Here is a 57,671-nt window from a genome sequence, read left to right on the forward strand (position 1 = left end):
GGTTTTCGCCGACGCTGGTTGCCAGTTCATGCACCACACCGTTTTCGACGATCAACACGCGGCCCAGTGGCCACGGCAAACCTGTGTGCAAACCAGGGCCGAACACCTGCACCGGTTTACCAAAGCGTTCATAAATGCCACGACCCTGCAGCGGGATTTCATGGATGCCGGTAAGCAACCAACCTACCGCAGCGACGAATGCCAGCACTGGCAGAAACGCGCGACGCATGTAGCTGAACGCCCATATCTGGCGGAGATCGATGCCAAAACGGTTGTGCAGTTCATGCTGTAATGCGAGCAACGGTTGTGGCGGCCAGCGCAACATGTCGGCGACAAAACTGCGCGCCAGCAGCGTCGGTTCAAGCTGCTCGCGGCGGGGACTGAAGGTAGAAAGAACCGCGCGCAATAGCAGCTCGATCGCCACCAATCCCGGCAAGATGCCGATGAGTACCCCCACTCGGACCGGCCAAACCGCGTTTTCGCCAGCAAACAACAAACACAGTGCACCAAGCACCAGGCTGATGATCGCAACGCGAGTAAGTTGCGCCAGTGATCCCGCTTCTGGCCATTGCGCCGGGTTTTCTTGAGCGAGTTGGCGCTCCAGCACCAGCAAACCGAACGCCAGCAGTAATGCCAACGCGGCACCCACCGTGGCGGACAACCCAACTGCAGCGGCAGGCAATGACAGGTTCCACACCTGTTCAATACTCAGCGACACCAGTACGGCCCAACCGCCCAGCCACAGCGTCGCAGCACCGATCTGGCCGAGCACGTGCAAACCGCGCTGACTGAGTAGATCCAGGAGCCGCTCGTACCAACCTTCAGGCGCAGGCTGCTCATCTTCGGCAACCGTTGTCAGCGCGACAGGATCTATCGCCCGCGCCCGCCACTGCGTCACCCACCATGCCGATTGCAGTCCGGCGACCAGCACTAACAGCGCCGCGCTCAGATTGACAAGCAATGGCAACCACAACGACTGCGGCGCGAACAACCCGACAAAAAACGCCGACACCCAACCGGCACTCGCCAATCCGCCAAGGCCATAGGCCCAGCGCCGCAGCCGCCTGCCCTGTGTGGCCGCCTGTTGAAAGCGCGGCAGTCCGGTCACTTGCGCACCCTCTACCTCCAGATCAACTTGCATATCACCCCAATGTCTTCAGCTCGCTGTGCATAGCGTTACGATATAACGAAAAGCGTGAAATATTCGTACACAATCATGGGTATTCAAAGACGCTCAACCTGTCGCTTGCCTGAAGCCTTGACCGAAATGTCCGGGAACGCACATATTACGTTCGTAATTTTTATCGACAGCTACTTTTAGCGATCCGCATCCATCAATCAGGAGCAAGCGCATGAGCAACTATGACGTAGTGATTCTGGGCGGCGGCCCCGGTGGGTATAACGCGGCGATCCGCGCCGGCCAGTTGGGCCTCAAGGCCGCTTGCGTGGAGGGCCGGGCGACGCTCGGCGGCACCTGCCTGAACGTCGGTTGCATGCCGTCCAAAGCGTTGCTGCATGCCTCGGAGCTGTACGACGCGGCGATGGGTGCGGAATTCGCCAACCTCGGCATTGAGGTCAAGCCGACGCTGAACCTCGCGCAAATGATGAAACAGAAAGACGAAAGCGTGACCGGCCTGACCAAAGGCATCGAGTTTCTCTTTCGCAAGAACAAGGTCGACTGGATCAAGGGCTGGGGCCACATTGATGGACCGGGCAAAGTCACGGTGACCGATGCTCAAGGCAGCAAAGTCGAGCTGACTGCCAAGGACATCATCATCGCCACCGGCTCCGAGCCCACTCCCCTGCCCGGCGTCGAGATCGACAACCAACGTATCCTCGACTCCACCGGCGCGCTGTCGCTCAGTGAAGTGCCCAAGCATTTGGTGGTGATCGGTGCCGGCGTGATTGGCCTGGAGTTGGGCTCGGTATGGCGGCGACTCGGCGCACAGGTGACCGTGGTCGAATACCTCGACCGCATCTGTCCAGGCGTCGATGCCGAGGCCGGCAAAACCCTGCAACGCTCGCTGAGCAAACAGGGGATCGCCTTCAAGTTGAGTTCGAAAGTCACCAGCGCAACGACTTCGGCCAACGGCGTGCAGCTCAGCGTCGAGCCCTCGGCAGGCGGAACCGCCGAATTGCTCGAAGCGGATTACGTGCTGGTGGCCATCGGTCGGCGCCCGTACACCCAGGGTTTGGGCCTGGAGAACGTCGGCCTGAGCACCGACAAGCGCGGCATGCTTGCCAACAAACAGCATCGCACCGAAGCCGCCGGCGTCTGGGTGATCGGCGACGTGACGTCCGGGCCTATGCTCGCGCACAAGGCTGAAGATGAAGCCATGGCCTGCGTCGAGCAGATCCACGGCAAGGCCGGCGAGGTCAACTACGACCTGATCCCCAACGTGATCTACACCAAACCGGAGCTGGCCAGCGTCGGCAAAACCGAAGAGCAGCTCAAGGCCGAGGGTCGCGCCTATAAGGTCGGTAAATTTCCGTTCACCGCCAACAGCCGGGCGAAGATCAACCATGAAACCGAAGGCTTTGCCAAAGTTCTAGCGGATGAGCGCACGGATGAAGTGCTCGGCGTGCATCTTGTGGGGCCGAGCGTGAGCGAAATGATCGGTGAATATTGCGTGGCGATGGAATTCAGTGCGTCGGCGGAAGACATTGCGTTGACCTGTCACCCCCATCCGACCCGCTCGGAAGCGTTGCGCCAGGCAGCGATGAATGTCGAGGGGATGGCGACGCAGATGTAGAAAATCAAAAGATCCCAGCCTTCGGCAGCTCCTACACGAAATGCGCCCCTCTGTAGGAGCTGCCGAAGGCTGCGATCTTTGCTAGTCAGGCCGGAAGATGCCCAAGCGGCAACGCCCCCGGCGTCTTCACCGTATGAATCGCGAAGTTGCTGCGAATGTCGCTCACTCCCGGCAACTTCAACAGGCAGCCACTGAGAAAGCGGTCATAGGCGCGTAGATCCGGCACCACCACTTGCAGCAGAAAATCCGATTCACCCGACACCAGAAACGCTGAAATTACTTCCGGCAATGCCGTCACCGCTGCGTAAAACGCTTCGGCCTGTGCATCGTTATGGCGCTCGACCTTGACCCCGACAAACACCGTCAGCCCCAAGCCGACTTCGTCGCGATCCAGATTGGCCTGGTAGCCACGAATCACCCCCGCCTCTTCCAGCATCCGCACCCGGCGCAAACACGGCGACGCCGACAGGCCGATTTCATCCGCCAGCTCGACGTTGCTCAACCGTCCATTGCGTTGCAGTGCGGCGAGGATTTTGCGATCAAAGGCGTCGAGTTTCATGTTTGGCAGATTCCGATGGATATGACTTCCGAAACTCGAAGGTTATGCCAAATTCAGCAGGTGTTGAAGCTGACTACGCAAGCACCTGCGGCACCCTCCGACCCTAGACTGAGCGCACCGAATCGACAACGAAAGGAGCGCAATGTGGCAAGTCTCTGGCTGTTTTTTCTGGCGCTGGCGGTGGTGTTTCTGTTGCCCGGCCCAGACATGATCCTGTTGCTGCAAACCGGTGCCCGGCAGGGAAGAACCGCCGCGCTGGCAACGGCCATCGGCCTCGGGATTGCCCGGGGCTGTCATGTGGCGTTAGCGGCGTTGGGGTTGGCGGCGCTGTTCAAGGCTGCACCGTGGACGTTCGACGTGGTCAGGCTGGCCGGCGCGGCCTATCTGCTGTGGATCGGCATTCAATGCCTGCGCAGCACACTGTTGCCAGATCTGCAGGCCGGCCAAATGGCCGACAGTCACGGACAATGGCGCGAAGCAGTGCGCCGGGGTCTGCTGACTAATCTGCTCAATCCCAAAGCGTTGTTGTTCTGCTCGGTGTTGCTGCCGCAGTTCATCATCAATGACGGCGCGCCGGTCCTGAGCCAATTTGCCCTGCTCGGCGCGCTGCTGGTCGGTATCGGCCTGCTGTTCGATTGCGCCTACGCCTTGACCGGCGCCGCGTTGGGCCGTTGGCTGCAACACAGTCCAACGGCGCAACGGGTGCAGCAATGGCTGTTCGGCAGCCTGTTGATCGGCTTTGCGGTGCGCCTGACCTTCGTCCAGCAGGCTTAGCCTTTACGGGCCTTGCGCTGGCGACGCGTGATCAACAACAACGCCGCAGCGCTGACCAGCACAATCGCGCCGATCTGCACCGGCCACTTGTACGGCCGTAGCGATGAGCGCACGTCATCGGTGACCTGGGTGACGTAGCGCTTATCGGCATTTTCGAAATCCGGATACGGGCATTGATTGCCGAAATCCACCGCCCACGGCACGAACGGGCCTTCCTTGACGTAACGCTGGTACAGCGCACTTTGATCTTCCAGGCTGCTGTTCCAGCCCGCTGCGTTGCACAACACGGCGGCAAACGCCTGACTGGTGTGCGGCAGATTGTCGGCGGCGCGACTGGCCAGTTCGGTGGCGACAAAGCGATAGTGATAACGCTGATCCGGTTTCGCTGCGCTGGCCTGTTGACGTTTTACTTCGGCCTCAGAAACCAGCGGGCCGACTTTCAGCTCGGCGCTTTCCAGTGAATAGTTGCCGCCGAACGTGGCGTAGTCCGGCGCCATCTCGTATCCAAGAATGTCCATGCCCCACTCGCGCGCCGTCCACGCCGCGTTATACAGCGCACTCGCGCGTTTGGTCGGCCACCACGCCGAGTCGGCTTTCAAGCGTTGCTGGCCGTAGAGCCGAGCCTTGTTTTGCAGATCAGGATTGTCGAAGTAAGCGACCGCTTCGGCGTAATGCCCCTCACGCAGCAAGCGCCGACCGAGCAGGTTGCGCAGGCTGGCGGCGACCGGCAGCGGCACGTAGCTGTCGCGTTCCTGCTGAGTCAGCACGGGCGGCGCCGGCACATTGTCGTCGACGTACTGCTTGAGTTCGTCGACGGTCAATACGCGCTCGGCCACCGTCGCTGCATCGAACCAATAAGTGCTGTCGCTGCGATACAACTGCACAAACGCTTGCAGGTATTCGCCGCGCTGCAGGGCGAGAATTGCGCTTTCGCCCTCGACCCGGCATTTCGGCTGCAGGCTTTCGTAGGCCCAATCCGGCGTGCGGCGATAACCCCAATCTTCCTTTTGGGGGAAGGCTTGCGCGGCTTTCGAGTAGGCCGCAGCCGCAGCATTCTTATCGCCGTCACGCACCGCCAGCTTGGCCCGCAGCCACCACGCCAGCCCGCCGTCACCGGCGTTCTCGAGGAAGGCCTTGGCGCTGGCGTAATCGCCCTGTTGATAACTCATCGCCGCCAGACGATCAGCATTTTCCAGGCTGCCACGGGTGCTGTTTTGCAGCAGCTTCACCAGTTTCTTTTGGTTCGGCGGCTCGTCGCCAAACGACCAGCCCTGGCGGCTGACCAAGGATGCCGTGACCAGTTGCTGCACCGATTTATGCTGGAGCAACTCGGCCAGTTCGGCCTCGGGCAACTCCGCCAGTTCATTCATCAATTGTTTGAGCGAGGTGTAACCGACTGCTGAGCCGTGCAGATTCTGCGCCTCATACAATTCGATGGCGCCGTTCCAGTCGCCCGCCGTACGCAGCACCCGCGCCTCTTCGCCGAGACTGGCGACACCCAGTTCCAGCGGATCGCTGAAACCGTCGATGCTCAGCTGCCGGGCCTGACGGAACGCGTCACGGGACTGTTCCAGCGCCGTCACCGCAGCGCCAGCCTCGCTGCTCATGGCAAACCAGGTTCGCCCCAGCGAATACGCCGCCCAGGTGCTGCGCAACGGTCGTTGATCCGCCGACAGCGCCAGCAGCTTGTTGAAATACTCGACGGCGAGTGGATGATCGCCGGTGGCGAACGCCACCGCACCGGCCACGTACAAGCGGATTTCCGCCGGCAGACTGGCGCCCTGCACCTCGACCTGATGCGCATCGCTCAGCCCGCGCAGTTGCTTGACCAGCGCTTGCTGCTCGGCACTCAGACCCAGCTGTTCGGCCTTTTCCCGCGCCTCGGCAGCTGCATTTTCATCGCCGTACAGGTCGCTGGGATTGTGCGTCGCAGCAGTGACGTTCTTCAGTCCAGCGATGGCTTGGCCGAGGCGGCTGAGTTCGAAATTGAAGTTGCCCTCCGGCAGATCGGCCAAAGTCTGCGCACGGTTATCGAGCAGGCGCATCGGGAAGTCCGGGCCGCAGGCCAGCGCCGACCCCAACGGCAAGCAGAGGCTCAGGCAGAGCAGATGGCGGGGCCAGTTACGGGTCAACATGCGAACCTCCTTGATCAATATGTGCACAACGCGCCCAACCGATGGCGCGTTGTCCGCCCGCCGGCATTCGGCCGTCACGCAGGCGGGTGAAGGTAAGCAGATCCGGGCCTTGTTGCAATGCATAACCGGCGAGCGCATCGGCGCCTTCGCAGCCTTGCGCCTGCAGGGTGATGCGCGCTGGCCAGGCACGGTCGAGGTTGCCGGGGTTGTCGAGTCTGATGTCGTAGAGACCGTTGTGTTCGCTGAACGTCACGCCGAGCCGGCTGCTCAACGCATCGCCCCGTGCCACGGCGCGCAAGGTGGTCAGGCTCCAGGCGCGACGGTCATTGGCCAGCGGCAGGCGAAACCAGATCAACCCGGCCAGATGCTCTGGCGGGTCTTCGCGCAACACCTTGCCGAGTTGACGCAATTGCAGCGGATCGGCGAGCAGCTCCCGACGCGCGCCGCCCCGCTCAAGCTGCACTTCGCTTTCTACCAGCGGCGCCCCGCCGTCATCCGGCAACAGCGCGACACCGTAAGCCGGCAGCGCGAGATAAAACGGTTTATCGGTGATGCGCGCCCAAGCCTTGGCCCATTTCAACGCCTGATCAGCCTCGAACAGCCCCCGGCGTGGATCGCTGACGGCGTGGACTTGCAGCACGCTGCTGTCGACGGTTTGCAGAAGTGCAGGCAGTTGCGCACTGTCGAGCCAGGCCGGCAGTGCGGTGATGCTCAGCGGCAGGGTCGTTGGCAATGCCGAGCGCAGATGTTTGAGGAATTCAGCGTAAGCCGGCAAACGTGCGTTACCGGCATCGTGATCGATTTCGACGCCGCTCAGGGTCAGGCCTTGCGCTTGCCAGTCGTTGAGCAGCTGAAGGATTTGCGCGGTGACTTGATCCTGATCCAGCGACTTGAGCTGGCCGTCGAGACGGATCACCGCAATCAGCGGACGGCCATCGGCTTTCAACAGTGGCGCATCAATCAGCGCCCGGCTCCATCCGGCATTCGGGAAGGCTTGCAGCGCGAGCACGCGCAGTGTCGAGAAGTCATCGTGGCTGTCGCGCAACGCCGCCTCATGGGCCGGCGTCCATTGGCGTTGCCAGATATAGAGTTGTTGGTCGAGGGGCGGCGCGTCGTGTTGCTCGCAACCCGAGAGCAACAATCCCAAAAGCAGCCCGACAATAAAGCGCATACCTTCCTAATCCCTGACATCACAAGGCTGCAAGGTTACACAAAAACCCCGTAGGAGCTGTCGAGTGAAACGAGGCTGCGATCTTTTGATCTTGTTTTTAGAATCAAGATCAAAAGATCGCAGCGTGCCGCAGCTCCTACAGAGGTGTCGCGGGTTTACGGGCGATGATCACCTGGCTTTTCGCGACAACGGCATCCAGCGCCTGCTTGATCTGCGCGCCACGCGGCGAACTCAGCACCGCTTGCCAGGTATCGGCCCAGTGATTGAGCAGCGGGTGATCCGGGTTGCTGAAATCGACCTTGGCTTCCCAGAACAGCAGCATCCACATCGACCAGTAGAAACCGTACTGGCTGTGGCTGATGATCTCCAGCCCCGCCTCGCTGACCATCGCCTTGAACTGCTCTTCGCTGATGATGCGAATGTGGTTGGGCTTCTGGAAGTACTCGGCAGCGGCGATGTCTTTTTGCAGGTCTTCGGAGCTTGGGTGCGGCACGCTGAGCAAATACAGCGCGCCGGGTTTGCCCACGCGCACCAGCTCCGCGAGAAATTGCGCCGGATCATCGACGTGTTCGATGACTTCGGTGGAGACCACACGCGTCGCCGTGGCATCGGCAATCGGCAGCGGATTGCAGTCGGTGACGTGGCATTCGACCTCCCGCGCCGGCGTGTCGCTGAGCCGCTGGCGGGTTGCTTCGACCTTGGCGCCGTCGATGTCGGCGATGATGATCTTCGCCCCACGCATGCCGCAGAAATGCACATTGCCGCCGTCGCCGCAGCCGACATCGAGCAGCGTATCGTCGGCGCTCACCGGAAAGTCTTTGAACAGCTCGCCGGTTTCCTGGTTGAACCAGCCACTGAGCATCGCATCGTGCAGGCCGAGCATGTATGGATCGGTCTTCTCGGCAGTCGCGACAGGCTGCGCGGGGGCCGGTGCAGGCGTGCCCGCCGTGAGTTTCTTCAAAAGGCTCAGCATGAGGTGGCTCCAGAGGATGGGACGGCGGTTCGCGAAGTACCGAGGCGTTTGACCAGCGCGGCGCCGCGATTGCGCATGGGCATTTCGATGAAGCGATAATTCAGTTCACTGAGCAGCACGATCAAACCGAACGCCAGCAACAGCGTGAGGATCGGGTGCCCGGCCGGGCTCGGCAGGCCGGCGGTTTGCAAGCGGAAAATCAGTTCGCGCACCAGTTGATAGGCCGGAATATGGATCAGGTAGATGCCATAGGAGCGGCTGCCAATCCAGGCCAGCACACGCTGAACGCCACCGGCCGGCATCAGGTAATCGCGGTTGTACGAAGCAATCCACACCAGCAACGCGCTGAGCACGGCGATCACGCCGATGCGGTAATTGACGAAGGTAAAACGGTCGGTAGCCATGTAGCTCATGAATACGCCGATCACTACCAGCGCCGCAATCCCCGCCCACGGGCGTCGCAAGAACGTCGGCTGCCAGCGCTGATAGCTCGGCTGTGCGCTCCACATGGCGAGCAACACGCCGAGGGCCAGCGCATCGGTGCGCACCACCATCAGCAGCGGCGTGCGCAAGGTGAACAATTGCACCGCGACCAGCGCCAGCAGCGCCCAGACCAGATGCTTGCGGCACAGCACAATCAGTAGCGGGAACAGCAGGTAAAACTGCTCCTCCAGCGACAGGCTCCAATAGACGAAACTGCTGCCGTATTCGTAGTGAAAGAAGCTGTCGGCAAAGCGGAAGTTGGCGTACTGGAACACTCCCGCCAATGTCGCTTGCAGGTTGGCGGACAGCGTACCGAATGCCCCGGAACGATTGACGAACAGGCACGCCAGCAACATCAGCGCCAGCCACAACCACGCAGAAGGCAAGAGTCGAAAAGCCCTGCGCAGCCAGAAATTGCGCGTCTGCTGCCAGTATTCCTGCCGCGTGGTGCAGCCTTGCAGTGCCGGGATCAGGCTGCGAGCAATCACAAAACCGGAGATGGCGAAGAACAGATCGACGCCCCACCAGGGCTGCGCCCAGGCATGGATTTTTTCCAGCAAGGGCACCGCGTCAGTGAACAGGCTGCCCTGCAGGTGATGGAACAGCACGCCCAGTACCGCAATGGCGCGCAGGACTTCAATGTCCATGATCCGTCGGCTGTTCATGCTTGAGGTGTTTCCACGAGGGTCGCGTTGAGTTCGAGCAACTGCGCGAAGAACACCTGCAAACGCTGCTCGGCCACCGCTTGGCTGCAGAATCCTTGCAGGCTATGGACGGCTTGCGCCGACATCTGTGCGTAACGCTCAGGGTGATTTTTCGCCACGTCGTAACTGGCCTGATAGGCCTGGCACAACGACGCCCAGTTGGTCACATACCGTAAGGTACGGAAGGCCTTGCGCGGGTCGTGGGGCCAGGCGGTGAGTTCGTCGGTGGACTCGATCAGGAACGCGTTTTCGGCGCTCAGGTAATCGATCATCGCCGTAGTACGCGGAGCCACCGCCGGTTTGCCGCAGGACATGAACTCCATCAGCGGCAGGCACTGGCCTTCGCCGTAGGAAGTGTTCACCACGTAGCGGGTCGCTTGCACCAGTCGCTCGTAATCGGGGTCGGCGAGATAGCCGTAGATCAGCACGATGCGGCAGCGATAGGACTGGTTCTTGTACAGGTGATGGAGGATGTCACCGAGGGCTTCTTCGGCATCGTGATGGGTAAGCTTGAGCACCAGCGTAGCGTCGTCGACGTCGCGAAAACTCACGCAGAAGGCACTGAGCATGTCTTCCCAGTTCTTGCGCCCATCGCCGGGGTTGAACACCGAGGTGTACACCACACCGTCGAGCAGCAGTTCCTGTTCGGTGATCGGTGCGGCGAAATCGATGCCTTTGCCACAGCGCAGATGTTCCGGGCCGAACGCATTCAGGTCGAGGGTTCGGCTGTCGGCGACCAGCCCCTTGATCTTCAGGCGGAACGACTCGCCCGGCGCCTGCCCCTGCAACTGCGCGCCCCGTGCAGCGAAGCGATCCCACACTGGCGCAGGCACGGCGACGATCGGGTAATCAGCGCCCATCGCCTCACGCACGGCGTTGACGGTGTAGCTGGAATGAGTGATCGCCGCGCCACAGGCCCGCAGCACAGTACGCCAGTCATTGCGCGGTTCACCGGCGAAGGCTTCGTTGGGGATGGTGCTGAATTCCCAGGCAAACACCGGCAACGTCGGACAGGCCAGATGCACCGGGGTGCGATGCGGCGGCGAGAACGACAGAAACACGCAAGGCTCGCCCCGGCTCAGGCATTCCCGGTACAGCGCATCGACCTCGCGCTGCGGATCAACGACTTCCACCACCCGCCCGAGACGTTCGAGCACCGGCCGGTATTCCTTGAGCACGAAGTAATAGCTGTACTCCGAACGCCCGAGATTCTGCGCGATGGTGTGCTGGTTGGTTTCCGAATGGATGATGATCAGCATGAGGCGTTGTCCGTCACTGGCGCGGCATCGGTGGTGTTCGGTGCCAGCCCGAAAAAGTCCGACATGCGCGTTTGCACCGGAGCAAAGGCGCAGTAGTCGTGCATGCGCTGTACCGCGGCGGCCGACATCCGCTGGTAGTCCTGCGGTTGTGCCTTGGCCACCCGGTAGCTCTGCTCGTAGGCGTTTTTCAGCGAACCCCAGTCCGGACGGTAACGCAGGGTGCGGTAAACGATCCGCGTGTCCTGCGGCCAGATCGTCAGCTCCTCGCTGGACTTGACCACGAACGCCACCGACTCATCGATGTAGTCTTCCATCGCGGTGTGATCCGGTGCGATCACCGGTTTGCCGCTGGACATGAACTCCATCAACGGCAGACACAACCCTTCGCAGCGCGAAGCGTTGACATAGAAACTCGCGGCTTCATAGAGCTTCGCGTACTGCGCATCGTCGAGGTAACCGTGCATCACCACCACCCGGCAGGCGAACGGCGTGAGCTGCGCGAGCAACGTCATCATTTCGCTGTAGTAGGACGCCAGATCGTTCTGGGTGATTTTCAACACCAGTGTCGCGTCGGGGATTTCACGAAACGCCCAGCAGAATGCGGTGATCAATTGGTGCCAGTTCTTGCGGCCATCCTTGGGATTGAACACGGTGACGTAGATCACACCGTCGACCCGGGTTTCGACCACCGCGGTGGTGTCCGGCAGGTCCAGCGGCGGCGGTTCGATCACCGGCAGCGGTTGCGGACCGCAAATGGCCGGCAGGCGTTGTTCGAGCCAGCCGTGCAGGTTCTCCGAAAACAGATCGCGCAGGCCTTCCCAATACCAGTTGTGCAGAAACTTCACGCGCGGCACCGGCTCTGCCTGCTCACGCCCCAAGTCCAGCGCCCACAAGCGCAGGTAATGCCGGGCAATCACCAGACGTCGCTTGAATGTCAGCGGTGGCGGGCGCGCAGCTTCGAGTTCGGCCGCCAGCGCGGCCTCCTCTTCAGCCGTCAACGGCGGTGGGATCAACGCATCAGCCGACAGTCCCAGCGTGCGTGAATCAAAAATGCAGCCCTTGATCGCCAGCGTCGCGCCCGGGTTGATCGGCGCAGGTACATGCTGCTGACGAATGGCGGCGAAGTTCTCCCACAGCGGCGTCGGCAGCACCAACACCGGAAAGTCTTCGCCCATGGCGCGGCGAATGGCGCGGGCGGTGTGGCTCGACAGGGTGATCACGCGGCCCTGGCGGGCGAGCATCTGCGTCCAGTCCTGACGCGGATCGTTGTCCCACTGCTCATCGGGGATCGAATCGAACTCCCACGCCACCACGCAAATCGTCGGGCATTGCAGATCGAGCGGGGTTTTCTGCGGTGGCGTGAAGGACAGGAACACACTGTCTTCGCCGGCGGCGAGCAGTTGTTGGTAAAGCGCATCGACTTCGGCGGTGGACGCGACCACATGTACACGCCCAAGGCTTTCCAGCACCGGTCGATAGGCCTTGAGCACGAAGTAATAGCTGTATTCCGGACGCCCCAGGCTCTGGCTGATGGAGCTGTCGTTGACGTCCGAGTAGAGAATGAAATTCATGGCATCCCACGATGAAACTGCCGTCCTGGCAACTTCATGCTATGACGGTCAAGCCTCGGATCGAGTCGGCAGTGCCGTTCTCACCCTGGGTCCTGGAGCACGTCTTCGTTCTTGTTTTAGTGGTCGGTTTCACCCTGCGCCGCGCTCCCGTAATCAACCATCGGGGGATCGCGACGAGGGGCATTCTAAACACATCCGTTGAGGATTCGTGAACCGTCCGACGAGAAAAATCGGGCTACGCTGACGAGAACTGACCGGTCACGGTTGGACCTGTTGAAATTGCCGCGCAATTGGCACAGATTGGCAACCAAACAACTACAACAATGACTTCGCCTGCTGTCCTCCCGGTTTTTTCCACCGGTCTGACAGACTTCCCCTCAAAGCCTGTGGGAAAGTGGCGTAAGTTCAAGACCAAGGGGTCGCTGTTTGAAAAAGCGTCTGTTCGTCACGGGTCTCAGTGGATTCGTGGGACACCATATTCAGTCTCGTCTGGCGTCGCCTGATTCGTCGTGGGAGCTGCTGCCTGCCGCTACGCCCTACGACCTGACAGAGCCGGACAGCCTCATCAATGTGTGGCCGCAATTGCCCGATGCCGTCATTCATCTGGCCGGGCAGACCTTCGTCCCCGAAGCCTTTCGCGATCCGGCGCGGACCCTCGAGATCAATCTGCTCGGCACCCTCAATCTGTTGCAAGCGCTGAAGGCGCGTGGTTTTCAGGGCACCTTTCTCTACGTCAGCTCGGGCGACGTCTACGGCCAGGTCGGCGAAAATGACTTGCCGATCACCGAACAACAACCGCCCTGCCCGCGCAATCCTTACGCGGTGAGCAAACTGTCCGCCGAGTTTCTCAGCCTGCAATGGGGCTTGAGCGAAGGCTGGCCGGTGCTGGTCGCGCGACCGTTCAATCACATCGGTACTGGGCAGAAAGACAGCTTTGTCATCGCCAGCGCCGCACGCCAGATCAGCCGGATCAAGCAAGGTCTGCAAGCGCCGCAACTGGAAGTCGGTGACATCGACGTGACACGCGATTTTCTCGATGTCGGCGATGTCGTCTCAGCCTACTTCGCGCTGCTGGAAAAAGGCACGCCGGGACAGGTTTACAACATTTGCTCGGGCCGCGAGCAAAGCATCCGCAGCCTGATCGAACAGCTGGGCGATCTGGCCGAAGTCGAGATGCAACTGGTTCAGGATCCGGCACGCCTGCGTCGCGCCGATCAGCGCCGCGTTTGCGGCAGCCACGCAAGACTGGCGAAAACCACAGGATGGACGCCAGAAATCACCACACAACAATCCCTGCGGGCGATCCTGTCCGACTGGGAGATGCGAGTACGACAAGAATGACAAAAAGTGCACTGATCACAGGGATCACCGGCCAGGACGGCGCATATCTGGCCAAGTTGCTGCTCGACAAGGGCTACAAGGTCCACGGTCTGGTCGCACGGCGCAGCAGCGATTCGCGCTGGCGCCTGCGCGAGATGGGCGTCGAAGCCGACATCGTCTACCTCGACGGTGACATGGCCGATGCCTGCTCGGTGCAGCGCGCGGTCATCAAGTCAGCGCCGGACGAGGTGTATAACCTCGCCGCGCAAAGTTTCGTCGCCGCCTCCTGGGATCAACCGGTAACCACCGGCATCGTCGACGGTCTGGGCGTTACCCACCTGCTCGAAGCGATCCGCCAGTTCAGTCCGCACACGCGCTTTTATCAGGCCTCGACCAGCGAAATGTTCGGTTTGATCCAGGCCGAGCAACAGGACGAGAACACACCGTTCTACCCGCGCAGCCCTTACGGGGTGGCCAAGCTGTACGGTCACTGGATCACCGTCAACTACCGCGAAAGCTTCAACCTGCACGCCAGCAGCGGCATTCTTTTCAACCACGAATCGCCACTGCGCGGCATCGAGTTCGTGACCCGCAAGGTCACCGACGCCGCCGCCCGCATCAAGCAGGGCAAACAGCACGAACTGGCCCTGGGCAACATCGACGCCAAACGCGATTGGGGTTTTGCCGGCGATTACGTCGAAGCCATGTGGCTGATGCTGCAACAGGACAAGCCTGACGATTTCGTGGTCGCCACCGGCGTCACCACCACGGTGCGCGAAATGTGCCGCATCGCCTTCGATCACGTCGGCCTCAACTACCGCGATTACGTGAAGATCGACCCGGCGTTTTTCCGCCCGGCCGAAGTCGAAGTGCTGCTCGGCAATCCGGCCAAGGCCCAGCGCGTGCTGGGCTGGAAGCCGAAAACCGACCTGGATACCTTGATCCGCATGATGATGGATGCGGACATGAAACGCGTCGCCAAGGAGTAGGCCATGCTGATCCCCGTGATTCTGTCCGGCGGTGCCGGCACCCGTTTGTGGCCGGTGTCCCGCGAGGGCCATCCCAAGCCGTTCATGACCCTGCCCGACGGCCAGTCGCTGCTCGGCAAGACCTACCAGCGTGCCGCCGCGTTGCTCGACGGCTGGGGCGACATTGTCACGGTGACCAACCGCGAATATTACTTCCAGAGCAAGGATCACTATTGCGCCGCCCACGTGTCGCGCCATCGCGGGCACTTCCTGCTGGAGCCGACCGGACGCAACACCGCCCCGGCGATTGCTGCAGCGGCGTTGTCGCTGCAAGCGCTGCACGGTGATGACGCGATCATGGTGGTGATGCCCGCAGACCATTTGATCGTCAATCAGGACGCGCTGAAAACAGCGGTCGAGCACGCAGTCAACCTGGCGAAAGATGGTTACCTGGTGACCTTCGGGGTGATCCCGACCGCGCCGGAAACCGGCTTCGGCTACATCGAGACCGGCGCACCGCTCGACGCCAAAGGTGCGGCCAAGGTGCAGCGTTTCGTCGAGAAGCCTGACCTGCAAACCGCTACGCATTATCTGGAGAGCGGCAACTTCCTGTGGAATTCGGGGATGTTCTGCTTCACCACGGCGACCGTGATTGCCGAGCTGCAATTGCACGCGCCCGAACTGCTCGAACAGACCCGCGCCTGCATGCAAGCCAGCGCTCCGGTGGAAACCGTCGGTTGTCTGCAACAGGAACTGTCGCCGGCGCTGTTCGCGGAAATCACCGACATTTCCATCGACTACGCCTTGATGGAGCGCTCGGAAAAAGTCGTCGTGGTGCCCGCCGGATTCGATTGGAGCGACATCGGTTCGTGGGGTGCCGTTGCGGCGCTGGTGCCGGCCGATGCCGACAACAACCGCGCCAGCGGCGAAGCGATTTTCATCGACAGCCACAACAACTTCGTCCAGAGCGAAGGTCGTCTGGTGGCGACGGTAGGTGTGGATAACCTGATCGTGGTCGACACCGCCGACGCCGTGCTGGTGGCCCACGCCGACCGCGCCCAGGATGTGCGCCGGGTGGCCAAGCAACTCAAGGACAAATCCCACGAAGCCTATCGCCTGCACCGTACGGTCAGCCGGCCGTGGGGCACCTACACCGTTCTGGAAGAAGGCCCGCGCTTCAAGATCAAGCGCATCGTGGTCAAACCCGGCGGCAAGTTGTCCCTGCAAATGCACCATCACCGCAACGAACACTGGGTGGTGGTCGAAGGCATGGCCAAGGTCACCAACAACGGCACCGGTACGCACCTGGTGGCCAAGAACGAATCGACGTTCATCGCCGCCGGCCACAAGCATCGCCTGGAAAACCCCGGCGTGATCGATCTGGTGATCATCGAAGTGCAAAGCGGCGAATACCTGGGAGAGGACGATATCGTCCGCTTCGAAGATCATTACGGCAGGACGGTTTGAATGCTGCTTTCCCTGTATCGCTCGCTGCGCAGCTACCGTGGATTCATCCTCGGTAGCGTGCAACGAGAGTTTCAATCGCGTTATCGCAATTCGCTGTTCGGCGCCCTGTGGCCAATCTTCAATCCGCTGTCGATGATTGTTGTGTACACAGTGATTTTCTCGCACATCATGCGCGCACGCCTGCCGGGTGTGGACGACAGCATGGCTTACAGCGTTTACCTCTGCGCCGGCCTGCTGGCGTGGGGGCTGTTCTCCGAAATCACCCTGCGCAGCCAGACGATGTTTCTCGATAACGCGAATCTGCTGAAGAAAATCAGCTTCCCGCGGATCTGTCTGCCGGTGATCGTGCTGATCAACTCCGGGATCAACTTTGCGATCATCATCGCGCTGTTTCTGGGCTTCCTGCTGGTGACCGGACGCTGGCCGGGCATGGTCTTGCTGGCGCTGCTGCCGCTGGTCGCGCTGCAAATGATGTTTTGCGCCGGGCTGGGCATGGTGCTGGGTGTGCTGAATGTGTTCTTCCGCGATGTCGGCCAGCTTTTCGCGATCTGCCTGCAATTCTGGTTCTGGCTGACACCGATCGTTTACCCGATCACGATCCTGCCGGAATGGGTGCAACGTCTGTTGCAGCTCAATCCCCTGACCAACCTGTTCAGCAGTTATCAGAACCTGTTCCTCTACGGTCAGTGGCCGGTCTGGAGTTCGCTGCTGCCGATCTTCGTCACCGGCATCGTGTTCTGCCTGATCGGGCTGCGCCTGTTTCGTCAACGCGTCGGCGAAATGGTGGATGAACTCTGATGGGCCATATTCGTGTCACAGGGCTGAGCAAGGCCTATAAACAATACCCCAACCGCTGGGCCCGCCTGGCCGAGTGGCTGATTCCCTTTTCGCCCATTCGTCATCACCAGCACTGGGTGCTGCGCGATGTCGAGTTCGAAATCGCCCCCGGTGAAGCGGTGGGCATCGTCGGCGCCAACGGTGCCGGCAAAAGTACCTTGTTGAAGATGATCACCGGCACCACCCAGCCCACTGGCGGCAAGATCGAACTCGAAGGCCGAGTCGCGGCGCTGCTGGAGCTGGGCATGGGTTTTCATGCCGACTTCACCGGGCGCCAGAACGCAATCATGGCCGGGCAGTTGCTGGGCATGCAGCTCGAAGAAATCGAAGCGCTGATGCCCGAGATCGAACACTTCGCCGAAATCGGTGAAGCCATCGATCACCCGGTGCGCACCTATTCCAGCGGCATGCAGATGCGCCTGGCGTTCAGTGTGGCCACCGCGCGGCGCCCGGACATTCTGATCGTCGACGAAGCGCTGTCAGTGGGCGATGCCTATTTCCAGCACAAGAGCTTCGAGCGCATCCGCAGCTTCCGCAAGGCCGGCACCACCCTGTTGATCGTGTCCCATGACCGCTCGGCGATTCAGTCGATCTGCGATTCGGCGATCCTGCTCAAGGACGGCCGCATGGCCATGTACGGCAAACCCGAAGCCGTGCTCGATTACTACAACGCCCTGATGGCCGAGCGCGAAGGCCAGGTCGTGCGTCAGGAAATGCTCGCCGGGGGCGAAGTCCAGACTGTGTCCGGCACAGGCGAAGCGGCGATCCTCGGCGTGCGCATGCTCGACGAAAACGAGCGCAGCATCGACGCCGCCGAAGTTGGCCAATCAGTGGTCCTGGAGGTACAGGTTGAAGTGCGCAAGGACATCGAACGCCTGGTGCTGGGCTTCATCCTCAAGGATCGCCTGGGCCAGATGATGTACGGCATCAACACCCACCGACAGAACAAAGCCCTCACCGATCTGCACGCCGGCGAACGCTTTACCTACCGCTTCGCCTTCGTCATGGGCTTGGGCAAAGGCAACTATTCGGTGTCGCTGAGCCTGTCGCGTCTGGACTCGCATCTGGATCGCAACTTCGAGTGGCGCGACTACGGCATGGTGTTCCACGTCATCAACAATCGCCACGAGGATTTCGTCGGCTGCTCATGGCTCAACGCCCAGACAACGATCACGCGGCAAACCGATGTCACGCCTGTCGAGCGCACGCCATGACCCGCTTGCTGGTGGAATGCACGCATGTGTTCAAGCACCCAAAGGTCAACTCGGGCATCCAGCGCGTGGTGCGCAACGTCATCAAGCAATTACCTGCGAGTGCCGAAGGCGTCGAATGCATGCCGGTGATTCTGCTCAATGGGCAACTCTATCGCGTGCAGCGCCTGGCACCGTTGGACACCCCGTTGCTCAATGCCCTGGCGACGTTCAGCGAACGCCTGCAACGCTTGGCACATCGATTCTGGCAATGGCACCAGCGCCTCGACACCACGATCACCGTGAAACTGGCGCGGCGCGTTGTGTATGTCGCCTACCGCCTGATCTCGTTCGGCGTATTCGGTTTACCGCTGCGCTTGATGGGTGCCATCAATCACACTCAACTGCTTAAACGTTGCTCACCGCTGCAGCATCAGCCCGGCGATCAACTGGTGCTGCTGGATTCGTCCTGGCACTCGGATTTCTTTGCCCACGCCGAACAACTCAAACGCGACGGCGTCGGCCTGATTGCGGTGATCTACGACCTGATTCCGCTGACCCATCCGCAGTTCTACGACACACGGCTGGTGCAGGTTTTCAGCGAATGGTTCGACTGGATCACCCGCACCGCCGACGGCTACATGGCGATTTCCGCCACCGTGCGTGATCAGGTACGCGAGGAACTGCAACGGCGCATCGGTCCCGCACTGGCGGAAAAGCACTGGTTCGATTTCTTCCACCTCGGCTCCGAACTGGATCTGCACAACAGCGACGCCAGCGTCGAGCCGCGCCTGCGCCAACTGTTCGCAACGCCTGAGCCGGTGTTCCTGATGGTCAGCACCATCGAGCCGCGCAAGAATCACAGTTATCTGCTCGACGCCTTCGAACGCGCCTGGGCCGCCGGTTCGAACGCGCGGTTGTGCATCGCCGGGCGCATCGGCTGGAAGTGCGACGCCTTGCTTGAGCGGGTGCGCAACCACCCCGAGCTGAATCAACGCTTGTTCATGTTCAATGATCTAAGCGACACCAGCCTCGAACATGCTTATGCCCACGCCAGTGCACTGGTGTTTCCGTCGTTCGTCGAAGGCTTCGGCCTGCCACTGGTCGAAGCCATGCAACGTGGCTTGCCGGCGATGGGCAGCGACATCGCGGTGTTCCGCGAGATCGGCGGCGAATTCATGGCGTATTTCGATTTGCAGGATCCACAAAGCCTTGCCGATCTGATCAACGCTTTCGAAAACAGCGGCCAGTTCCCCGCCGCCCGCGATGTCGCGGACTGGGCCTGGATCGGCTGGCGCGAAGCCAGCGAGCAATTGGCCGAACGCAGTGTGCGTCATGTCCTTGAAGCGCCAGCGGCGCAAGCGAGGCAGCATGCGCATTGCCCTTAACGCCCGAATCCTGCTGGCGCCACGCACCGGCATCGGCCATTACGTCGCCGAACTGGTCAACGCGTTGCGCAGCGAAACCGATGTCGAGGTCACGCTGTTCCACGGCTGGGGCTGGAGTTCGGCGTTGCCGGAAGCGGCGATGCCCGGGTATTCGCGCCTGACCCCGCTGCTGCGGCAGATTCCTGGGGCCTATCAGGCACGACGTTGGCTGGAGCAAAGACGTTTCGATCAGGGCAGCGCACAAGGTATCGACCTCTATCACGAGCCGAGTCTGTGGCCGCTGGCCTTCAACGGCCCGACCGTGATTACCCTGCACGACCTGACGCACCTGCATTTCCCCGACACCCAGCCGCCGGCGCGGCTCAAGGAAATCGAGCGGCGCCTGGCCATCGGCGTAGAGCAGGCGCGGCTGATCCTGACTGACTCCCAAGCCATTGCCGACGAGGCGCAAGCCTATTTTGGTCTGCCTGCCGAGCGCTTTGTCGTGGCGCCGTTGGGCGTGGCGGAGCGCTTCCATCCGCGTGAACCGCAAACCATCGACGCGGTACTCAAGGCGCACGCCGTTGAGTTCCGGGAGTACTTTCTGTGTGTCGGCACCCTCGAACCGCGCAAGAATCTCGGCTTGGCCCTGCGTGCGCATGCCTTGTTGCCGGATGCCGTGCGCCAGCGCTTTCCTTTGTTGATCGTCGGTATGGCGGGCTGGGAGCGCGAACAGTTCAGCGAACCCTTGCGTCAGGCCTTGGCGAGCGGGCATGTGTGTCTGCTCGGTTATCTGCCGGACGAACAAGTGGCGCAACTGCTGGCCGGTGCCCGAGCGCTGATTTTCCCCTCGCTGTACGAAGGTTTTGGCCTGCCGGTGCTGGAGGCGATGGCCAGCGGCACGCCGGTGGTCATTACCCGCTCTTCAGCCATGCCGGAAGTGGCGGGGCCAGCGGGCAACTATATTGAAGCTGACGATGCAGACGGCTTGCGTGATGCGATGAGCCGGTTGATCGACGATCAAGCACATTGGCAGGCATGCCGAGAGGCCGGATTGCAGCAGGCACGGCTTTTTTCCTGGGAGCGTTGTGCACAGGCCACGGCCAGTGCCTACCGCCAGGCTATGGGAGGTTGAATGCGCGTACTTCATTTCTTCAAGACTTACCTGCCCGACTCGGTCGGCGGCATCGAACAAGTGATCTTCCAGCTGTGCGAGAGCGGCGCCAAACATGGCATCGACGGCCAAGTCCTGACCCTCAGCGCCGACCCGAACCCGGCTGTGGTGCAACTCGGTCACCACGAAGTGCACCGCGCCAAACTGGATATTCAGTTCGCTTCCACCGGATTTTCCTGGAGCGTGTTCAAGCAGTTTCGCGAGATGGCCGCTGAAGCCGACGTGGTCAACTACCACTTCCCGTGGCCGTTCATGGATCTGGTGCATTTCGCCAATGCCATGGGCAAACCGAGCGTGGTCACTTACCACTCGGACATCATTCGCCAGAAGCACCTGCTCAAACTCTATCGCCCCCTGATGAACCGCTTCCTCGCCAGCGCCGACCGCATCGTCGCGGCATCGCCGAACTACCTGCATACCAGCGATGTGTTGCAGCAGTTTCAGGACAAGACCCGGGTCATTCCGTATGGATTGAACAAGGCAGGTTATCCACAGGCCGATCGCGAGCGCATGAACCGTTGGCGGCAGCAGCTTGGGGATAAGTTTTTCCTGTTTGTCGGGGTGATGCGTTATTACAAGGGCCTGCACATTCTGCTCGATGCCTTGAAGGACGTGGACTACCCGGTGGTGATCGTCGGCGCCGGACCGCTTGAACAGGAACTGCATGCCCAGGCAGCAGCGCTGGGGCTGCGCAACATTCATTTCCTCGGACGACTGGGCGATGAAGACAAAGTCGCGCTGTTGCAACTGAGCTACGCGATTGTCTTCCCTTCGCACCTGCGTTCCGAAGCCTTCGGTATTTCGCTGCTTGAGGGCGCGATGTACGGCAAACCGATGATCTCCAGCGAAATCGGCACCGGCACCAGTTACATCAATATCCACAACGAAACCGGACTGGTCGTGCCGCCGAGTCATCCACAGGCGTTTCGCGAGGCGATGCGCACGCTGTGGGACGATCCGGTGCGTGCTGCGGCGATGGGTGTGAAGGCTGAGGCGCGATATCGGCAGTTATTCACCGCCGACGAGATGGGCCGCAAGTGGACGGAGTTGTATCAGGAACTGCTCGAAGAAAAATCTCTGTCCTACGCCTGATGAGGCTTAACCACATCTCCCTGTAGGAGCTGCCGCAGGCTGCGATCTTTTGATCTTGCGTTTATAGAATCAAAATCAAAAGATCGCAGCCTGCGGCAGCTCCTACAGGGGGGCTCGTTACAGGTCCAAAACCAATGGCTGGCTACTCTGCGCCGGCACCGCGCAACAAATCAGCACATGCCCCGCCTCCGGCATATCCGCAGGCACCTGTGGATAATTCACCGCACCGCTGACCAGTCGGGTCTTGCAGGTGCCGCAGGACCCGCCCCGGCAACTGAACTCCGGACGTAATCCACGACTTTCCGCCAGTTCCAGCAAACTGCCGCCATCCGGCTGCCAGCGCGCCTCTTTCGCCGAGCGTTCGAACACCACCGGCACCGACGTCGTGGCGGCGGGCGGTTGTTCGATGACGATGGCGTCCGGGTCGGCCTGACGTTTCAGGGTCGAAGGGCCAAAGGTTTCCGCATGAATCTGCGCATCACGCACATCCAGTTCGCGCAGGATGTCGTACAGCCCCTGGGTAAAACCACCGGGACCGCAGAGAACAAAATCCAGCTGGTCGAAATCCTCGGCATCCAGCAGGTTTCTCAGCACCGTGCCGTCAATTCGGCCCAGCAGATCAAAATCCTCGCCCTCATGCAGATCCGCTTCCGGTTGGCTGAGCAAACGCAGGACGCGTACAGAATCGCCTGACGTTTCGAGCAACCGGTCCAGCTCCTTGCGAAACGGCTGATCCGCCAGACTGCGCGAACTCTGCAGCAATAGCGTCGGACGAATCCCCCGCGTGCGTAAACCTTGGTACACCACCTCGCGCAGCATCGACAGCAACGGCGTGATTCCCACACCGGCCGCCAACAGCACCAAAGGTCGGTGCTCCAGCGGTGCCACGGTGAAATGCCCTTGCGGCGCCCGCGCTTCCAGCACATCGCCAATGCGAATCTGCTCATGCAGGTGCGACGAAATCAAACCTTCGCGCTTGACGCTGATCCGGTAGAAACCATCCGATGGCGCGCTCGACAGGCTGTAAGTGCGGATATGCACCTCGCCATCGATCGTGAAACGCAGCGGCAAATGCTGGCCCGCGAGAAACACCGGCAAACCGGCACCATCGGCGGGCTCCAGATAGATGGAACGGATGCTGCGACTTTCTTCCTCAATCTTCGCCACCCGCAGCGGTCGCCATTGGTTGCCCAGGGCCTGCGCCTGCAAGCGTGCGCTCGCCTCGGCCCAGTTGCCGGTCAACAGACTGGTCGGCGACATGCCGTCGAAGCGCCAGCGCAACGCCAACGCTGCCGGGCGCCGCACCAGTTGCTCCACCTCGAAAGTCCACAACCGTTCAGCCCCTTGAAACGCTTCGATCTGTGGGTCGTCGAGAAGGATCTCGGTGCGCCCGCTGAGTTGCAGCACATCGCCTGTGGAAAAGTCGATGAACAGCAATCCGGCCTTGGGATTGAGCAGCAGATTGCCGAGGGTATTGAAATGCAGATTGCCGGCGAAATCGGGGATGGTCAGACGATTGCCGTCCACCCGAACGAAACCGGCCTGACCACCGCGATGGGAAACATCCACCGCGCGCTCGCCGTCGGTATCAACATAGCTGGCGACAAAGAACGTATCGGCCCCGCTGATCAGCGCCGTGGCCGCAGCATCGAGCGCGTTCAGATGCTCAGCCGGCCGAGTGTGTGGATCCGTCAGCGGCACCCGCTGAAACTGCCGTAATTGAATATATTGCGGGCAATTGCCAAAGGCCTGATCCACGCTGACGTCAAAACCCTGCGCGCTGAGATTGCCAACATGACCATTGAGGCGATTGCGCCGGCGTGTGTGCAACTCAATGCCGAGCAAACCGATCGGCTCGCCATTGCGCAGTTGCGCCGGGTCGTCCGCTGCGACCTGACTGGCGAAGTGCAGATGTTCGGGATCGGGCGAATGGGCAAACCCCGGTACGCCTTCGAGCACACTGGCCCACGGCCTACCATCCGCATCGACTGCGCCGTACAGCAGGAAAGGCAATTGCTGATAGAACTCACGGTGCTGGTCCGGCATCCAGGTGCGAATTACCTTACGCCCGAAAGCTTCCATGCGTTCGGCGACGCCGACATGGGCCTGTAACTGTTGCTCGCCAGCGTGCCACGGTGAACGTTCCATCACGACCTCTCCCCCGCACCAGCGGCGCAGTGTGGATTGCGAAAATCAGGCAGTAGTTTGCAGGCCAGCGACAGTGCGCGGCATGCCGACAAAACCAGGCAAGGCTTCGACCCGGGCGAGCCAGGCGCGAACGTTGCCGTACTCATCCAGCGAGACGTTGCCTTCCGGCGCATGAGCGATATAACTGTAGGCGGAAACGTCGGCAATGCTCGGCTCGTCGCTGGCCAGATACGCGGTTTTGCCCAATTCGACGTCCATCACTTTGAGCAGGTTGTGTGCACGGGTAATCGCCTCTTCAGCATTCAGCTGTGCGCCAAATACGGTAACCAAGCGCGCGGCAGCGGGACCGAAAGCAATCGGCCCGGCAGCGGCGGACAACCAGCGCTGCACATGCGCTGCACCGACCGGGTCAGCAGGCAACCAACGACCGTTGCCGTATTTCTGCGCCAGGTACACCAGAATCGCGTTGGAATCGGCCAGTACCACGCCGCCGTCATCGATTGCCGGCACCTGACCGAAGCTGTTGATGGCCAGATACGCGGGCTGCTTGTGCTCACCTTTCGCCAGATCGACGAAGATCAGCTCGGTCGGCAATTGCAGCAGTGACAGCATCAACTCGACGCGATGAGCATGGCCGGAACGCGGGAAGTTGTAGAGTTTAATCGCTTGCATGGTCGACTCCGCTGAACAGGGGCGCCGCTGCGGGAGTGAGAGCGCCGATGCAGGCCATCATCTACTCACTTGGAAAAGAACAGAATCACCAGTAAATGCAATCGATTATTTCATCTCATGCAATAAAGCTGCATTTTTCAACGCGGGATGTTCGCGTAGAGCCGTTACCGTGAAGTCAACAAAGCTGCGGATCCGCGCCGGGGCCTTGCGCCCTCCCTGATACACCACGTGGATTGGCAGTGGCGGCAGTTCGAATTCAGCGAGGACGATTTCCAGCTCACCGGACGCAATTTTGCTCGCTACTTGATAGGACAACACCCGGGTCAAACCCAGGCCCATACAAGCCGCGGTAATGGCTGCCTGATTGGCGGTCACGATCAGGCGCGGCTCAGGGCGCACGCTGAGCGGTTCGCCCGCGTCGAGAAACGGCCATGTGCGTTGCTGACCGATCGCTGAAGTGGCCACCACCGGTGCTCCGGCCAATGCCAGCGGATGAACCGGCCGACCGTACTTGGCGAAGTAGACCGGCGAACCGCAGATAACCCGTCGAACCTCGCCAACCCGAATCGCGTGCTGATTACTGTCCGCCAGGTCACCGATGCGCACCGCCACATCAACGCCCTCTTCAACCATGTTGACGATGCGATCGACCAACACCGCATTGATCGTGACATCGGGATACTGCGACAGATAATCGGCCATCACCGGCGTGACGAACAAATCACCGAACAACACAGGCGCCGTCACCGTCAATTGCCCACGCGGCTGCGCATGACTGCCCGCAGCGGAATCCTCGGCTTCCTGCACCTCAGCGAGGATCCTGCGACAATCCTCCAGATAACGCTGCCCCGCTTCGCTCAAATGCACGCTGCGCGTTGTCCGAATCAGCAACTGCGTGCCGATGCGCAACTCCAGCGCCGCCACTGCGCGCGTGACGCTGGCCGCTGACAAACCCAGACGCCGCGCCGCCGCCGAGAAACCTTGCTCTTGGGCGACGGTGGTAAAGATGTGCATTTCCTGGAAGCGGTCCATCCATCAACTCCCTAATTCGCAGCGATCATTCGTTGATGCAAGTCCGGAAATAGAAGCTGTGCAAACCACACGGGCAACCCTGGATAAAGATCTCGGGCTTTAGGCGTGGCACTTTCCACGAGTCCAAGCTGCACGAGACTTCTAAGTTGATCAGTCGCGACCCGGTCAGACAGCCCGGTGAATATCTTGAAATCCGCCCGACTCAACACGCCCTGAGTTAGCAGAATATGCAACGCCCGGGCTGATTCTGGCTTGAGTCCTGCCCTTTTAACGCGCTCATCCCAAGCAAAAATTGTATGAAGTCTTTCACGCATGTTGGAGACGTTCAGTGCCTGCTCGGTATAGCGCATCTGATCCAGACAGGTTTCCAGCATGAACCCGACAAATTCGAAAAGTCCGGCTTGGGTGAGTTGGCCACGCCCATCCAGATCACCGCGACGCGATTTGTCCGCATTGGCCAAACGCGCGTAATAAGTATCCTGCTGGCGAGCAAGGCCTCGGGATAACGACCACAAGGGCGATACAAGTCCCAATTTCTGCAGTTGCAGGTGGGTGATCAGCCTGCCGGTGCGACCGTTTCCATCAACGAAAGGATGCACCCAAGCTAATCGATGATGATAAGCCATGACCGCGAGCAAGCGGCTTCGTGCATCGGGCAAGCGGCCGTAGACCTGCTGCATACGATTGAGCATCGGTGTTACGGATTGACTGGAGGGCGCGGCATGATTACCGACGAGAACTTCCTGGGCCGCGACATCACGAAGTTGGCCAGGTACCAATCGACTTGCGTCGCTCAAATGCAATTGGTCGCCGCTGGCCCCCTGAAACAGACGCTTATGTACCCGGGAAACAAATGCGCTGCTGAACATCGCCTCCCAAGGCAGTTTATCGTGCAGTGACAGTGCTCTTTCAAAGGCTTGCTGTGTACCGATATGCGTCACCGCCAATTCAGTCAGCTCTTTGGAATTACGTCTGGGAGCTGTCGGCGCAAGCGTTACGGGCTCGGTAAATTGGCCCTCAATCAAATTGCTGTAAAAGCTGCTGGTGACTCGCAGCAATCCACCCACTCGCCGAACCATTTGCGGAGCAACTATTGCGCTAAGTTTTCCTGCCTGAAATGGCACTTGCTCTGCCAATTGCAGAATTTCACTGGGAAATGTCGGAAGCAGCGGCTCCAGCCAATGATTCCCCAAGATAGCTTCAGCGCTCATTCGACCTCCAAGATTCGCGGATTTTTTCGCGGATTTCAGAGTACGCCACAACCCCCGGTTTACCTAGCTATAGGTGATGTAGGAATAGTCGGAAGTTCGAGTAGTACGCGGATTTATTTGCGGATTTTTTGAAGATAAATAGCGAGAGTTTGAAGCCTAAAAAGCAACGCAGGAGCAAGAAAATTCTCGCCCCTGCGTAAGACCAATTACTCCACCGTCACCGACTTCGCCAGGTTACGCGGTTGATCCACGTCCGTGCCCTTGAGCACAGCCACGTAGTACGACAGCAATTGCAGCGGGATCGTGTAGAGGATCGGCGAGAGGATGTCGTGGATGTGCGGCATCTGCACGACGTGGGTGCCTTCGCCGTTGGTCATCCCGGCTTTCTCGTCGGCAAACACGATCAGTTCGCCGCCACGGGCGCGGACTTCCTGCAGGTTGGATTTGAGTTTTTCCAGCAGTTCGTTGTTCGGCGCAACGGTAACCACTGGCATGTCGTTATCCACAAGCGCCAACGGGCCGTGCTTCAGTTCGCCGGCCGGGTAGGCTTCAGCGTGGATGTAGGAGATCTCCTTGAGTTTCAAGGCGCCTTCCATCGCGACCGGGAATTGCGCGCCACGGCCGAGGAACAGGGTGTGGTTTTTCTCGGCGAACAGCTCGGCGATTTTTTCCACGGTGCTGTCCATGGCCAAGGCTTCGCCGAGGCGGGTCGGCAGCCGGCGCAGTTCTTCGACCAAAGTGGCTTCAACGCCTTTGGCCAACGTGCCGCGAACCTGACCCAGCGACAGGGTCAGCAGCAGCAAGCCGACCAGTTGCGTGGTGAACGCTTTGGTCGACGCGACGCCGATTTCGCGGCCGGCCTGGGTCAGCAGGGTCAGGTCGGATTCACGCACCAGCGAGCTGATGCCGACGTTGCAGATCGCCAGGCTGGCGAGGAACCCCAGCTCCTTGGCGTTGCGCAGGGCGGCCAGGGTGTCGGCGGTTTCACCGGACTGCGAGATGGTCACGAACAGGGTGTCCGGCTGCACCACGACTTTGCGGTAGCGGAATTCGCTGGCGACTTCGACCTGGCACGGGATGCCGGCCAGTTCTTCCAGCCAATAACGCGCGACCATACCGGCGTGGTAGCTGGTGCCGCAGGCGACGATCTGCACGTTTCGCACTTTGGCGAACAGCTCGGCGGCTTGTGGGCCGAAGGCTTGAACCAATACTTGATCGTTGCTCAGGCGACCTTCAAGGGTGCGCTGCACAACGGCTGGTTGCTCGTGGATTTCCTTGAGCATGTAGTGACGGAATTCACCTTTATCGGCAGCTTCGGCACCGTCGGTGTACTGCACGGTCTGGCGCTCGACAGCGTTGCCGCTCACGTCCCAGATCTGCACGTTATCGCGGCGAATTTCGGCGATATCGCCTTCTTCCAGGTACATGAAGCGGTCGGTCACCTGACGCAGGGCCAGTTGGTCGGACGCGAGGAAGTTCTCGCCCAGGCCCAGACCGATTACCAGCGGGCTGCCACTGCGGGCGGCGACCAGACGATCCGGTTGCTTGGCGTTGATCACGGCCAAACCATAAGCGCCGTGCAGTTCTTTGACGGTGGCTTTGAGTGCGACGGTCAGATCAGCCTGATCTTTGAGTTTATGGTTGAGCAGGTGAGCGATGACCTCGGTGTCGGTGTCCGAGGTGAACACGTAACCCAGCGACTTCAGTTGCTCACGCAGGGCTTCGTGGTTCTCGATGATGCCGTTGTGCACGACAGCGATATCGCCGGAGAAATGCGGGTGGGCGTTGCGCTCGCACGGTGCGCCGTGGGTGGCCCAACGGGTGTGGGCAATACCGAGACGACCCACCAGCGGGTGCTCGGCCAACGCGGCTTCGAGCTCGCTGACCTTGCCCGGGCGGCGCATGCGCTCAAGGGTTTCGTCGTTGGTGTACACCGCCACACCGGCGCTGTCGTAGCCGCGGTATTCGAGGCGCTTGAGGCCCTCGAGCAGGATGGCAGTGATGTTACGTTCTGCAACTGCGCCGACAATTCCACACATGCTTATTTCTCCTGACTGACAGCCGCGCAAATCACGGTGATACCGCGGGCCTGTATCTGATCGCGTGCATCATTGGGCAGGCGATCATCGGTAATGAGGGTATGGACGCTGCTCCACGGCAGTTCCAGATTGGGAATCTTGCGACCGATCTTGTCGGCCTCGACCATGACGATGACTTCCCGCGCCACGTCAGCCATGACCCGGCTCAAACCGAGCAGCTCATTGAAGGTCGTGGTGCCGCGTACCAGATCGATGCCATCGGCGCCAATGAACAACTGGTCGAAGTCGTAAGAGCGTAGTACTTGCTCGGCGACCTGGCCCTGAAAGGATTCCGAATGCGGATCCCAGGTGCCACCGGTCATCAACAGCACCGGCTCGTGCTCGAGCTCGCTCAACGCGTTGGCGACGTGCAGGGAATTGGTCATCACCACCAGACCCGGCTGTTGACCGAGTTCGGGGATCATTGCGGCGGTGGTGCTGCCGCTGTCGATGATGATTCGTGCGTGTTCGCGGATACGCTTAACCGCCGCACGGGCAATCGCCTGTTTGTATTTGGAAATGCTCTGCGCGGTTTCCGCGACCAGTTCCTGCGGCATGGTGATCGCCCCGCCGTAACGGCGCAGCAGCAGACCATGGCTTTCAAGCGCGGCGAGATCCTTGCGAATCGTAACTTCAGAGGTTTCGAAGCGCTTGGCTAGCGCGTCCACACTGACTTCTCCCTGCTCATTGAGCAAGGCGAGGATGTTGTGACGGCGCTGCGGCGTGTTGCGTTTCGACATGGTGACTTAAGTTTCGATTCGAAAGATAACGGAAGCAATCAAAACCTATCGGGTCTAAATCGTCAACCCATTGTCCATAAAAAAATCGCAACCACCGACAATCCCTGTAGGAGCTGCCGAAGGCTGCGATCTTATGATCTTGAAAAGTCGCTGTGGATAACTCAGCCCTTCTTGATTTTCTCCGGCCGCTTCCAGCCGTCGATGTTCTTCTGTCGCGCGCGACCGACCGCCAACTGCGCGTTATCCACATTCTGCGTGATGGTCGAACCGGCCGCTGTGGTTGCACCGTCAGAGATATCCACAGGCGCAACCAACGAATTGTTGGAGCCGATGAACACATCGGCACCCAGCACGGTTTTCCATTTGTTGGCGCCATCATAGTTACAAGTGATGGTGCCCGCCCCGATGTTGGTGCGCGCACCGATTTCGGCGTCGCCCAGATAGGTCAGGTGACCGGCCTTGGCGCCCTCGCCCATGTGCGCGTTCTTCAGTTCAACGAAGTTACCCACATGTGCGCGTGCTTCAAGCACGGTGCCCGGACGCAGACGTGCAAACGGACCGGCGTCACTGCCTTCACCCAACACAGCGCCTTCAATATGGCTGTTGGCCTTGATCACCACGCCTTTGCGCAGGGTGCTGTCCTTGATCACGCAGTTCGGGCCGATCACCACGTCATCTTCGATGACCACGTTGCCTTCGAGGATCACGTTGATATCGATCAGCACATCGCGACCCACGGTGACCTCGCCACGCACATCGAAGCGCGCCGGATCACGCAGCGTCACGCCCTGCGCCATCAAACGACGGCCAGCGCGCAACTGGTAATGACGCTCCAGCTCGGACAGTTGCTTGCGATCATTGGCGCCCTGCACTTCCATCGCATCGTGGGGTTGCTCGGTGGCCACCACCAGACCATCGCTGACCGCCATTTCGATGACGTCGGTCAGGTAATACTCGCCCTGAGCATTGTTGTTCGACAGACGGCTCATCCAGTCGGCCAAGTGCTTGGCCGGCACGGCGAGGATGCCGGTGTTGCCTTCGGTGATGGCGCGCTGCGCTTCACTGGCATCTTTATGCTCGACGATTGCCGCGACCTTGCCGTCAGCATCGCGAACAATGCGGCCGTAACCGGTCGGGTCATCCAGCTCAACGGTGAGCAAGCCCATTTGCCCGGGAACGACTTGCTTGAGCAGGCGTTGCAGGGTTTCGACCTCGATCAGCGGTACGTCACCGTAAAGGATCAACACCGTGTCGGCGGTAATGAACGGAACAGCCTGGGCGGTGGCGTGGCCGGTGCCCAGTTGTTTGTCCTGCAGCACGAAGTTCAGATCATCGGCCGCCAGGCGCTCACGCACCACGTCGGCACCATGGCCGATTACGACGTGAATGCGTTGTGGATCGAGTTGGCGGGCGCTGTGGATAACATGGCCCAGCATGGAGTTGCCGGCAATCGGGTGCAGCACCTTCGGCAGGGCCGAACGCATACGAGTGCCTTGACCGGCCGCGAGGATAACGATTTCAAGAGACATGACTGGCTACCAATCCTGGGTGGTCAGCAACTGCGACCGGGGTTTGAATTCGGAAAAGAAAAAAGGGTAGCCGAGGCTACCCTTTTTTATCAATCGCACAACAAGTGGCTGACGGATTAACCGCCAAACTTCTTGCGGATCTGCTGGACGGTGCGCAGCTGAGCTGCAGCCTCGGCCAGACGTGCGGACGCAGCTCCGTAGTCGAAATCTGCGCTCTTCTCGTGCAGAGCAGCTTCGGCAGCCTTGAGAGCTGCTTGGGCTTGAGCTTCATCCAGGTCGGCGGCGCGTTGCACGGTATCGGCAAGCACCTTGACCATGTTCGGCTGAACCTCGAGGAAACCACCGGAGATGTAGAACACCTCGGCTTCCCCGCCTTGCTTGATCAGGCGGATCGGACCTGGCTTCAGATTAGTGATCAGCGGCGCGTGACCCAGAGCGATACCAAGATCACCCAGTGCACCGTGCGCAATCACCATCTCGACCAGGCCGGAAAAGATTTCCCCTTCCGCGCTGACGATATCGCAATGGACTGTCATAGCCATCTGATTGCCTCAAACTAAATTAGCGCCCGTTGCCGGGCGCCGGGATTACAGTTTCTTGGCTTTCTCGATCGCTTCTTCGATGCCGCCAACCATGTAGAACGCTTGTTCTGGCAGGTGGTCGTAGTCACCGTTGAGGATGCCTTTGAAGCCAGCAATGGTGTCTTTCAGGGAAACGTATTTACCCGAAGCACCGGTGAAGACTTCAGCCACGAAGAACGGCTGCGACAAGAAGCGCTGGATCTTACGAGCACGGTTTACCAACTGCTTGTCGGCTTCCGACAGCTCGTCCATACCCAGGATCGCGATGATGTCCTTCAGCTCCTTGTAACGTTGCAGAACGTACTGAACGCCGCGAGCGGTGTCGTAGTGGTCCTGGCCGATTACGTTCGGGTCCAGCTGGCGCGAAGTCGAATCCAGTGGATCTACTGCTGGGTAGATACCCAGGGAAGCGATGTCACGGGACAGAACGACGGTGGCGTCCAAGTGGGCGAAGGTCGTCGCTGGCGACGGGTCGGTCAAGTCGTCCGCAGGTACGTATACCGCTTGGATCGAAGTGATCGAACCTTCCTTGGTCGAAGTGATACGTTCTTGCAGAACGCCCATCTCTTCAGCCAGGGTCGGCTGGTAACCTACTGCCGAAGGCATACGGCCCAGCAGTGCGGATACTTCAGTACCGGCCAGGGTGTAACGATAGATGTTGTCGACGAACAGCAGAACGTCGTTACCTTCGTCACGGAACTTCTCGGCCATGGTCAGGCCGGTCAGTGCTACGCGCAGACGGTTACCCGGCGGCTCGTTCATCTGACCGTAAACCAGTGCCACTTTGTCCAGAACGTTGGAGTCCTTCATCTCGTGGTAGAAGTCGTTACCCTCACGAGTACGCTCACCCACACCGGCGAACACGGAATAACCGCTGTGCTCGATGGCGATGTTACGGATCAGTTCCATCATGTTTACGGTTTTGCCTACACCGGCACCACCGAACAGACCGACTTTACCGCCTTTGGCGAACGGGCAAACCAGGTCGATAACCTTGATGCCGGTTTCCAGCAGATCGTTGCCGCCTGCTTGCTCGGCGAACGAAGGTGCTGGACGGTGAATGCCCCAGCGCTCTTCGGTGTCGATCGGGCCAGCTTCGTCGATCGGGTTACCGAGGACGTCCATGATCCGGCCCAGGGTCGCTTTACCGACCGGTACGGAGATGGCTGCGCCAGAGTCGGTAACTTCCAGACCGCGCTTCAAGCCCTCGGTGGAACCCATCGCAATGGTGCGAACCACGCCGTCGCCCAGCTGTTGCTGAACTTCCAGAGTGGTTTCAGCCGCGCTCACTACTTTCAGCGCGTTGTAGATGCTCGGTACGCTGTCGCGTGGAAATTCCACGTCGATAACGGCGCCGATGATTTGAACGATACGTCCGCTACTCATAGCTGGATCCTCTGAATATTTGAACCGTTAAACCGCGGCAGCGCCGCCGACGATTTCCGAGATCTCTTGGGTGATCGCAGCCTGACGCGCCTTGTTGTAGATCAGCTGCAAATCGCTGATCAAATCACCGGCGTTGTCGGTAGCGTTCTTCATCGCGATCATCCGCGCAGCTTGTTCAGCCGCGTTGTTCTCGACCACCGCCTGGTAGACCTGCGACTCAACGTAGCGGACCATCAAGCCGTCAAGCAGCTCTTTGGCATCCGGTTCGTAGAGATAGTCCCAGTGGTGCTTGAGATCCTGATCCGGGGTGGCCACCAGTGGAATCAACTGCTCCACGGTAGGCTGTTGCGTCATGGTGTTGATGAACTTGTTGGACACCACGGACAGGCGGTCAATACGGCCGTCCAGGTAGGCATCCAGCATCACCTTGACGCTGCCGATCAGATCATTGATCGACGGCTCTTCACCCAGGTGGCTGATAGCTGCAACGACGTTACCGCCGAAGTTACGGAAAAAGGCCGCACCCTTGCTACCAACGACACACAGATCAATCTCGACGCCGTTTTCGCGGTTTACCGCCATGTCCTTGACCAGGGCCTTGAACAGGTTGGTATTCAAGCCGCCGCACAGACCACGGTCACTGCTCACCACGACATAACCCACACGCTTGATAGCGCGCTCGATCATGAACGGGTGGCGGTATTCCGGGTTGGCGTTGGCCAGATGCCCAATAACCTGGCGGATACGCTCCGCATAAGGACGGCTAGCAGCCATGCGCATTTGTGCCTTGCGCATTTTGCTGACCGCCACTTTTTCCATGGCGCTGGTAATCTTTTGCGTGCTTTTGATGCTCGCAATCTTACTGCGAATCTCTTTTGCGCCTGCCATGTAACACCTATCAGGTTAGCAAGCGGGAGCCTCGCGGCTCCCGCTGCGGCTTACCAGGTTTGGGTGGCCTTGAACTTCTCGATACCGGCTTTCATGCCAGCGTCGATTTCGTCATTGAAGTCACCTTTAACGTTGATCTTGGCCATCAAATCGGCGTGATCGCGGTTGAAGAAAGCAATCAGCGCTTGTTCGAAGCTGCCGATCTTGGCGATTTCAATGTCAGTCAGGAACCCACGCTCAGCGGCATACAGCGACAGCGCCATGTCAGCGATCGACATTGGTGCGTATTGCTTCTGCTTCATCAGCTCGGTAACGCGCTGACCATGCTCAAGTTGCTTACGGGTCGCTTCGTCCAGGTCAGAAGCGAACTGGGCGAATGCCGCCAGTTCACGGTACTGAGCCAGAGCGGTACGGATACCACCGGACAGCTTCTTGATGATCTTGGTCTGAGCGGCACCACCCACACGGGATACCGAAACACCGGCGTTCACTGCAGGGCGGATGCCCGAGTTGAACATGGCCGATTCCAGGAAGATCTGACCGTCGGTGATGGAAATCACGTTGGTCGGAACGAACGCGGAAACGTCGCCAGCCTGGGTTTCGATGATCGGCAGTGCGGTCAGGGAACCGGTTTTGCCGGTCACTGCGCCGTTGGTGAACTTCTCTACGTATTCTTCCGAAACGCGGGATGCGCGCTCCAGCAGACGGGAGTGGAGATAGAACACGTCGCCTGGGTAAGCTTCACGGCCTGGTGGACGGCGCAGCAGCAGGGAAATCTGGCGGTAAGCCACTGCTTGCTTGGACAGATCGTCATAAACGATCAGCGCGTCTTCACCGCGGTCGCGGAAGAATTCACCCATGGTGCAACCGGAGTACGGTGCCAGGAATTGCAGCGCAGGAGATTCCGAAGCACTGGCAGCCACGATGATCGTGTTGGCCAGGGCGCCGTTTTCTTCCAGCTTGCGAACCACGTTAGCGATGGTCGATTGTTTCTGACCGATGGCTACGTAGACGCAGAAAATGCCGCTGTCTTTCTGGTTGATGATCGCGTCGATCGCCAGAGCGGTTTTACCGATCTGACGGTCACCGATGATCAGCTCACGCTGGCCACGGCCGACAGGAATCATGGCATCGACCGCCTTGTAGCCAGTCTGTACAGGCTGGTCTACCGACTTACGCCAGATCACGCCCGGAGCAACTTTCTCGACCGCGTCGGTCTCGGTGTTGCCCAGTGGACCTTTGCCGTCAACAGGGTTACCCAGTGCGTCGACTACGCGACCCAGCAGTTCCTTACCAACCGGAACTTCGAGGATGCGGCCGGTGCACTTGGCGCTCATGCCTTCAGCCAGAGACTGGTAAGCGCCCAATACAACGGCACCTACGGAGTCTTGCTCCAGGTTGAGGGCCATACCGTAGACGCCGCCCGGAAACTCGATCATCTCGCCGTACATTACGTCGGCCAGACCGTGAATCCGCACGATGCCGTCAGATACGCTGACGACAGTGCCTTCGTTACGGGCTTGGGAGGTCACATCGAGCTTGTCGATGCGGCCCTTGATAATTTCACTTATTTCGGAAGGATTGAGTTGCTGCATTGCTCTGCTGCCCCTTCAAACTCAAGATTTCAATGCTTCGGCAAGTTTCGCGATTTTTCCGCGAATCGAGCCATCGATAACCAGGTCGCCGGCGCGGATAACGACACCACCTATAAGGGCAGCATCCTCCGCAACTTGCAGGCGCACTTCCCGGTTGAGTCGTGCACTGAGAACCTTGGCGAGTTTGTCTTGCTGTTCTTGGTTCAATGCAAAAGCACTGGTCACTTCAACGTCTACCGACTTCTCTTGTTCGGCCTTGTACAGGTCGAAAAGAGCGGCAATCTCCGGCAGAAGCGGGAGACGGTCGTTTTCGGCAACGACATTGATGAAGTTCTGTGCCTTGGCATCAAACTTGTCGCCGCACACGTCAATAAACGTGGCGGCCTTTTCTGCGCTCGTCAGTCGCGGGGCCTTGAGCACGCGCTGCATGGTGTCATCTTGTGACACCGCTGCAGCCAGGCCGAGCATGGCTGACCAATTGGCCAGTTGCTGGTGGGCCTGAGCGTGCTCGAAGGCCGCCTTAGCGTAAGGTCGGGCCAACGTGGTCAGTTCTGCCATGATCGCCCTCGCTTAGATTTCAGCAGCCAGTTGGTTAACCAGCTCTGCGTGCGCGTTTTGATCGATTGTGGCACCCAGGATCTTCTCGGCGCCGCCGACAGCCAGCAAACCCACTTGGGCGCGCAGCTTGTCTTTGACACTGTTCAGTTCCTGTTCGATCTCGGCTTGAGCCTGAACCTTCACACGGTCAGCGTCGACACGGGCCTTTTCAACGGCCTCTTCGACAATCTGGTTACCGCGTTTCTTGGCTTGCTCGATGATTTCAGCTGCCTGAGCTTTCGCTTCGCGCAGTTGCTGACCCGCTTTTTCTTGGGCCAACTCCAGGTCGCGAGCTGCACGGCTGGCAGCGTCCAGACCATCAGCGATCTTCTTTTGACGTTCGTGCAGAGCAGCGATGACCGGAGGCCATACATACTTCATGCAGAACAGTACAAAAATCAGGAACGCAACGGACTGGCCAATCAGGGTCGCATTAATGTTCACGCCAACACCTCGCAGTTACGTTGTCCATCACATCAAATTACTCGGAAAGTCCGAGTAATTAGCCAGCGATCTGACCAACGAACGGGTTCGCAAAGGTGAAGAACAGAGCGATACCAACACCGATCATGGTTACGGCGTCGAGCAGACCGGCAACGATGAACATTTTAACTTGCAGCATTGGAACCATTTCTGGCTGACGCGCTGCGCCTTCCAGGAACTTGCCGCCCAGCAGGCCGAAACCAATTGCGGTACCCAGTGCGCCCAGGCCGATCAACAGTGCAACAGCGATAGCGGTTAGACCAACTACAGTTTCCATCTTTCCTCCCGACTTTTACGTCGTATGGTTTAGGTTTTTTAGATTAAAGCGGTAAAACAAATCGTTTCAGGTGCCCTGTGAAGAGCCCCTTCCCGTTTGACCGGGAAGGACATCAGACTAGTCGAGACTGGTCTTAATGGTTTTCTTCGTGCGCCATCGACAGGTAGACGATGGTCAGCATCATGAAGATGAACGCCTGCAGGGTGATGATCAGGATGTGGAACACAGCCCAAGCCCACTGCAGAACAACGCCCAGGCCGCTCAGCCAGAGCAGGCCGCTGCCGAACATCACAGCGATCAGAATGAACACCAGCTCGCCGGCATACATGTTGCCGAACAGACGCAGAGCCAGAGAGATCGGTTTAGCGATCAGGGTCACGAATTCCAGCAGGAAGTTCACCGGAATCAGCAGGGCCTGAACAAAGATGTTCTTGCTGCCGAACGGGTGCAGGGTCAGTTCGCCGATGAAGCCGCCGATGCCCTTGACCTTGATGCTGTAGAAAATGATCAGTGCGAAAACCGACAACGCCATGCCCAGGGTCGCGTTCGGGTCGGTAGTCGACACGGCACGGAACGGGATGTGGTGGTCGCCGGTGATCAGGATGGCCAGCTGAGGAATCCAGTCGACCGGAATCAGGTCGACGGCGTTCATCAGAAACACCCAGACGAAGATGGTCAGTGCCAGCGGTGCGATCACCGGGCTACGGCCATGGAAGCTGTCTTTCACGCTGCCATCGACGAATTCGACCAATACTTCAACGAAGTTCTGCAAAGCACCCGGCTGACCCGAAGTCGCTTTCTTTGCCGCCATGCGGAAAAGAAAAACGAAGATCAGACCCAACGCGACCGACCAGCCGAGAGTATCGACGTGGAAAGCCCAGAAGCCCATTTCTTTGGCTTCTGCTGCGGTATGGGCAAAGCCCCAGCCGCCGTTAGGTAGCTGACCGAAGGTCAGGTTCTGCAAGTGGTGCTGGATATAGCCCGAAGCGGTTGTTTCTGCCATGGTTGCCTCAAACGCCCTAAGGTCTCGAAAGTCTTGTTCTCATCAGCAGGGGAGCGAACCAGCTGACCGACTGAGTCAGCACGAACACGCCGAATACAGCTATCGGCGCCAGTGGCTTCACACCTGCAAACACCAGCGCAAAAAGCACTGCTGTCAAAATCAGTTTGCCTGCCTCGCCGGCATAAAATGACCGGACGATGGACTGGGCTGCTCGGGCGCCGGAAAACCGAAATGCCTTGTGAGCGAAATAAACATTGGGCAGCAAGGCTATCAGGCCTCCGCAAAGTCCCGAGTATCCGGCAACGACTCCGTGCCATTGCCAGAGCGCCAAAGCGGCAATGAGCAAAATGACAAATTGAGCCATCAACACCGGAAAAACCGCCAGGCGATGGAACGGCAGGCGGTTTGGCTTGCGGGTTTCCATCACTATTGCTCTCCAATGGTCGGCTGCCAGAATTCAATAACTTGGCATAATTTGTGCCGACAAAATGCGCGCAGAGTATAGGGGCGGTTCTGCCCCTATTCAACTGTCAGGTAGTGATTTCCGACTGCGCGCTACATGAGGAAATGTTTCAGCGGATGTGTGCGAGCACACCTTGAAGCTCATCGAGGGAGTTGTAACCGATCACCAACTGACCCTTTCCCTTCTTGCCGTGGCGAATCTGCACCGCAGAGCCTAGGCGCTCGGCCAGACGCTGTTCAAGGCGGGCGATATCCGGGTCGGGTTTGGTGGCTTCCACAGGCTCCGGTTTGCCACTCAACCACTGGCGAACCAGTGCCTCAGTTTGGCGCACGGTGAGGCCGCGTGCGACAACATGTCGCGCCCCTTCCACCTGCTGATTGTCCGGCAGCCCGAGCAAAGCACGGGCATGACCCATTTCCAGGTCGCCGTGGGACAGCATGGTCTTTATGACTTCCGGCAGCGCAATCAGACGCAACAGGTTGGCCACTGTGACGCGGGACTTGCCCACAGCCTCGGCGACCTGTTGCTGCGTCAACTGGAATTCCTGCTGCAAACGCTGCAGGGCCACCGCTTCTTCGATCGGGTTGAGGTCTTCGCGCTGGATGTTCTCGATCAGCGCAATGGCGATCGCGGTTTCATCCGGTACATCACGGACCATCGCCGGGATGGTTTCCTGCCCGGCTTGCTGGCTCGCGCGCCAGCGGCGTTCACCGGCGATGATTTCAAAACGACCACCGCCAATCGGACGCACCACGATTGGCTGCATCACGCCTTGAGCCTTGATCGACGCCGCCAGTTCTTCCAGCGCCTGCGGATCCATGTCCCGGCGCGGCTGGTATTTACCGCGCTGCAGCAGGTCCAGCGGCAAGTGTTGCAATTCACGGGTATCAGCTTGCGCGGCTTGTTCTTCCAGCGCGCTGACGGTCGGACCACTCAGGAGTGCATCCAGTCCACGTCCGAGACCTCGTTTCTTGACGGCCATGGGGATTCCTTAAGTTGCCTGAGCGGCGGCGATGCGTGAATTTTTGCGCTGACGGCGAACCATCTCGCCGGCCAGGGCCAGATAAGCCAGGGCGCCGCGCGATTGCTTGTCGTAGGCCAGCGCCGGCATGCCGTAACTCGGCGCTTCGGCCAGGCGGATATTGCGCGGGATCACGGTGTCGTAGAGCTGCTCGCCGAAGTGTTCCTTGAGCTGCGCCGAAACATCGTTCATCAGGCTCAGGCGCGGGTCGTACATGGTCCGCAACAGACCTTCGACTTTCAGGTTCGGGTTCAGCAGTTCAGCGATGCGCTTGATGTTATCCACAAGGTCGCTCAAACCTTCGAGCGCAAAGTACTCGCACTGCATGGGGATAATCACCCCGTCAGCGGCGACCAGTGCGTTCAGCGTGAGCATCGACAGCGACGGCGGGCAGTCGATCAGAATGTAATCGTAGTTTTCGCGGATCGGCGCCAGCGCGCTGCGCAGACGACTTTCCTTCATCTGCATTTCCAGCAGCACCACTTCGGCCGCGGTCAGATCGCGGTTGGCCGGCAGCAGCTGATAACCGCCGTGCTCGGAATAGTGCATGGCCTGGGCCAGATCGCATTCGCCGATCAGCAGGTCGTAGACCGAATTTTCCAGACCGTGTTTATCCACACCGCTACCCATGGTGGCGTTGCCCTGTGGATCGAGATCGATCAACAGCACCCGGCGCTTGGTCGCGACCAGGGATGCTGCGAGGTTGATGCAGGTGGTGGTCTTGCCCACACCACCCTTTTGGTTCGCTATCGCGAATACCTTAGCCATTCTTGCTTGTGTTCCCAATCATGCCGTGCGGCGCAGTATCAGCAGATGGCGTTGGCCTTGGCAACCGGGTACGGCCAGGGCGTGTTCGCTATCGAGTTTGAAGTCTGCCGGCAATGCTACCAGCTCATCGGCCGGATGAACGCCCTTCATTGCCAGCCAGCGTGTATCGGCGTCGCCGAGGTGGCGAGTCCAATTGGTGAAGTTTTCCATGCTGCTGAACGCTCGGGAAATGATCCCGTTGAACGGTTCAGCGGGCTGGAAGGCTTCGACCCGACTGTGGATAACTTGCAGGTTATCCAGCTTTAGTTCGAGTTTGACCTGAGTCAGGAAGCGGGTTTTCTTGCCGTTGCTGTCCAGACAGGTGACTTGCGAATCCGGGTACAGGATCGCCAACGGGATCCCCGGCATGCCGCCGCCGCTGCCGACGTCGAGCCAGCGACCGTTTTCGATGAACGACATCACGCTCAGACTATCGAGCAAATGCCGCGAAACCATTTCGTCCGGATCGCGCACGGCAGTCAGGTTGTAGGCCTGGTTCCATTTGATCAACAGGGCCAGATAACCCAGTAGCAGTTCGTGCTGGGTTTCAGTGAGATTGACACCGAGCTCGCGGGCTCCTGTGGATAACTCTTCGGCGTGTTGCGAAGTGACCTTAGAACTCAAGCGCTTTGCTCCAACTGACGGCCCGCGCCGCGTTTTTTCAAGTGAATCATCAACAGCGAAATCGCTGCCGGGGTCACGCCCGGGATCCGCGAAGCCTGGCCGAGCGTCTCTGGTCGAGTCGCGCCGAGCTTGCTCTGGATCTCCTTGGAGAGACCGGAAATGTTGGTGTAATCGATATCCACAGGCAATTTCGTGTCTTCACTGGCGCGCAGACGGGCGATTTCGTCCTGTTGACGGTCGATGTAACCGGCGTATTTGGTCTTGATTTCAACCTGCTCGGCAACCTGTGGGTCTTCGGCGCCGTTACCGGTCACTTCGACCAGACCAGCGTAGTCGATTTCCGGACGACTCAAGAGGTTGAGCAGGTTGTATTCGTGAGTCAGCGGCGTGCCGAATTTCTCGGCAATCGCATCGCCCTGCTGCGTGTTCGGGCGAACCCAAGTGCTTTTCAGGCGCTGTTCTTCAAGTTCGATGCTTTCGCGCTTCTTGCAGAACGCCGCCCAACGCGCGTCATCGACCAAACCGAGTTCGCGACCTTTTTCGGTCAGACGCAGGTCGGCGTTGTCTTCGCGCAGAATCAGGCGGTACTCGGCGCGTGACGTGAACATGCGGTACGGCTCTTGAGTGCCGAGGGTGATCAGGTCGTCGACCAACACGCCGATGTACGCTTCATCACGACGCGGGCACCAGGCTTCTTTGCCCTTGGCGCGCAGTGCGGCGTTGGCCCCAGCGAGCAAACCTTGAGCGCCGGCTTCTTCGTAACCGGTGGTGCCGTTGATCTGCCCGGCGAAGAACAGACCGCCAATGACCTTGGTTTCGAGGCTGTACTTCAGATCGCGTGGATCGAAGTAGTCGTACTCGATCGCATAACCCGGACGCACGATGTGCGCGTTTTCCATGCCTCGGATCGATTGCACGATCTGCAATTGCACGTCGAACGGCAAGCTTGTGGATATCCCGTTCGGGTAAAGCTCATGGGTGGTCAAACCTTCCGGTTCGATAAACACCTGATGGCTTTCCTTGTCGGCAAAGCGGTGGATCTTGTCTTCGATCGACGGGCAATAGCGCGGGCCGATGCCTTCGATTTCACCGGCAGCGGAATACATCGGCGAACGATCGAGGTTCGCGGCAATGATTTCGTGGGTGCGGGCGTTCGTGTGAGTAATCCAGCAACTGACCTGGCGCGGATGTTGTTCTTTGTTGCCCATGAACGACATCACCGGGATCGGCGTATCGCCGGGTTGCTCGGTCATCACCGAGAAATCCACAGACTTGCCATCGATACGCGGCGGCGTGCCGGTTTTCAGCCGACCGACACGCAATGGCAGTTCACGCAGACGGTGCGCCAGTGCAATCGATGGTGGGTCGCCGGCACGACCGCCGGAAAAATTCTGCAAACCGATGTGGATAAGTCCACCGAGGAACGTACCGGTGGTCAACACCACGGAATCGGCGAAGAAACGCAGACCCATTTGCGTAACCACGCCCCGGACTTGTTCCTGCTCGACGATCAGGTCGTCAGCGGCTTGTTGAAATATCCACAGGTTCGGCTGGTTTTCGAGAATTTCGCGGACAGCGGCTTTGTACAGAATCCGGTCAGCTTGTGCACGGGTCGCCCGTACGGCTGGGCCTTTACGGCTGTTCAACACGCGAAACTGGATGCCGCCCAAATCGGTAGCGATGGCCATCGCGCCGCCGAGGGCATCGATTTCTTTGACCAAGTGGCTTTTGCCAATGCCACCGATCGCCGGGTTGCAACTCATGGCACCGAGGGTTTCCACGTTATGCGTCAGCAACAGGGTTTTTGCCCCCATACGTGCTGAGGCCAGTGCTGCCTCGGTACCGGCATGACCGCCGCCGATGACGATCACTTCAAAACGGGAAGGGAAATCCACCACGCACCTCGTGCCTGCTTAAGTAGGTAATTCAGGAATAGTTTGAGATCAGGTTTCTGGACCTGGTCGACAAGTATAGGGACTTCGCCCTTCCTAAAGAACCCTTTGCACAAAATTTAACCAGCTGTGGAGAACTCGAGGTTAAAAGAATAAAAAAGAGAGAAATTTATAAAACCTTTGTTTTTATGTTTATTCTTACTGAGCATTGTTTCTGTGGATAGATCGATACAGGCCTTTATATTCAATATGTACAGAGATTCAAAACCCTGTGTTCATGTGGCAATGAGCGCCTTGGATAACCAGTTTAAGCCTGTGGATTAAAGGGGGTGTTATCCACAGAGGGGTTTATATCCAGTTTTGACGCCCTGTTATCAACTGCCCTCAGTGGCAGTTATTCACAGGGCTTAATCCACAGAAAACTGATCAAATTGCATTTCGGGGCGTGGAAAAAAGTACCAGCGAGGGATCGCTGACGACGGGGACGCCGATAGAGGGAAGTGAAAGGGCTATTGTGAGAGAACGTAACAGAGGCTAATAATAGCCATTATCATTAACTCGCCAGTTTCTCTCTCATGCCGCTACCCGCCCACACTGCTGCGATCGAGCAAATCTACGAGCAACACCATTCGTGGCTATACGGGTGGCTCAAGGGAAAATTGCATGACGCCTGCGATGCGGCCGATGTGGCGCATGACACGTTTGTGCGAATACTGGCGGCACGCAACGCCGCGCAGATCCGCGAACCGCGTGATTATCTGGCAACCATTGCACGCGGCCTGGTCATTGATCGTTATCGAAGACAGGCCATCGAAGTTGCCTATCTGCAGACTTTGGCCGCTCGACCGGAAGCCACCGCCATCAGCGAGGAAGACAAGGCGCTGATCATCGAAACGCTGGTCGCTGTGGATAAAGCCTTGGCCGGTCTTGGCGCTCGCACTCAGCAGATCTTTATGCTTTCGCAGATTGATGGCCTGACGTATCAACAGATTGCCGTGCAGTTGAAGGTTTCCCTGACCACGGTGAAGAAGCACATGATCCGTGCCCTGACGGAATGTGCCCTGATCATGGCGCAACGTTGATGGCTATCGCTCCTCACCGTCAGGTGTTCGAAGCTGCCGCCAGCTGGTATGTGCAGTTTCAGGCCGATCCGCCGACACTCGCCGAACAGAAGGCTTGGCAGTTGTGGATAGACAGCGATCCGGCGCATCTGGCCGCATGGAATCAGATGGAACAACTGCAGCGCCACCTCGGCACCTTGCCGCAAGATCTGAAACGGCGCGCACTGAATAACGGTCAGCATCGGCGCCAGGTGTTGAAGTTGTTGTTGCTCGCGGCGGGAACAGGTTTTGTAGGCTGGAATGTTCAGCAACACACCTCCCTGGGGAACGTCTGGGCCGACTATAAAACCGGCGTCGGTCAGCGGCGCAGCATTGCCCTGGCTGACGGCAGTCGGATTCAGCTCAACACAGACACCGCGATTGATGTGTCTTTCGATGCGGCGCAGCGGCTGATTCGCCTGCGCATGGGAGAGATCCTCATTCAAACCGGCAAGCTCGGCGATCAGCGGCCATTTTTTGTTGAAACCCGTGACGGCCGGATTCAAGCGTTGGGTACACGTTTCTCCGTTCATCAGTTGGCCGGTTCTACCCGCGTGGGTGTGTTGGAACATCAGGTCAGTGTGCAACCGGGAGATCTATCCACAGGCGCAATCATTCTGAAAGCAGGTGAAGGTGCTGACTTCGATAGTCGGCATATCGGGCTCATTCATCCCTTCAAATCCTCGGAAGTGGCGTGGATCAACGGCCAGTTGATCGTCCTTGATGCCCGCTTGGGCGATGTGCTCGAAGAGTTGGGGCGTTATCGTCGGGGCATCCTGCATTGCGATAGCCGCGCCCGGGATCTGCGCGTCTCCGGCACTTTCCGCCTCGACGCCACTGACGCAGTGCTGGCCAATCTTCAGGCCTCGTTGCCGATCAGCGTCCGATACTTCAGCCGGTACTGGGTATCGATCAGTCATAACGTGTGAGCGAAAAACACCTGGGGAAAAATAAATCGAAGACAGGGTTATCTTTTTTTGCCCTGACCCGGCCCTAAAGGTAATCGCGATAAACGCGGCTCTTTGCCACCTTCAGGGCTTATCCACACATGCGTCTTCCCACGTTTCGTCAGCGTTTTTCCCACCACTGCATTGCCTATAGCTTACTGATGACCAGTGCGGCTTCCTGCCTGGTACTGAGCCAAAGCGCCTTCGCTGCGACAACAGCCCAGCGTTACACCATTGCTGCCGGTCCGCTGGACAATGCGCTGAGCCAGTTCGCCTCCGCCGCGAATGTGATTCTGTCGTTCTCGCCGCAACAGACCGGCCGCTTGCGAAGCACCGGGCTCAACGGCAATTTCACTGTCGATCAGGGATTCGCTCAGCTGCTGCAAGGCTCGGGTCTGCAAGCCGTGCCGCAGGCGCCGGGCAGCTACATTCTGCAGTCGCTGCCCAACAGCGATTCGCTCGAGTTGGCTCCGACCAACATCAACGGGCAGTTGGCTAATCCGATGAACCTCGATTATGCAGCTGACGTAGGGTACAAGGCGCAGAACAGCCGAATCGGTACGAAAACCAGTACACCGTTGTCGGAAACGCCGCGTTCCGTGTCAGTCGTCACCGCCCAGCGCATGAAAGATCAGAAATCTCAGACACTCACCGAGGTACTCGGCTACGTGCCGGGGATCTTCGCGCCACCATTTGCCGCCGGCGACAGCCTGGCCGGAGACCTCTTCTATATTCGCGGTTTCAACGCCACCGATTACGGCTACGGTCTATTGCGCGATGGACTACGCGTACAGGGCAACCGCTATGACACCAGCACCGAGCCGTACGGACTTGAGCGGGTAGAGATTTTCCGCGGCCCGTCTTCGCTGCTTTATGGAGAAAACGCGCCGGGCGGCCTGGTCAATCTGGTGAGCAAACGCCCGACTGCCGCACCGCAAGGTGAAGTGCAATTGGGTTATGGCTCGAACAATCGCCGGCAGATCGGCGTGGATGTGTCTGGACCACTCAATGACAGCGGCAATGTCCTTGGGCGAGTGGTGATGCTTGGACGCAAATCTGACACCCAGACCGATCACGTCCCGGACGACCGGATCTACATCGCACCATCCCTGACCCTGAATTTTGACGATTTCAACACCCTGACCCTGCTGGCCAACTACCAGAAGGATCACACCAACATGGAACTTGGCCTGCCGGCCGCGGGGACTTTGCTGACAAACCCGAACGGCAAATTATCCAAAGGCACCATGCTCGGCGATCCGGACTGGAACACTTTCGAACGGGAAACCTGGAGCACCGGTTACGAGTTCAGCCATGCATTCAACGATGACTGGCAGTTCCGGCAGAACTCGCGCTATATGCAGTCGCGCATTACACGTCACGAAACCTGGCCGGGAAACCTCAATAACGCCGGATTCGGCACGCGCCTGAACATGACCGCGTACGATCGATTCAACAAATCAATGGTGTACTCACTGGATAACCAACTGGAAGGAAAATTCCAGGTCGGTGGTCTGGAGAACACCGTGTTGTTCGGCGCCAGCTACGACCGTACTTCGTTCAACCAGGACTGGAACGCCGGCATCGTCGGGCCGATCGATGTGTATAACCCGGTTTATCTGCGCGATCCGACCACCCCGATCGCTGTGCAAAACACCTTGCTCGAGCAACAGATGAAAGGGGTTTATGCACAGATCCAGAGCAAGTATGACCACTGGCTGTTCTTGCTCGGCGGCCGTCAGGACTGGGTCGACAGCGATTTCCGCGACAAGGTGGCCCAGTCGAGCGACATCAGTTCCGAGGATAAGAAGTTCACTTATCAGGGTGGGGTGATGTACCAGTTCGACAATGGCATGACGCCGTATGTCAGCTATTCCACTTCGTTCGTGCCGGTACAGCAGATTTCCAACGCCGGCGCGCCACTTGACCCCATCACCAGCAGCCAATATGAAGTGGGCCTGAAGTACGAACCGATTGGCTGGGACACCGCATTTACTGCATCGGTGTATGACCTGCGCAAAAAAGACGACACCTACTTCGACGCCACCACGTCGAGCTACCGCCAAGTGGGCGAAAGCCGTTCCAAAGGCTTGGAACTGGAACTCAACAGCAATCTGACCCAGAACCTCAATGTCACGGCGGCCTACACCTACACCGATGCGCGAATCACCAAGGATGCCGCGACGTCATTGGTCAAAGGCCATCAAATGACCGGCGTGCCGCGTAATCAGGCTTCGGTCTGGGCGAAATACCGCTTTCTCGATGGCGACTTGAAAGGTCTGTACGTGGGTGGCGGTGTGCGTTACTTCGACAGTGCGTTCGCTTACACCTCGCCGTCTCTCTACGGCAAGCTTGATGCCGGCGACGTCACGTTGGTGGATGCGGCGATCGGTTATCAGATCGACACGCATTGGAGCGTCGACTTGAACGCGAAGAACCTGTTCGACAAGGAATATGTGTCTGGATGCAACGATGCCGGCCGCTGCTACTGGGGTGAAGACCGCACCCTGCTCGGTACGGTCTCTTACAACTGGTAAACGAAAAAGGGGCTGTGGATAAATTGTCCACAGCCCCTTTTTTATTTTCCGATACAGAAACTGGAAAAGATTCTTCCCAGCAGATCATCAGAGCTGAAGGCTCCAGTGATTTCCCCTAGAGAATGCTGGGCCTGACGCAAATCTTCGGCAAGCAATTCGCCAGCGCCTGCCAATGTCAGTTGGGCGCGACCGTGTTCCAGCGCCGCACTGGCGTGGCGTAGTGCCTCAAGATGACGGCGACGTGCACTGAAGCTGCTTTCCGATGTTTGCTCATACCCCATGCATGCCTTGAGATGGTCACGCAGCAAGTCCAGTCCTTCACCGGCCGATTTGGCGCTCAAACTGATTGTCACATGCCCGTCCTCACTGGTTTCCAGGGCAATCGCTTCGCCGGTCAGATCGGCCTTATTGCGGATCAAAGTGACTTTCGCCGGATCTGGACGGGTTTCGAGGAACTCCGGCCACAGCGCAAAGGGATCAAGCGCTTCCGGAGCGGTTGCGTCGACGACCAGCAACACTCGGTCGGCTTCACCGATGGCTTTCAATGCCCGTTCAACACCGATCTTTTCCACATGATCATCGGTATCTCGCAGCCCCGCCGTATCCACAACGTGGAGCGGCATGCCGTCGATGTGGATATGTTCGCGCAGGATATCCCGCGTAGTGCCGGCAATTTCAGTAACGATGGCCGCTTCACGTCCAGCCAACGCATTCAACAAGCTGGACTTGCCAGCATTCGGACGGCCGGCAATCACTACGGTCATGCCATCGCGCAACAACGCGCCCTGCCCGGCTTCGCGCAGCACTGTGGATAATTCATCGCGGACTTTATCGAGCATGCTCAACACATGGCCATCGGCGAGGAAGTCGATTTCTTCTTCCGGGAAGTCGATGGCGGCTTCGACGTAGATGCGCAGGCTGATTAACTGTTCAGTCAAGTTATGCACACGCTGGGAAAACGCACCTTGCAAAGAACGCAGGGCATTGCGCGCAGCCTGTGCAGAACTCGCCTCGATCAAATCGGCAATAGCCTCAGCCTGAGCCAGGTCGAGTTTGTCGTTAAGGAAGGCTCGTTCACTGAATTCACCCGGACGCGCCAGACGGCAACCCAATTCCAGGCAACGTTTGAGCAACATATCCAGAACAATTGGGCCGCCGTGGCCCTGCAGTTCCAGCACGTCTTCGCCGGTAAACGAGTTCGGCCCCGGGAAATACAGCGCCAGACCTTCGTCCAGCACTTGCTGGTCGTCACTGAAAAATGGACCGTAATGGGCATAACGCGGTTTCAGTTCGCGACCGCTGATGGCTTTTGCCGCAACGCTGGCCAACGGCCCGGAAATACGGACGATGCCCACACCACCACGGCCTTGAGCGGTGGCGACAGCGGCGATGGTTTCACGAGGTACGCTCATTAACCGGAATCCAGACAAAAATGACAGATAGCAAAACGCCCCACTAGGGGGCGTTTTGAGTGGTTATCCACAGTGTAAATCAAGCGGCTGCTTTGGTAGCCCGTTCGATCTTACGCGTGATGTACCACTGTTGGGTGATGGACAGGCAGTTGTTCACAACCCAGTACAGCACCAGACCAGCCGGGAACCAGAGGAAGAAGAAGGTGAAGATGATCGGCATCATTTTCATGACCTTCGCCTGCATCGGATCCGGAGGAGTCGGGTTCAACTGCTGCTGGATGAACATGGTTGCGCCCATGATGATCGGCAGAATGAAGAACGGATCCTTGATCGACAGGTCAGTGATCCACAGCATGAACGGCGCTTGGCGCATTTCCACGCTTTCCAGCAGAACCCAGTACAGCGAAAGGAAAACCGGCATCTGCACGAGGATTGGCAAGCAACCACCCAGTGGATTGATCTTCTCTTTCTTGTACAGCTCCATCATGGCTTGCGACATTTTCTGCCGGTCATCGCCATGTTGCTCTTTCAGAGCAGCCAGTTTCGGCGCAACAGCACGCATGCGCGCCATCGATTTGTAGCTGGCAGCCGACAGAGGGAAGAAAAGCCCCTTGATCAGCATGGTCAGGAAGATGATCGACCAGCCCCAGTTACCGACGATGGCGTGGATGTGTTGCAGCAACCAGAAGATTGGCTGGGCAATGAACCACAGAATGCCGTAGTCGACGGTCAGTTCCAGACCTGGGGACAACTCTTTCAGCACAGCCTGGCTTTTCGGGCCGGCGTACAGCACAGCGCTGGTTTCAACTTTCGCACCCGGTGCAGCGGTCAAAGTAGGACCGGTGTAACCGATGATGTAGTTGCCTTTGCTGTCTTTGCGGGTCTGAACGACGTTGTTTTCGCCCTTCGCAGGAATCCACGCGGTCACGAAGTAGTGTTGCAGCCAGGCTACCCAACCACCGGTGACGGTTTCTTTCAACTGCGCCTTGTCCATGTCCTTCATGGACACTTTCTTGTACGGCTCCGAACTTGTCCACAGGGCGGCGCCCAGGTAAGTCGCGGTGCCAGTAGCGGTTGTCGACGAAGGATCAGCGCTGTTGTCGCGTTTCAACTGAGCAAACATCGCGCCGTTCCAGGGCTGAGCGCTCTGGTTATCCACAATGTAGGAAACGGCTACGTCATACAGGCCGCGTTTCAGGGTGAAACGCTTGATGTAATTGACGCCGTCCTTGCTGAACTTCAGGTCTACGACCAGTTGGTCCTGACCGTCAGCCAGTTGATAAGTCTTCTTCTCCGAGGAGTAGACCGGGCGACCGGCCGGATTTGCGTCCGGGCCATTGGTGCCGATCAGACCGCTTTGTGCCAGATAAACACGTTCGCCGCCGTTATCGAACAGCTGGAACGGAACATCAGGACGATCCTGACGACGTGGATACAGAGGCAAGGTCAGTTGAGCAACATCGCCACCTTGTGGATCGATCGCGAGATCGAGCACGTCGGTTTTGATCTGGATCAGATCCTTGCTGGCGGCTACCGGTGTTTCGGCAGGTGCGCTGGTATCGCTAGCGGCGCGCGGAATATCGTCACTGGCGGCAGCATTATTGCCAGTGGCGGTGTCCGGCAAACCGGATGTAGTCGTACTGGAAGCAACATTCTGAGTCGGCAGGGCAGCTTGACCGTAGTCCTGGTTCCATTTAAGGACCATAACGTAGGCCACGATTGCCAGGGCGACGATCAGGATCGTGCGTTTGATATCCATGATTACTCGGCCATCGAAGAAGAACGGGAGGTAGGGATAGGTGGAACCGGGTCATAACCACCGGGATTCCACGGATGACAGCGACCTAAACGACGAAAGGTCAGCCAGCCACCGCGCAGAAGGCCATGATTTTCAATGGCTTCATACGCGTAGCAGGAACAACTGGGGTAGAAACGACAGTGGCTGGCCATCAAAGGACTAATGGCATAGCGATAAAACTGGATCGGAACGAGGGCCAGTTTACGCATCGGTACTGTCTACCCCTACAGTTTCGGTTTTGACTTCTGGAACTGGCTTGCTGCGTGCCAGACGCTTCCAGAGCTTGCCGAAATGCTGAATCAATTCGGGGTTTTCTACATCGCCCAGACCTTTGCGCGCGACGATAACGATATCCCAGCCGACCAGTGAATCCTGGTGCAGACGGAATGATTCGCGCATCAAACGTTTGAGGCGATTGCGCTCAACGGAGAGCTTTACGCTCTTTTTCCCGATAACCAGCCCGAGACGGGGGTGATCAAGATCGTTGTTGCGCGCAAGGAGCAGGAGATTTTTCCCCGGAACCTTGCCGGTAGGGGAGTCAAAGACTGCCTTGAAATGCCGGGGGGTAAGCAGACGCTTTTCCCGACTGAAGTCCTGACTCACCTCCAGTACCGGATTATCAAACTGCCAGACGCGCACGACCTTTGGCGCGACGACGCGACAGGACTGCGCGGCCGTTCTTGGTAGCCATGCGAGCACGGAAACCGTGGGTACGAGCGCGTTTGATAGTGCTTGGTTGGAAAGTACGTTTCATTGTCGTGTTACCTGGTTCGTCCACAACGGGCCGGAATGGCCCCCGTTTTAAGAGACCGGGGATTCTAGAGAAAGCAAGCCTTCAGGTCAATTTCCAACCAACGTTTCCTTATAAATAGATCTCGACGGCTTCTTGCCCTGATCACGTCCTTGCCATACATAAAAATAAAGAAGGGAATTATTTAAAGCTTTTCTGTAAAGCTTATAAAAGCTAGACCCGCCATGGTCTGTGGATAAGTGATCCCACCCCAGATGCCACGAGGTGTACAGAGAATGACAACTACAGGGGAAAACGGTGTTCAGCCTGTGCTGCGCTATCGGATAACCTGTGCGTGAAAGAGGTTGTTATCCACAGGCTGGTTATCCACCGAGTTCAACCCCCAGTTGTCCAGTGCCCTTAGAGGCGGTTATCCACAGAGCTTATTCACACACCGTTGGTCGCTTTTTCTGCGGTTAACGCATTGATAAATCATGCGCGCCGAGCAACCTGCATGTGGATAAGTGGACGTCTCGCCGCTACAATGGCCGCTTGTTTTTGCCTCACCGGCTTTCAACTTAGGGGATATCCGTGTCAGTGGAACTTTGGCAGCAGTGCGTGGAGCTTTTGCGCGAAGAGCTGCCTGCCCAACAATTCAACACCTGGATCCGTCCACTACAGGTCGAAGCCGAAGGCGACGAGTTGCGCGTCTACGCACCGAACCGTTTTGTGCTGGACTGGGTCAACGAAAAGTACCTGGGACGCGTCCTCGAACTGCTGGATGAGCACGGCAACGGCCTGGCGCCTGCGCTTTCCTTATTAATAGGCAGCAAACGCAGCTCGGCACCGCGTGCCGCACCCAATGCGCCGCTGGCGGCAGCGCAAGCTTCCCAGGCGCAGACCCATGCTGCGCCGGTGAACACGCCCGCTCCTGCGCAGACGCTCGCACCTACAGCCAAGCGCTCGACGCAGAAAAGTCCGGAAGTCAGCGATGAACCGTCTCGCGACAGCTTCGATCCGATGTCCGGTGCTGCTTCCCAACAGGCCCCGGTTCGCGCCGAGCAGCGCACCGTGCAGGTCGAAGGTGCGCTCAAGCACACCAGTTACCTGAACCGCACTTTCACTTTCGAGAATTTTGTCGAAGGTAAGTCGAACCAACTCGCCCGCGCGGCGGCTTGGCAGGTAGCGGACAATCCCAAGCACGGCTATAACCCACTCTTCCTTTATGGTGGCGTTGGCTTGGGTAAGACCCACTTGATGCACGCTGTGGGTAACCACCTATTAAAGAAGAATCCGAATGCCAAGGTCGTGTACCTGCATTCCGAGCGATTCGTGGCCGACATGGTCAAGGCGCTGCAACTGAATGCGATCAACGAATTCAAGCGTTTCTACCGTTCGGTGGATGCGTTGTTGATCGATGACATTCAGTTTTTCGCTCGAAAAGAGCGTTCGCAGGAAGAGTTTTTCCACACCTTCAACGCCCTGCTTGAAGGTGGTCAGCAGGTCATTCTCACCAGTGACCGCTACCCGAAAGAAATCGAAGGCCTTGAAGAGCGCCTCAAATCCCGCTTCGGCTGGGGCCTGACGGTCGCCGTCGAGCCGCCGGAACTGGAAACCCGCGTGGCGATCTTGATGAAGAAGGCCGACCAGGCCAAAGTCGACTTGCCGCACGACGCCGCGTTCTTCATTGCCCAGCGTATTCGCTCCAACGTCCGTGAGCTGGAAGGCGCGCTGAAACGTGTGATCGCCCACTCGCACTTCATGGGCCGCGACATCACCATCGAGCTGATTCGCGAATCCCTGAAAGACTTGTTGGCGCTGCAGGACAAACTGGTCTCTGTGGATAACATTCAGCGCACCGTCGCCGAGTACTACAAGATCAAGATTTCCGACTTGCTGTCCAAACGCCGTTCGCGCTCGGTCGCACGTCCGCGTCAGGTAGCCATGGCGTTGTCCAAGGAACTCACCAACCACAGCCTGCCGGAAATCGGCGATGTGTTTGGCGGCCGCGATCACACTACCGTGTTGCACGCCTGCCGCAAGATCAACGAACTTAAGGAATCCGACGCGGACATCCGCGAGGACTACAAGAACCTGCTGCGTACACTGACCACTTGATGAACACCAGCGCAGCTTATTAAGGCAAGGGACTAGACCATGCATTTCACCATTCAACGCGAAGCCCTGTTGAAACCCCTGCAACTGGTCGCAGGCGTCGTCGAGCGTCGACAGACCTTGCCGGTACTGTCCAACGTGCTGTTGGTAGTCGAAGGCCAGCAACTGTCGCTGACCGGTACCGACCTTGAGGTCGAGCTGGTCGGTCGCGTGCAACTTGAAGAGCCGGCAGAAACAGGTTCCATCACCGTGCCTGCGCGCAAGCTGATGGACATCTGCAAAAGCCTGCCTAACGATGCGCTGATCGACATCAAGGTCGACGAGCAGAAGTTGGTGGTGAAGGCTGGTCGCAGCCGTTTCACCCTGTCGACTCTGCCAGCCAACGATTTCCCGACCGTTGAAGAAGGCCCGGGCTCGCTGACCTGCAGCCTTGAGCAAAGCAAACTGCGTCGTCTGATTGAACGCACCAGCTTCGCCATGGCTCAGCAGGACGTGCGTTACTACCTCAACGGCATGCTGCTGGAAGTGTCCGAAGGCATCATCCGCGCTGTCGCCACCGACGGTCACCGTCTGGCCATGTGCTCGATGAAAGCCGATATCGGCCAGCCGGATCGCCATCAAGTGATCGTGCCGCGCAAAGGTATCCTTGAGCTGGCGCGTCTGCTCACCGAGCCGGACGGTAACGTCAGCATCGTGCTGGGTCAGCACCACATCCGCGCCACTACCGGCGAATTCACCTTCACCTCGAAACTGGTCGACGGCAAGTTCCCGGATTACGAGCGCGTTCTGCCGAAGGGCGGCGACAAGCTGGTACTCGGTGATCGCCAGGCCCTGCGTGAAGCGTTCAGCCGTACCGCGATTCTGTCCAACGAGAAGTACCGTGGTATCCGTCTGCAACTGGCCAGCGGTCAGTTGAAGATCCAGGCCAACAACCCGGAGCAGGAAGAAGCGGAAGAAGAAGTCGGTGTTGAATACAACGGCGGCTCTTTGGAAATCGGTTTCAACGTGAGCTATCTGCTCGACGTGCTGGGCGTGATGACCACCGAGCAGGTTCGCCTGATCCTGTCCGACTCCAACAGCAGTGCGCTGGTGCAAGAGTCCGACAACGACGATTCGGCTTACGTTGTTATGCCGATGCGTCTGTAATCAGCTGAACCTGGATGTCCTTAAGTCGCGTTTCGGTCACCGCGGTGCGCAATCTGCACCCGGTGACCTTCTCCCCCTCCCCCCGCATCAACATTCTTTACGGCGCCAACGGCAGCGGCAAAACCAGTGTTCTGGAAGCCATTCATCTGCTGGGGCTTGCCCGTTCGTTTCGTAGCACGCGGCTTTTGCCGGTCATCCAGTACGAACAACTCGCTTGTACCGTATTCGGTCAGGTTGAATTGGCCGAGGGTGGCCACAGCGCATTGGGCATCTCGCGCGATCGTCAGGGTGAGTTCCAGATCCGCATCGACGGCCAGAACGCCCGCAGCGCTGCGCAACTGGCGGAGATCCTGCCGCTGCAGTTGATCAACCCCGACAGCTTCCGCCTGCTCGAAGGCGCGCCGAAGATTCGCCGGCAGTTTCTCGACTGGGGCGTGTTCCACGTCGAGCCACGTTTCATGGCCACCTGGCAGCGTTTGCAGAAGGCCTTGCGCCAGAGAAACTCCTGGCTGCGGCATGGTACACTTGACGCCGTTTCGCAAGCGGTTTGGGACAGGGAACTGTGCCAGGCCAGCGCCGAAATCGATGAATACCGCCGCGCTTACATCAAAGCCTTGAAACCAGTCTTTGAACAAACCTTGAGCGAACTGGTTGAGCTCGAAGGTTTGACGCTCAGCTATTACCGAGGCTGGGACAAAGACCGGGAATTGAGCGCCGTACTGGCCGGTTCCGTGCAACGGGACCAGCAAATGGGTCATACCCAGGCCGGACCGCAACGGGCTGATCTGCGTCTTAGATTGGGCGCACACAACGCCGCGGACATTTTGTCCCGGGGTCAGCAGAAGTTGGTGGTCTGTGCGCTGCGGATTGCCCAAGGGCATCTGGTCAGCCAGGCCCGACGCGGTCAGTGTATTTATCTGGTGGATGATTTGCCGTCCGAGCTGGACGAGGGCCACCGTCGCGCGCTGTGCCGCTTGCTGGAAGACTTACGCTGCCAGGTGTTCATCACCTGTGTAGACCACGAATTATTGAGGGAAGGCTGGCAGACGGAAACGCCAGTCGCTCTGTTCCACGTGGAACAGGGCCGTATCACCCAGACCCACGACCATCGGGAGTGAAGGCATTGAGCGAAGAAAATACGTACGACTCAACGAGCATTAAAGTGCTGAAAGGCCTGGATGCCGTACGCAAACGTCCCGGTATGTACATTGGTGACACCGACGATGGCAGCGGTCTGCACCACATGGTGTTCGAAGTGGTCGACAACTCGATCGACGAAGCCCTCGCCGGCCACTGTGACGACATCAGCATCATCATCCACCCGGATGAGTCCATCACCGTTAAAGACAACGGCCGTGGCATCCCGGTAGACGTGCACAAAGAGGAAGGCGTTTCCGCCGCCGAGGTCATCATGACCGTCCTCCACGCTGGCGGTAAGTTCGACGACAACTCCTACAAAGTATCCGGTGGTCTGCACGGTGTAGGTGTGTCGGTAGTGAACGCACTGTCCGAAGAACTGGTACTGACCGTTCGCCGCAGCGGCAAGATCTGGGAACAGACCTACATCCACGGCGTACCTCAGGCACCGATGGCCATCGTTGGCGACAGCGAAACCACCGGCACCCAGATCCACTTCAAGGCTTCCAGCGAAACCTTCAAAAACATTCACTTCAGCTGGGACATCCTGGCCAAGCGCATTCGTGAACTGTCCTTCCTCAACTCCGGTGTCGGTATCGTCCTCAAGGATGAGCGCAGCGGCAAGGAAGAGCTGTTCAAGTACGAAGGCGGCCTGCGTGCGTTCGTTGAATACCTGAACACCAACAAGACTGCGGTCAACCAGGTGTTCCACTTCAACATCCAGCGTGAAGACGGCATCGGCGTGGAAATCGCCCTGCAGTGGAACGACAGCTTCAACGAGAACCTGTTGTGCTTCACCAACAACATTCCACAGCGCGACGGTGGTACTCACCTGGTGGGTTTCCGTTCGGCACTGACGCGTAACCTGAACAACTACATCGAGCAGGAAGGTCTGGCGAAGAAGCATAAAGTCGCCACCACCGGTGACGATGCCCGTGAAGGCCTGACCGCGATCATCTCGGTGAAAGTGCCGGATCCGAAGTTCAGCTCGCAGACCAAAGACAAGCTGGTCTCTTCCGAAGTGAAGACCGCGGTCGAACAGGAAATGGGCAAGTACTTCTCCGACTTCCTCCTGGAGAACCCGAACGAAGCCAAGCTGGTCGTCGGCAAGATGATCGATGCTGCCCGTGCCCGTGAAGCGGCGCGCAAAGCTCGTGAGATGACCCGCCGCAAAGGCGCGCTGGATATCGCCGGTTTGCCGGGCAAGCTCGCTGACTGCCAGGAAAAAGATCCTGCGCTGTCCGAACTGTACCTCGTGGAAGGTGACTCCGCGGGCGGCTCTGCCAAGCAGGGACGTAACCGCAAGACCCAGGCAATCCTGCCGCTGAAGGGCAAGATCCTCAACGTCGAGAAAGCCCGTTTCGACAAGATGATCTCGTCCCAGGAAGTGGGCACCCTGATCACTGCTCTGGGCTGTGGCATCGGTCGCGACGAGTACAACATCGACAAGCTGCGCTATCACAACATCATCATCATGACCGATGCTGACGTCGACGGTTCGCACATCCGTACCCTGCTGCTGACCTTCTTCTTCCGTCAGTTGCCGGAGCTGATCGAGCGCGGCTACATCTATATCGCTCAGCCGCCGTTGTACAAGGTCAAGAAAGGCAAGCAAGAGCAATACATCAAAGACGACGACGCCATGGAAGAGTACATGACGCAGTCGGCCCTGGAAGATGCGAGCCTGCACCTGAACGAAGAAGCCCCGGGCATTTCCGGTGAAGCGCTTGAGCGTCTGGTGAACGACTTCCGCATGGTGATGAAGACCCTCAAGCGTCTGTCGCGCCTGTACCCGCAGGAGCTGACCGAGCACTTCATCTACCTGCCGGCCGTGAGCCTGGAAACACTTGGCGACCACGCTGCGATGCAAGAGTGGCTGGCCCAGTACGAAACTCGTCTGCGCACCAATGAGAAGTCCGGTCTGG

The 57,671-nt window shown here is 58.8% G+C and carries 50 protein-coding genes (2 of these 50 cut by a window edge); 17 read left to right on the forward strand and 33 right to left on the reverse strand.

The genetic code is table 11. From position 1 onward, the window contains the following. Positions 1–1,141, reverse strand: the 5' portion of a protein-coding gene (gene hflK, locus EJA71_RS06950; protein ID WP_158955440.1) for a protease modulator HflK. The gene continues 821 nt to the left of window position 1, outside the view; only the first 1,141 of its 1,962 coding nucleotides appear in the window; it begins with the start codon at positions 1,139–1,141; its stop codon lies beyond the left edge, outside the window. 211 nt (positions 1,142–1,352) lie between these two features. Here hflK and lpdA point away from each other — a divergent pair, with 211 nt between their 5' ends. Continuing rightward, on the forward strand, positions 1,353–2,753 hold the full coding sequence (gene lpdA, locus EJA71_RS06955; RefSeq protein ID WP_158955442.1) for a dihydrolipoyl dehydrogenase: 1,401 nt from the start codon (positions 1,353–1,355) through the stop codon (positions 2,751–2,753). Positions 2,754–2,838: 85 nt separating this feature from the next. On the opposite strand, the gene EJA71_RS06960 is transcribed toward lpdA, so the two are convergent. Continuing rightward, positions 2,839–3,312 (reverse strand): Lrp/AsnC family transcriptional regulator, encoded by a 474-nt coding sequence (locus tag EJA71_RS06960; protein WP_158955444.1) that lies wholly within the window; start codon positions 3,310–3,312, stop codon positions 2,839–2,841. A gap of 144 nt (positions 3,313–3,456) precedes the next feature. Between EJA71_RS06960 and EJA71_RS06965 the strand changes: the two genes are divergently transcribed. After that, entirely contained in the window at positions 3,457–4,086 is a 630-nt protein-coding gene (locus EJA71_RS06965) for a LysE family translocator (protein ID WP_158955446.1), read from the forward strand. On the opposite strand, the gene EJA71_RS06970 is transcribed toward EJA71_RS06965, so the two are convergent. The 6 genes from EJA71_RS06970 to EJA71_RS06995 all read right to left on the reverse strand — a co-directional run bounded on the left by EJA71_RS06970 (position 4,083) and on the right by EJA71_RS06995 (position 12,382). Further along, positions 4,083–6,221 carry a hypothetical protein gene (locus tag EJA71_RS06970; protein WP_158955447.1) on the reverse strand — a complete coding sequence of 713 codons (2,139 nt, stop codon included), beginning with the start codon at positions 6,219–6,221 and terminating at the stop codon, positions 4,083–4,085. The two genes, EJA71_RS06965 and EJA71_RS06970, sit on opposite strands and share 4 nt — an antisense overlap. Continuing rightward, positions 6,208–7,392, reverse strand: coding sequence for a DUF3142 domain-containing protein (locus EJA71_RS06975; protein WP_158955449.1), 1,185 nt, complete (start codon positions 7,390–7,392; stop codon positions 6,208–6,210). The genes EJA71_RS06970 and EJA71_RS06975 overlap by 14 nt, the downstream gene beginning before the upstream one ends. Before the next feature lie 136 nt (positions 7,393–7,528). Continuing rightward, on the reverse strand, positions 7,529–8,365 hold the full coding sequence (locus EJA71_RS06980; protein WP_158955451.1) for a class I SAM-dependent methyltransferase: 837 nt from the start codon (positions 8,363–8,365) through the stop codon (positions 7,529–7,531). Beyond that, positions 8,359–9,513, reverse strand: a complete 1,155-nt coding sequence (locus EJA71_RS06985; RefSeq protein WP_158955453.1) for an acyltransferase — start codon at positions 9,511–9,513, stop codon at positions 8,359–8,361. The genes EJA71_RS06980 and EJA71_RS06985 overlap by 7 nt, the downstream gene beginning before the upstream one ends. Then, a complete protein-coding gene (locus EJA71_RS06990) occupies positions 9,510–10,811 on the reverse strand; it encodes a glycosyltransferase (protein WP_158955455.1) in 1,302 nt (433 codons plus the stop codon). The genes EJA71_RS06985 and EJA71_RS06990 overlap by 4 nt, the downstream gene beginning before the upstream one ends. After that, positions 10,805–12,382: a glycosyltransferase family 4 protein gene (locus EJA71_RS06995; RefSeq protein WP_158955457.1), complete on the reverse strand. Its 1,578-nt coding sequence runs from the start codon at positions 12,380–12,382 to the stop codon at positions 10,805–10,807. The genes EJA71_RS06990 and EJA71_RS06995 overlap by 7 nt, the downstream gene beginning before the upstream one ends. A 426-nt stretch (positions 12,383–12,808) precedes the next feature. On the opposite strand from EJA71_RS06995, the gene EJA71_RS07000 reads away from it, so the two are divergent. The 8 genes from EJA71_RS07000 to EJA71_RS07035 are packed head-to-tail and all read left to right on the forward strand — an operon-like array spanning position 12,809 to position 21,797. Continuing rightward, on the forward strand, positions 12,809–13,723 hold the full coding sequence (locus EJA71_RS07000; protein ID WP_158955459.1) for a GDP-mannose 4,6-dehydratase: 915 nt from the start codon (positions 12,809–12,811) through the stop codon (positions 13,721–13,723). Further along, a complete protein-coding gene (gene gmd / locus EJA71_RS07005) occupies positions 13,720–14,691 on the forward strand; it encodes a GDP-mannose 4,6-dehydratase (RefSeq protein ID WP_105704732.1) in 972 nt (323 codons plus the stop codon). The genes EJA71_RS07000 and gmd overlap by 4 nt, the downstream gene beginning before the upstream one ends. Before the next feature lie 3 nt (positions 14,692–14,694). Beyond that, positions 14,695–16,137, forward strand: coding sequence for a mannose-1-phosphate guanylyltransferase/mannose-6-phosphate isomerase (locus EJA71_RS07010; protein WP_158955461.1), 1,443 nt, complete (start codon positions 14,695–14,697; stop codon positions 16,135–16,137). Beyond that, positions 16,138–16,935: an ABC transporter permease gene (locus tag EJA71_RS07015; protein WP_158955463.1), complete on the forward strand. Its 798-nt coding sequence runs from the start codon at positions 16,138–16,140 to the stop codon at positions 16,933–16,935. It begins immediately after the preceding gene. Then, complete coding sequence (locus EJA71_RS07020) at positions 16,935–18,188, forward strand: ABC transporter ATP-binding protein (RefSeq protein WP_158955465.1); 1,254 nt, start codon at positions 16,935–16,937, stop codon at positions 18,186–18,188. Before EJA71_RS07015 ends, EJA71_RS07020 begins: the two co-directional genes overlap by 1 nt. Next, entirely contained in the window at positions 18,185–19,552 is a 1,368-nt protein-coding gene (locus EJA71_RS07025; RefSeq protein WP_158955467.1) for a glycosyltransferase family 1 protein, read from the forward strand. Before EJA71_RS07020 ends, EJA71_RS07025 begins: the two co-directional genes overlap by 4 nt. Beyond that, positions 19,536–20,666, forward strand: a complete 1,131-nt coding sequence (locus EJA71_RS07030; RefSeq protein ID WP_158955469.1) for a glycosyltransferase family 1 protein — start codon at positions 19,536–19,538, stop codon at positions 20,664–20,666. Before EJA71_RS07025 ends, EJA71_RS07030 begins: the two co-directional genes overlap by 17 nt. Next, positions 20,667–21,797: a glycosyltransferase family 4 protein gene (locus EJA71_RS07035; RefSeq protein WP_158955471.1), complete on the forward strand. Its 1,131-nt coding sequence runs from the start codon at positions 20,667–20,669 to the stop codon at positions 21,795–21,797. Positions 21,798–21,914: 117 nt separating this feature from the next. On the opposite strand, the gene EJA71_RS07040 is transcribed toward EJA71_RS07035, so the two are convergent. From EJA71_RS07040 to mnmG, 20 genes are all read right to left on the reverse strand, one after another. After that, positions 21,915–23,945, reverse strand: coding sequence for a pyridoxamine 5'-phosphate oxidase family protein (locus EJA71_RS07040; protein ID WP_158955473.1), 2,031 nt, complete (start codon positions 23,943–23,945; stop codon positions 21,915–21,917). A 45-nt stretch (positions 23,946–23,990) separates the two neighbouring features. Next, positions 23,991–24,617 carry a glutathione S-transferase family protein gene (locus tag EJA71_RS07045; protein ID WP_158955475.1) on the reverse strand — a complete coding sequence of 209 codons (627 nt, stop codon included), beginning with the start codon at positions 24,615–24,617 and terminating at the stop codon, positions 23,991–23,993. A gap of 105 nt (positions 24,618–24,722) precedes the next feature. Beyond that, complete coding sequence (locus EJA71_RS07050; protein ID WP_158955477.1) at positions 24,723–25,649, reverse strand: LysR family transcriptional regulator; 927 nt, start codon at positions 25,647–25,649, stop codon at positions 24,723–24,725. An 11-nt stretch (positions 25,650–25,660) separates the two neighbouring features. Further along, entirely contained in the window at positions 25,661–26,860 is a 1,200-nt protein-coding gene (locus EJA71_RS07055; protein ID WP_256671504.1) for a Fic family protein, read from the reverse strand. Between the two features lie 206 nt (positions 26,861–27,066). Then, complete coding sequence (gene glmS / locus EJA71_RS07060) at positions 27,067–28,899, reverse strand: glutamine--fructose-6-phosphate transaminase (isomerizing) (protein ID WP_158955479.1); 1,833 nt, start codon at positions 28,897–28,899, stop codon at positions 27,067–27,069. Positions 28,900–28,901: 2 nt separating this feature from the next. Next, the gene (locus EJA71_RS07065; protein ID WP_158955481.1) at positions 28,902–29,678 is read right to left on the reverse strand and encodes a DeoR/GlpR family DNA-binding transcription regulator; all 777 of its coding nucleotides are present in this window, start codon (positions 29,676–29,678) and stop codon (positions 28,902–28,904) included. Positions 29,679–29,839: 161 nt separating this feature from the next. Further along, positions 29,840–31,207 carry a bifunctional UDP-N-acetylglucosamine diphosphorylase/glucosamine-1-phosphate N-acetyltransferase GlmU gene (glmU, locus tag EJA71_RS07070; RefSeq protein WP_158955483.1) on the reverse strand — a complete coding sequence of 456 codons (1,368 nt, stop codon included), beginning with the start codon at positions 31,205–31,207 and terminating at the stop codon, positions 29,840–29,842. A 116-nt stretch (positions 31,208–31,323) separates the two neighbouring features. Next, positions 31,324–31,749 (reverse strand): F0F1 ATP synthase subunit epsilon, encoded by a 426-nt coding sequence (locus EJA71_RS07075; protein ID WP_007954164.1) that lies wholly within the window; start codon positions 31,747–31,749, stop codon positions 31,324–31,326. A 45-nt stretch (positions 31,750–31,794) separates the two neighbouring features. After that, a complete protein-coding gene (gene atpD / locus EJA71_RS07080) occupies positions 31,795–33,174 on the reverse strand; it encodes a F0F1 ATP synthase subunit beta (protein WP_007911961.1) in 1,380 nt (459 codons plus the stop codon). A 27-nt stretch (positions 33,175–33,201) separates the two neighbouring features. Then, a complete protein-coding gene (atpG, locus tag EJA71_RS07085; RefSeq protein WP_122593026.1) occupies positions 33,202–34,062 on the reverse strand; it encodes a F0F1 ATP synthase subunit gamma in 861 nt (286 codons plus the stop codon). A gap of 50 nt (positions 34,063–34,112) precedes the next feature. Then, positions 34,113–35,657, reverse strand: a complete 1,545-nt coding sequence (gene atpA / locus EJA71_RS07090; protein ID WP_016984064.1) for a F0F1 ATP synthase subunit alpha — start codon at positions 35,655–35,657, stop codon at positions 34,113–34,115. A gap of 21 nt (positions 35,658–35,678) precedes the next feature. Further along, the gene (locus EJA71_RS07095) at positions 35,679–36,215 is read right to left on the reverse strand and encodes a F0F1 ATP synthase subunit delta (RefSeq protein ID WP_007911956.1); all 537 of its coding nucleotides are present in this window, start codon (positions 36,213–36,215) and stop codon (positions 35,679–35,681) included. A 12-nt stretch (positions 36,216–36,227) separates the two neighbouring features. Further along, the gene (locus EJA71_RS07100) at positions 36,228–36,698 is read right to left on the reverse strand and encodes a F0F1 ATP synthase subunit B (protein ID WP_003229781.1); all 471 of its coding nucleotides are present in this window, start codon (positions 36,696–36,698) and stop codon (positions 36,228–36,230) included. 58 nt (positions 36,699–36,756) lie between these two features. Beyond that, positions 36,757–37,014, reverse strand: coding sequence for a F0F1 ATP synthase subunit C (atpE, locus tag EJA71_RS07105; RefSeq protein ID WP_003097235.1), 258 nt, complete (start codon positions 37,012–37,014; stop codon positions 36,757–36,759). A gap of 133 nt (positions 37,015–37,147) precedes the next feature. Continuing rightward, positions 37,148–38,017 (reverse strand): F0F1 ATP synthase subunit A, encoded by an 870-nt coding sequence (atpB, locus tag EJA71_RS07110; RefSeq protein WP_008084413.1) that lies wholly within the window; start codon positions 38,015–38,017, stop codon positions 37,148–37,150. A gap of 16 nt (positions 38,018–38,033) precedes the next feature. Continuing rightward, the gene (locus tag EJA71_RS07115; protein WP_008084411.1) at positions 38,034–38,441 is read right to left on the reverse strand and encodes a F0F1 ATP synthase subunit I; all 408 of its coding nucleotides are present in this window, start codon (positions 38,439–38,441) and stop codon (positions 38,034–38,036) included. A 148-nt stretch (positions 38,442–38,589) separates the two neighbouring features. Then, positions 38,590–39,462, reverse strand: coding sequence for a ParB/RepB/Spo0J family partition protein (locus EJA71_RS07120; protein WP_034152184.1), 873 nt, complete (start codon positions 39,460–39,462; stop codon positions 38,590–38,592). Between the two features lie 9 nt (positions 39,463–39,471). Continuing rightward, positions 39,472–40,269 carry a ParA family protein gene (locus EJA71_RS07125; RefSeq protein ID WP_007911909.1) on the reverse strand — a complete coding sequence of 266 codons (798 nt, stop codon included), beginning with the start codon at positions 40,267–40,269 and terminating at the stop codon, positions 39,472–39,474. Positions 40,270–40,287: 18 nt separating this feature from the next. Further along, positions 40,288–40,932, reverse strand: a complete 645-nt coding sequence (gene rsmG, locus EJA71_RS07130) for a 16S rRNA (guanine(527)-N(7))-methyltransferase RsmG (RefSeq protein WP_158830523.1) — start codon at positions 40,930–40,932, stop codon at positions 40,288–40,290. Next, positions 40,929–42,827: a tRNA uridine-5-carboxymethylaminomethyl(34) synthesis enzyme MnmG gene (mnmG, locus tag EJA71_RS07135; protein WP_025112250.1), complete on the reverse strand. Its 1,899-nt coding sequence runs from the start codon at positions 42,825–42,827 to the stop codon at positions 40,929–40,931. The genes rsmG and mnmG overlap by 4 nt, the downstream gene beginning before the upstream one ends. Before the next feature lie 572 nt (positions 42,828–43,399). Here mnmG and EJA71_RS07140 point away from each other — a divergent pair. The 3 genes from EJA71_RS07140 (at position 43,400) to EJA71_RS07150 (ending at position 47,408) form a co-directional block, all read left to right on the forward strand. Continuing rightward, positions 43,400–43,906 (forward strand): sigma-70 family RNA polymerase sigma factor, encoded by a 507-nt coding sequence (locus tag EJA71_RS07140; protein ID WP_158955485.1) that lies wholly within the window; start codon positions 43,400–43,402, stop codon positions 43,904–43,906. After that, entirely contained in the window at positions 43,906–44,853 is a 948-nt protein-coding gene (locus tag EJA71_RS07145) for a FecR domain-containing protein (RefSeq protein WP_158955487.1), read from the forward strand. The genes EJA71_RS07140 and EJA71_RS07145 overlap by 1 nt, the downstream gene beginning before the upstream one ends. 119 nt (positions 44,854–44,972) lie before the next feature. After that, positions 44,973–47,408 (forward strand): TonB-dependent siderophore receptor, encoded by a 2,436-nt coding sequence (locus EJA71_RS07150; RefSeq protein ID WP_158955489.1) that lies wholly within the window; start codon positions 44,973–44,975, stop codon positions 47,406–47,408. Positions 47,409–47,449: 41 nt separating this feature from the next. Here EJA71_RS07150 and mnmE read toward each other — a convergent pair whose 3' ends face one another. From mnmE to rpmH, 5 genes are all read right to left on the reverse strand, one after another. Further along, positions 47,450–48,820, reverse strand: a complete 1,371-nt coding sequence (gene mnmE, locus EJA71_RS07155) for a tRNA uridine-5-carboxymethylaminomethyl(34) synthesis GTPase MnmE (protein ID WP_158955491.1) — start codon at positions 48,818–48,820, stop codon at positions 47,450–47,452. 79 nt (positions 48,821–48,899) lie between these two features. After that, positions 48,900–50,579 (reverse strand): membrane protein insertase YidC, encoded by a 1,680-nt coding sequence (gene yidC, locus EJA71_RS07160; RefSeq protein WP_034152190.1) that lies wholly within the window; start codon positions 50,577–50,579, stop codon positions 48,900–48,902. 2 nt (positions 50,580–50,581) lie between these two features. Then, positions 50,582–50,827: a membrane protein insertion efficiency factor YidD gene (yidD, locus tag EJA71_RS07165; RefSeq protein ID WP_010465488.1), complete on the reverse strand. Its 246-nt coding sequence runs from the start codon at positions 50,825–50,827 to the stop codon at positions 50,582–50,584. Next, positions 50,820–51,221: a ribonuclease P protein component gene (gene rnpA, locus EJA71_RS07170; protein ID WP_016984072.1), complete on the reverse strand. Its 402-nt coding sequence runs from the start codon at positions 51,219–51,221 to the stop codon at positions 50,820–50,822. The genes yidD and rnpA overlap by 8 nt, the downstream gene beginning before the upstream one ends. A gap of 16 nt (positions 51,222–51,237) precedes the next feature. Next, on the reverse strand, positions 51,238–51,372 hold the full coding sequence (gene rpmH / locus EJA71_RS07175; protein WP_003213577.1) for a 50S ribosomal protein L34: 135 nt from the start codon (positions 51,370–51,372) through the stop codon (positions 51,238–51,240). A 567-nt stretch (positions 51,373–51,939) separates the two neighbouring features. On the opposite strand from rpmH, the gene dnaA reads away from it, so the two are divergent. The 4 genes in view from dnaA to gyrB are tightly spaced (at most 39 nt apart) and all read left to right on the forward strand, a layout consistent with a single transcriptional unit that may run on beyond the window. Continuing rightward, positions 51,940–53,466 (forward strand): chromosomal replication initiator protein DnaA, encoded by a 1,527-nt coding sequence (gene dnaA, locus EJA71_RS07180; RefSeq protein WP_158955492.1) that lies wholly within the window; start codon positions 51,940–51,942, stop codon positions 53,464–53,466. A gap of 39 nt (positions 53,467–53,505) precedes the next feature. After that, a complete protein-coding gene (gene dnaN / locus EJA71_RS07185) occupies positions 53,506–54,609 on the forward strand; it encodes a DNA polymerase III subunit beta (protein ID WP_007911887.1) in 1,104 nt (367 codons plus the stop codon). A 14-nt stretch (positions 54,610–54,623) separates the two neighbouring features. After that, positions 54,624–55,727 (forward strand): DNA replication/repair protein RecF, encoded by a 1,104-nt coding sequence (recF, locus tag EJA71_RS07190; protein WP_038359568.1) that lies wholly within the window; start codon positions 54,624–54,626, stop codon positions 55,725–55,727. A 5-nt stretch (positions 55,728–55,732) separates the two neighbouring features. Continuing rightward, positions 55,733–57,671 carry the 5' portion of a DNA topoisomerase (ATP-hydrolyzing) subunit B gene (gyrB, locus tag EJA71_RS07195; protein WP_158955494.1) on the forward strand. The gene runs 479 nt beyond the window's last position, so 1,939 of the gene's 2,418 nt are visible here — the first part of the coding sequence; it begins with the start codon at positions 55,733–55,735; its stop codon lies beyond the right edge, outside the window.

The sequence above is a fragment of the Pseudomonas sp. PB106 genome (genome assembly GCF_009764645.1).
Lineage (GTDB): Bacteria > Pseudomonadota > Gammaproteobacteria > Pseudomonadales > Pseudomonadaceae > Aquipseudomonas.

What these genes read in the sequence shown, in the direction of transcription:
- EJA71_RS07095 (WP_007911956.1), bottom strand. Translation starts at nt 36,215, where the DNA reads ATGGCAGAACTGACCACGTTGGCCCGACCTTACGCTAAGGCGGCCTTC.
- EJA71_RS06960 (WP_158955444.1), bottom strand. Translation starts at nt 3,312, where the DNA reads ATGAAACTCGACGCCTTTGATCGCAAAATCCTCGCCGCACTGCAACGC.
- EJA71_RS06980 (WP_158955451.1), bottom strand. Translation starts at nt 8,365, where the DNA reads ATGCTGAGCCTTTTGAAGAAACTCACGGCGGGCACGCCTGCACCGGCC.
- atpB (WP_008084413.1), bottom strand. Translation starts at nt 38,017, where the DNA reads ATGGCAGAAACAACCGCTTCGGGCTATATCCAGCACCACTTGCAGAAC.
- EJA71_RS07140 (WP_158955485.1), top strand. Translation starts at nt 43,400, where the DNA reads ATGCCGCTACCCGCCCACACTGCTGCGATCGAGCAAATCTACGAGCAA.
- EJA71_RS07050 (WP_158955477.1), bottom strand. Translation starts at nt 25,649, where the DNA reads ATGGACCGCTTCCAGGAAATGCACATCTTTACCACCGTCGCCCAAGAG.
- EJA71_RS07055 (WP_256671504.1), bottom strand. Translation starts at nt 26,860, where the DNA reads ATGAGCGCTGAAGCTATCTTGGGGAATCATTGGCTGGAGCCGCTGCTT.
- EJA71_RS06985 (WP_158955453.1), bottom strand. Translation starts at nt 9,513, where the DNA reads ATGAACAGCCGACGGATCATGGACATTGAAGTCCTGCGCGCCATTGCG.
- dnaN (WP_007911887.1), top strand. Translation starts at nt 53,506, where the DNA reads ATGCATTTCACCATTCAACGCGAAGCCCTGTTGAAACCCCTGCAACTG.
- glmU (WP_158955483.1), bottom strand. Translation starts at nt 31,207, where the DNA reads ATGTCTCTTGAAATCGTTATCCTCGCGGCCGGTCAAGGCACTCGTATG.
- EJA71_RS07145 (WP_158955487.1), top strand. Translation starts at nt 43,906, where the DNA reads ATGGCTATCGCTCCTCACCGTCAGGTGTTCGAAGCTGCCGCCAGCTGG.
- EJA71_RS07035 (WP_158955471.1), top strand. Translation starts at nt 20,667, where the DNA reads ATGCGCGTACTTCATTTCTTCAAGACTTACCTGCCCGACTCGGTCGGC.
- recF (WP_038359568.1), top strand. Translation starts at nt 54,624, where the DNA reads ATGTCCTTAAGTCGCGTTTCGGTCACCGCGGTGCGCAATCTGCACCCG.
- atpD (WP_007911961.1), bottom strand. Translation starts at nt 33,174, where the DNA reads ATGAGTAGCGGACGTATCGTTCAAATCATCGGCGCCGTTATCGACGTG.
- EJA71_RS07040 (WP_158955473.1), bottom strand. Translation starts at nt 23,945, where the DNA reads ATGGAACGTTCACCGTGGCACGCTGGCGAGCAACAGTTACAGGCCCAT.
- atpG (WP_122593026.1), bottom strand. Translation starts at nt 34,062, where the DNA reads ATGGCAGGCGCAAAAGAGATTCGCAGTAAGATTGCGAGCATCAAAAGC.
- EJA71_RS07010 (WP_158955461.1), top strand. Translation starts at nt 14,695, where the DNA reads ATGCTGATCCCCGTGATTCTGTCCGGCGGTGCCGGCACCCGTTTGTGG.
- EJA71_RS07030 (WP_158955469.1), top strand. Translation starts at nt 19,536, where the DNA reads ATGCGCATTGCCCTTAACGCCCGAATCCTGCTGGCGCCACGCACCGGC.
- EJA71_RS07025 (WP_158955467.1), top strand. Translation starts at nt 18,185, where the DNA reads ATGACCCGCTTGCTGGTGGAATGCACGCATGTGTTCAAGCACCCAAAG.
- mnmE (WP_158955491.1), bottom strand. Translation starts at nt 48,820, where the DNA reads ATGAGCGTACCTCGTGAAACCATCGCCGCTGTCGCCACCGCTCAAGGC.
- EJA71_RS06975 (WP_158955449.1), bottom strand. Translation starts at nt 7,392, where the DNA reads ATGCGCTTTATTGTCGGGCTGCTTTTGGGATTGTTGCTCTCGGGTTGC.
- atpE (WP_003097235.1), bottom strand. Translation starts at nt 37,014, where the DNA reads ATGGAAACTGTAGTTGGTCTAACCGCTATCGCTGTTGCACTGTTGATC.
- yidD (WP_010465488.1), bottom strand. Translation starts at nt 50,827, where the DNA reads ATGCGTAAACTGGCCCTCGTTCCGATCCAGTTTTATCGCTATGCCATT.
- EJA71_RS07115 (WP_008084411.1), bottom strand. Translation starts at nt 38,441, where the DNA reads ATGGAAACCCGCAAGCCAAACCGCCTGCCGTTCCATCGCCTGGCGGTT.
- EJA71_RS07120 (WP_034152184.1), bottom strand. Translation starts at nt 39,462, where the DNA reads ATGGCCGTCAAGAAACGAGGTCTCGGACGTGGACTGGATGCACTCCTG.
- EJA71_RS06995 (WP_158955457.1), bottom strand. Translation starts at nt 12,382, where the DNA reads ATGAATTTCATTCTCTACTCGGACGTCAACGACAGCTCCATCAGCCAG.
- rpmH (WP_003213577.1), bottom strand. Translation starts at nt 51,372, where the DNA reads ATGAAACGTACTTTCCAACCAAGCACTATCAAACGCGCTCGTACCCAC.
- EJA71_RS07150 (WP_158955489.1), top strand. Translation starts at nt 44,973, where the DNA reads ATGCGTCTTCCCACGTTTCGTCAGCGTTTTTCCCACCACTGCATTGCC.
- EJA71_RS07065 (WP_158955481.1), bottom strand. Translation starts at nt 29,678, where the DNA reads ATGTCGAAACGCAACACGCCGCAGCGCCGTCACAACATCCTCGCCTTG.
- EJA71_RS07020 (WP_158955465.1), top strand. Translation starts at nt 16,935, where the DNA reads ATGGGCCATATTCGTGTCACAGGGCTGAGCAAGGCCTATAAACAATAC.
- EJA71_RS07075 (WP_007954164.1), bottom strand. Translation starts at nt 31,749, where the DNA reads ATGGCTATGACAGTCCATTGCGATATCGTCAGCGCGGAAGGGGAAATC.
- gmd (WP_105704732.1), top strand. Translation starts at nt 13,720, where the DNA reads ATGACAAAAAGTGCACTGATCACAGGGATCACCGGCCAGGACGGCGCA.
- EJA71_RS06990 (WP_158955455.1), bottom strand. Translation starts at nt 10,811, where the DNA reads ATGCTGATCATCATCCATTCGGAAACCAACCAGCACACCATCGCGCAG.
- yidC (WP_034152190.1), bottom strand. Translation starts at nt 50,579, where the DNA reads ATGGATATCAAACGCACGATCCTGATCGTCGCCCTGGCAATCGTGGCC.
- glmS (WP_158955479.1), bottom strand. Translation starts at nt 28,899, where the DNA reads ATGTGTGGAATTGTCGGCGCAGTTGCAGAACGTAACATCACTGCCATC.
- atpA (WP_016984064.1), bottom strand. Translation starts at nt 35,657, where the DNA reads ATGCAGCAACTCAATCCTTCCGAAATAAGTGAAATTATCAAGGGCCGC.
- EJA71_RS06970 (WP_158955447.1), bottom strand. Translation starts at nt 6,221, where the DNA reads ATGTTGACCCGTAACTGGCCCCGCCATCTGCTCTGCCTGAGCCTCTGC.
- EJA71_RS07125 (WP_007911909.1), bottom strand. Translation starts at nt 40,269, where the DNA reads ATGGCTAAGGTATTCGCGATAGCGAACCAAAAGGGTGGTGTGGGCAAG.
- EJA71_RS07015 (WP_158955463.1), top strand. Translation starts at nt 16,138, where the DNA reads ATGCTGCTTTCCCTGTATCGCTCGCTGCGCAGCTACCGTGGATTCATC.
- lpdA (WP_158955442.1), top strand. Translation starts at nt 1,353, where the DNA reads ATGAGCAACTATGACGTAGTGATTCTGGGCGGCGGCCCCGGTGGGTAT.
- EJA71_RS07045 (WP_158955475.1), bottom strand. Translation starts at nt 24,617, where the DNA reads ATGCAAGCGATTAAACTCTACAACTTCCCGCGTTCCGGCCATGCTCAT.